Source organism: Turicibacter faecis (genome assembly GCF_037076425.1).
GTDB classification, from domain to species: domain Bacteria; phylum Bacillota_I; class Bacilli_A; order MOL361; family Turicibacteraceae; genus Turicibacter; species Turicibacter faecis.
This window is the reverse complement of record NZ_AP028127.1, coordinates 952,745-1,010,415: the sequence shown is the minus strand read 5'-3', so window position 1 is coordinate 1,010,415 and position 57,671 is coordinate 952,745. Positions and strand designations below refer to the sequence as shown.

Here is a 57,671-nt window from a genome sequence, read left to right as displayed (position 1 = left end):
TGAAGGTTTTAAACGGTTCCGTAATTTTAAGCCCCATAATTTCCCAATGACCAGTCATCGTATCTTTTCCTACAGACAATTCTTCACATTTTGTATAATATCCCTTTTCTGGTTGATGCGGGTCAACCCCTTGTATTTCAGTTAAATTTCCTAATCCTAACGACTGCATATGAGGCATATTTAATCCTTTAGCAGCTTGTGCGATATGTTTTAACGTATTTGCTCCTTGATCATTATAATCTTTAGCATCCGGTAATTCTCCGGCACCTACTGAATCCATGATAATTAAAAATATACGATTATATTTCATATCTAACGTCCTTTCTTAACGACAACTAAATCTTTATTAGTATTTAACAATCTATCCATATTTATTATATGTTATTTTTTTTAACTTGTGGAGTCTCTTTCTTTCAGCGCCTGAGCTCGCGGATGTGTATGCTCAAACAACTCCTTTAAATGCTCCTTACTCATATGCGTATAAATTTGAGTGGTCGAAATATCTGAGTGCCCCAACATCTCTTGCACCAACCTTAAATCCACCCCATTTTCAATTAAATGCGTGGCAAATGAATGTCTTAATTTATGGGGCGAAAGATTTTTAGTAATCCCCGCCATCTGGGCTTGCTTTTTTAATATTTTGAAAAATCCTTGCCGCGACATAGGATCACCAAAGCGATTTAAAAATAAGACATCCGTCGATTTCTTTAATAACTGTGGACGTGCTTTTTCTAAATAGCGCGTTAAAACGTCAGAGGCAACTTCCCCAATTGGGACAATCCGTTCCTTATCTCCCTTCCCACGACACTTAATAAATTGCATCGATAAATGAATATCGACAATGTTTAAGGCGAGCAACTCGCTCACTCGAAGACCTGAGGCATACAACAATTCGACCATGGCGTGATTGCGCAAGTCAGCTGCCGTTTCTTCAGTAAAACTTTCTAAAAGTCGTTCCACCTCAGCCACGCTTAAAACTTCCGGTAAATCTCGACTTAATTTCGGGCTTTCAATAAGATCACATGGATTTTGCGAGCATAGGCGCTCAATCATCAAATATTGATGAAAGGTACGTATGGCGGATAAGTGACGCGCAACGCTTTTAGTATTTAGACCCCGTCCATAAAGCTCAATCAAATACGTTTGAATGTGTTCACGCTTAACCTGATTAAAATGCTCAATGGATTGCTGCTCTAGATAAGTAAGGTAACCTCCCAAATCACGTGCATAATTTTCTTTTGTATTCAAACTTAGCCCGCGATCAATGGTTAGATAGGTTAAAAAATTTTCCAATTCTCTTTCTTTTATCACCTGTTCTGCCACTTAAACCTCGATCTCTTGATATCAATCGATGGAATGGTACATCCTCGTTTAAAAACCAACAAACGAAACAAACAGCTTTGAGCCCCTTTAAATCGATTGATCGCATCCGGTCTAGTGGCAATCCCTCCTCTCTTTCTAAACTAAATAGCCCATAACTCCCCTCTTTCCATCGCTAGGTTTGATGATGACTTCAACACCAACCCTTCAAATGATCCGCTCACGTTTTTTAATAGTGAAAAACCCCTACTTTTGTAGAGGTTTTTCACTATTCTCTAACGATTGACAGTCTGAACAAATGCCATATAGTGTTAGATCATGATCCTTAACTTGGAACCCGTACTTTTGTTCAATAAAGGTCTCATACGATTCAAGTTCATCTGCAATCTCTATAATTCGACGACAATTTGTACAAATTAAATGATGATGAAAATGATTTTCCTCGTCTAAATCAACAACATCATAATAGTTCACACCATCATTTTTTATTTTTACATTTCGAACAATTCCTAACTTCTCAAAAAGTTCTAATGTTCGATAAACCGTTGCAATTCCAATCGAGTCATCGATATGTTTCACTAAATCATAAAGTGCTTCGGCTGAAAAATGTTCATGCGGATGATCAATAATGACTTTTAATATCTGTTTGCGTTGTTTGGTTAGCTTTGATCCTGATTTCATTATCATCGTTTCATATGTTGAAAGTTGTGTCATAATTTCACCATCTTGCTAAATCTAAATTTTGTTATAATTTATTATAACACTTCTCTTTCAAAATTAATATTTATTTGCTTGTTTAAGTGTGAAGTTGCATCCGATGAAGTTGAAATAAAATCATCTGCTGATTGTTGAATGGTTTCAGACTTTCCAGCCTTCTCAAATTGTTGGTAAACAACAGGCTGAATGAGGTAAGTGACACCTGCAGTCAACAGCGTTAGCACCGTAATGATTACTAATTGATAGAAATAGTATAACAAATGCTTTTTCAATAATAATTTATTCTTCTTAAAGAATAAAATCTTTACCGCCATAATGACAAAACGGACACTGAAGTAACCGCTTAAGATGGTAACCCCTAAAATTAACAAATATTGAATTAACCAAAGAAGACTTGTTAAAATGGCCTGAAATGGTGATAATGCCTGAAAAATAAAGAAGACATTAAATCCTGCAATAACCCCTTTTAAAAAGACTAAAAACAAGTTTACGATAACTCCCACTCCAGTTAATCCTAATACCCACATACTTCCTTGATACATAAACTGTTTATAAAATAGTTGATTAAATGACCAACTTTCCTGATTAAAAACATTAACATTTTCATTTACATAGTTCGCCATTAAACTTTGGGATGATTGTTCCAGTTTAACGTAAAGTGAAGCCCCAATAATATCACCAATTATGACGAGTAGTAGTAAGACATATAAAACATATAAGACATACGAGAACGATTTTTTGCGACGTTTTTGTGCGACCATGAGCACTTCCCCCCTTCTTCTTCAACCTTATGAAAGAAGACTCAGGATTATGCCTAAATGAGTTTAATTTTTTTATTTATTTCATTCAGTCTAACATCACCACGTCACTTCTTCATCAAAAAACACCATTCCCTTTTCATGAATGGTGCCCTCTAGCGTTGCCTTCTTACCAACGTTGCGTCAACATTAAATATTGAATCGCATAGACCGTTTTAAAATCACAAATTCGCCCCTCTTCAACGGCAGCTAACGCCTCCTCTTTTGATAAGTGGTAGACATTTAAAAATTCATCCTCATCTCCCTGAACAGGATGCTCTAATTTTTTGGGATTCATAACTAAATAATTTTCAATATTATGTTTTGTAGTTGAAAATTTAATTTATCAACTACAAAACACTAATTTCTTTTCAAAAAGAAGATAAACTCTTTCTTTTGACAATAAAATTAAACGTGAAAATAAAAATAAATAGAAATTTCACACCAGTTTGTGTAACAAACAAAGGATATGTTGTAAGCTATATATGAGTTTAGTTTATAGAAACATAATAGAGGGATATAACTTTGTACTTTATTAACCTAAAAAGGGATTCTTTTTTATTAAATTGCCTTTAGTCTTTGCCTGCATTGTTGACACCTAACAAATTTATTCCTCTAATACTTCATCCACAAAAAACAAAAAGTAACAATTTATCAACGTTAAAAAATTATGCAGTAATAAATAAAGACCTAGCGCCTGTAAAATTGCTTCAGCTACCTTTAGGGGAAATAATCGAAGCTTAAGTAGGTGATGAATCATTAATTCGTGTTTCACAAGATAAGATTGATGGAGAAAATAAATAATGAATGGGGGCATAATCAGAGGATTAAACTTATCATTCCATTGTAATTCTATAAAGAACGATCGGTAATCATGAATTAAATAATGTTACAGTTATGTTTTCAAAAGAAGGTGAATGACTTACTGTTAACAAATGACATGTTATAAAAAACACTGAGGGAAATATGACGGTAAGGATGTATGCAAATAAAAAAACGTTGTTTCTATAGATACTCAAGAGACTTTTATGACAGTTTCAGAGGTTCGTAATCAGGCAATAACATCACGTCCAGTTCTTGGTTCTTGAACTGATTTTATAGAAATTACTACTGAATTAGCTGTTAAAATTGTAACAGGTTGTGGTGTGCTTTGTGCAGTAACTTTAGGAACTGACTGTCTACTATGTTTAGCAGCCATGGCAAGTGCTTTAGTTTGGGGGGCTTATTTGATGTCGTTTATAGTAATATTTAGTCTTGGAGTACCGTTTTTTATTTTTAGAAAATTTAATCATTTAGATAAGGATAGGAAAAAGATTTTATTATTTGTACTACTATCTTTGTTTCTACTCAAACTATCTATTTTAATAAATCATGAAGTTTTCTATTTCATTCCGAATATTTGGATGTGTATAGGATTAATTTATTTATCGAAAAAAACAAGCTAAAAACGGGTTCTACTATCTAATTTTTTGTAATTTTTCTTATCGGCGGGACTTCACGACCAAAGTGTGTCGTGAAGTTTTTTTGTGAACCGATCATGTAAAGATGTCAATCAGTGTTATTCAATTGGCATTGATACTGGCGTGTTTTGGTCCTCTAAATAAACTCTGCCTATTGATACGTTGTCTCAAAAATATTCCTTCCCTCTCCGCACGGTTTAGAGTGATCTTTTCGTAAGGCTTATTGGAAATCTTAAATAATTTTAACCCTAACTCATTCACCATAAAAATGTAAAAAGCGTTAAACCCTTAGTGGGATTAACGCTTTTTACATTTTATGACACATCCAGGACAATATCATTTCAATAAAAAATGAAACTTATTTTCCAAAGAAGATTTAACATCCGATGCAGGACCATTATTAATCTAAGAATTTATGCATCACATGAAGTTTTCAGAACTCTTAAAATAATCCATTTGTTTAAAGACTAATCAGTTGGTGTGAATCCCTACAAATCACAACCTTTATCTCAAAAAAATTACTAAACGATTACTACTTCTCATGGTACTGATGATACGGATGAATTACAATTTGACCCTTTATTAACCACTTTACTTGATAGTCCCCCGTCAACTTTATCCCGTTTTACTCATCAATTGACGAAGGCAACACGTTAGTTTAGTCTCAAACAATACAGTTGCCCCAGTTAAGCGGCCTGTCGCTAAATTTAACAAAGATAAAATTGAAAATAGCATAGGTCACAACGTTCATTAATGGACACCTTTCAACGTTGCGATCCGTGATTTAACTGACGTTCGTATAAAAAATTGCTAGCAAAGCCTCGCCTTCTTACCAACGTTGCGTCAACATTAAATATTGAATTGCATAGACCGTTTTAAAATCACAAATTCGCCCCTCTTCAACGGCAGCTAACGCCTCCTCTTTTGATAAGTGGTAGACATTTAAAAATTCATCCTCATCTCCCTGAACAGGATGCTCTAATTTTTTGGGATTCATAACTAAATAATTTTCAATATATTCATTACAAAAACCAGGCGACGTTGCAAAACGTCCAATCATTTTTAATGAATCACACGTATAACCCGTCTCCTCCTCTAGCTCTCGCTTAGCCGTCACAGACGTTAACTCACCTTTTTCAATCTTTCCTGCGGGAGTTTCAAGTGTTAGCCTTCCAACAGGATAACGGTATTGCTCGACAAGAATTAAACGACGTTCCTCGTCTAAAACAATTAAATTCACCCCACCCGGATGATTGACGACGACGCGCTTCGCTTCTAATTGATTAGGTAATTGCACCTCATCCTCTGTCACACTCAAAAATGAATTACGATAATATTCCTTCGTTGTTAGTTGTTTTTCAGTTAAATTTTTCATTCGTTTTTCTTTCCTTTCTGAATTCCCTTTTGAATCAAATCCGCCCCATATTTATTTTTTATCTCTTCCATAGTCTTCCTAATTTTCCCTTCCCCGACAAATGACTGATAATTAAATAAGTTTAAAGGCTCAGTTGTTTTATTAGTATGCACTAAATTGGAGGTATATACCCCGATTAACCGTAACGGTTGCCCCTCCCAGTGATCATCAAACAATCCCTCAACAAGCGGGTATAATTCATTCATATGCTGGATAGGCTTCGATACAGTTAAACTACGCGTCATCTGCTTAAAGTGTGTATCCTTGAGTTGTAGTGACACTGTTTTTGCATAGAGACCATACTTTTTTAAACGATTGGCGGTTTTCAAACACATTTTTTTCGCTTCTTCTTTAATTTCACGTTCAAAATAATAATCCTTAGAAAACGTCGTCGAATGACCAATGCTTGACGGAACTTCATATCGCTGTGGATCAACAATACTCAAGTCCTCCCCCCTCGCATGCTCTATCCATTTCAAGGCCTGACTTCCAAACAACCACTCTAATCGTTCAACTTCATGAAAATGAACCAGATCCCCAATCGTCTGTATTCCAAGTTGTTTTAATTTTGGAGCCGAAGCTTTCCCAACACCAAACATCTCTTCAATAGGCCGTGGCCATAACAGTTGTGGTAAATCCCGCTTTCTTAAGACCGTAATCCCATTTGGTTTTTTCATATCCGACGCCATTTTCGCTAAAAACTTATTCGGTCCAATTCCTACACTACACCCAATCTTTAACTCATTGAAAATACGTTGCTGCATTTGCAATGCTAACTGCACAGGATGCACCCCACCTTCTTGAAAAAGAGCCGTCACATCTAAATAAGCCTCATCAATCGAAGCTTTCTCAACTTGATCGGTATACGTGTGAAGAAGATCAAGAAATTGCCTTGAAACCTGTTTGTACAAGTTAAAATTTGCGGCAATAACCACTAAATTAGGACACTTCCTTTTGGCCTGAACAAGTGGCATCGCACTGCTCACCCCATACTTTCTCGCGACATAATTAGCAGTCGTTACAATCCCACGCTTTGATGACTTTTCTCCCGTAATCGCTACGGGGACATCCTTTAACTCTGGACGCCTCGCTATTTCACAAGAAGCAAAAAAAGCATTTAAATCAATATGGAAGATAATTCTAAATATAGGCTTTTCCAACGGTAAATCCTCTTCCTTTTTTTAGATATATATATTATAATAGATTCAGTTACACATAACATTATAGCAAAAGTTGTCTATGAGGTGAATTAAATATGGCTAAAAAGGCTCCGCATAATTTAAACAAAATGAAGGGAACAAAAATTTTATTATTAATTCTCGCTTTATCATTTGTTGTTGTTCCTGTTATTTCATTAATCATCAGCATCATCGGCTTACGCGATATGCCATTCTTTTAATAAAAGAAAAACATTTACTTTACGTAAATGTTTTTTTTATTTTTACGGAACATATACAACTGAAACAGGATCGGATTCAACTTGTGCCTGAGATAAAGCACTAACCGCATAAGTATAGGTTTGATTTGGATTCGCACTTGAATCCGTATAATGTTGAATGAGCGACTTTTTATTTTTTCCTACCACATCAAGAATAGACGCGGCATCATTAAAGTCGATTACATCCCGCTGACTCGATTTCGGAGCACGATAGATCACGTAATATTCACTATAATTCTCTGGCATATCCTCAAATTGAACCAATACACATCCTTCATCACAAGGAGTAACCTTTAACTGACTGACAGGGAATGTTTCTCCTTGTTGTAGCCATGGTCGAGAAGGGATGAGTGCATAATTCGTTAAAACCTCATTTTCTAAACTCACAATGGCCTGATTCAATACTTCTTGCCCCGGTAGATGATGGTGTGAAATTAATAAATTATGATATGTAAAAAAGGCATATCCATCGACATGGTCGAGATGCGAAAGATATCGAATTTGATTAACGATCTCTTCTTTATTCTGCCACGCAGGATTTTGTGCATCTTCATTGTAAAGATATAACCCTATCCCCATATAAAGTTGCGTTTTAGAATTTATCACAATCTTATTCCACCAATCGGAAACATCAGCAAATGTTGAAAGTGGATCAATAAATGACCAATAATTTTGAGGAACGATATAATCTATCCACTGTTCGTCAATCCATAGTTTTGAATTAACAAACTCGCTTAATGAGGAAAGTTGATTAGGTGATGTTTGTGAACCAATACCTCCCGTTTCCTCAGCCGAAGCCCATATACCGAAAGGACTAATTCCAAAGGCCACACTTTTTTTAGCTAACCGGTTGTATTCACTAATGGCCTCTGATAGCGTTCGAATAACTTCATTGATGTTTGACTCACGCCATTGGAAAATCGTTTGATGGGGAAGATGATAAGTCTCGTAAGTTTGATAGTCTGGACTTTCATCGGCAAAACTGATAACTTTAATCACTCCGTTTTCTTCCACCTGATAAGAGTATGGATAAAAAAAGTCATCAAAATGAACGGCATCAATTTCATACTTTTCTGTCACTTCCATGACCGTCTGCACAATAAATTCTCGAACCGCAGGAATCCCTGGATTAAGATAAATTTGTCGATTAAAATAATAAACCCAATCCGGGTGACGTCTCGCATAATGCGTGTCGCTAAGTGTCCGTAACAGACTCTCTTTCGTCGAATCACTTGGACCTGTCGGTGTTAAGCGGAATGGATTAAACCAAGCATGGAATTCAATTCCTACGTGATGTGTCGCATTAATCATCCAAGCCAACGGATCAAATTCTCCCCAATTTGGTTTGACTCCTTGTTCGCCTGTTAAATAAACACTCCATGGATTAACACCCGACTCGTAAAAAGCATCTCCTTCCGGTCGAACTTGAAAGAAGATTGCATTTAATTTTAATTCTTTGCATCGTTTAAGAATAGCCAAAAATTCCTGTTTAAATTGTTCCACATTAAATCCGTTTTCATAGACCGATGTAGACGGAAAGTCATTATTCCTAACTGTGGTAATCCAAACGCCTCGAAACTGTTCTTTCTTAGAAACGATCGAGGTGGGGGTGTATACCGTTTTACCTCCACTTGCTATCGGCTCAAAAACCACCTTATTTGTTAACTCTTTTCTCGAAGGAGTAACCTCTTTTCTTATCTCCTCCGGCGTATTTAATTCCACCTTCCCTTCCGCTAACATGCGTTCATTTAAAAACCGTAACTGTCGGCAATATGGACAATTACAAGTTAACTTATATAGATGAATTTTATCATTTCCCATTTTAAATTTAGAAGATTAGAAAGCATCGTATTTCTAATCTCCCCTTCCTCCTCTCACAGCGCATTTAACTCCCTTTTAGGAAGTTCCATTCTGAATTAATATATGCACATTCATCATGAGAGGTTCATCCAACTTAAACGTAAAAAAGCACCGGAAACCCGATGCTTTTTTTAAATCTTGTTTTATGATGCAGCTTTATTTTTATGTTCTAAACGTAATTTATCGGCAATCATCGCAATAAACTCTGAGTTTGTTGGCTTTGATTTTGATACGCTTACTGTATAACCAAAGATGTTTGAAATAGCTTCAATATTTCCACGATTCCATGCCACTTCGATTGCATGGCGAATAGCACGCTCAACACGTGAAGCTGTTGTTTTATATTTTTTCGCAACATCTGGATATAAAACTTTTGTAATTGATCCAAGTAATTCGATATCATTGTAAACCATATTAATCGACTCGCGTAAGTATAAATATCCCTTGATGTGTGCCGGTACACCCATCTCGTGTAAAATATTTGTAATTTCTGATTCTAAATCAAACTCTTTAACCACAGGACGTTGGTTTGTATATAAATTATTAATTGGCTTTGAAACTTCAGTCGTATCAAAACGAACATTAATATCACGAATAATTTTTACGATTTTATTGATTTCAAATGGTTTCATAATAAAATATGAAGCTCCTAATTCCGCAGCACGCATCATAATTTTCTCTTGGTTGAATGCTGTAAACATAATAATATGGCGTGGACGTTTATATAAAGTTGGATTATCTTTTAATTCCTCTAACACACTTACTCCATCTAAGTCTGGCATCACCACATCTAATAATAAAATATCGATGTCGCGCTGTCTTAAAACAGATAAGACCTCATTCCCGTTTCCTGCTACCTCAACAACTTCCATATCTTCTTGTAATGAAATGTATTCTGATAATACAGTGATTAGTTCTTTATTATCATCTGCTAATAAAACTTTTAATTTACTCATTTTTTGGCCCCCTAATTTTTCCGGTTATATATCTATTAAATTACACTTCCTTACATTTTTCAATAATTACTTTATATTTTTTGTGAGATTATAAAATTTCTTAAACCTATTCGACAAATTTTTTTTATCATCTTTTGTCTTTTATTTCTTTTTAAACCCTTTTCACGCTCTTGTGTCAAATAATGTCGAAAAAAGACTAATACGTCATTAAGCTACTTTTGTGACCATTTTTTGAGCTGGATATTCAATTCCTACTTCTTGCAACATCCATTCAATAAAAATTCCATAGCCGAGCGTCGAATCATGAACAAGGACATGGGTAACTGCACCAATTATTTTCCCGTCTTGAATAATAGGACTCCCACTCATTCCTTGGACAATCCCCCCCGTTTCTTCTAATAAACGAGGATCTGTCACTGTGTATTTAATTCCCTTAATTGCCTTTTCACTTTGAACATTTACTTCTGTAATTTCAATGTCAAACGCTTCGATTTTATTTCCGTTTAAGACCGTTAAAATTTGTGCTGGACCCTTTTTCACCTCATTGATATAAGCCATTGGAATTAAGTCTTTTTGGCTCATCTCATTAGATTGCATCAATCCATAAACACCGTATTTATTATTTTTTTCTAATGTTCCTAATTTTTCATCAAATAAGATGTCCGCAACCTTTTCCCCGGGCTTTCCTGTCGTCGCCTTTCTCACAGATAGAACATTAGAGTTGATAATTTCACCATTTTTTATATTAACTAACTGGTTAGTGTCCTGATCAATAATTTCATGCCCTAATGCTCCATACTTATTCGTATTAGGATCGATAAAGGTTAATGTCCCTATACCGGCTAATTTGTCACGTAAATAAAGCCCTGTCGTACAAACACCTTCGGTCGAAATCACCGGATGAACGGTGATATTTTCTGTTTTACCTTGGCGGTTAATCGTTAATATCATTTGATTGTTTTCTTTCGCTAACATCAACTGTTCTTTATATTCCTCAATTGTAGAAATCTTTTGATTATTAACTGCTAAAATCATATCTCCTTTCATAACCCCCGCTTCCTTAGCCGGGTTAATAGTTCCACCTTCCGTATTCACAAGGTAGGTATCGACAACGACTAATCCATCTGTTTGAATCTTAATTCCTATGGCATCGCCTCCAGGAATTAACATATAACGATTTTGATTTTGCTTTTTAGAAGCCGTTCTTTCTGCCTGCTTCGTCGAGACTTCATATATTTTTCGCTTTTCATCAATATGTAAAAGTTGGTCATTATTAGATTGGGCCCATACATATGTTTGTGCTGGAGCGCTAATACTTAATAAAGAGAAGACAAATATTAATATCGTATGAATTAAAAACCTATTTTTATTTATTTTTTGATTCATATTGCGCCTCCTTTCAACTTTCTTCGACACGAACTACATTACTATTATGGCTATTTAAATAACAAATATCTAAAAAAAAGAATTCCAATTTTCTGTTTATGTAAACAAAAATAAGGAATTCTTTTTTTTATTTTTGTAAAAGCAATTGTTCAGCATTAAGGAGTGCTGATTCCGTAATATTATCACTACTTAACATTCGAGCAATCTCTTTCATTCGCTCCTCAAAGGATAATTCTTTCACCCGCGTAACAGTACGTCCATTTTTTTCATGTTTACTCACGTGAAGATGATGATCAGCAAGTGAAGCAACTTGAGGCAAATGAGAAATACATAATACTTGCTTCTCCTTAGAAATGTCTTTCATTTTTACTCCAATACTTGAAGCAACCTGACCGCTTACACCTGTATCAATTTCATCAAAAATAATAGTTGAAATACACTGACCACGATGCAAAATAGTTTTTAGGGCAAGCATGATTCGTGATAACTCTCCACCAGAGGCAATTTTATTGAGAGGCTTTAATGGCTCACCCTTATTTGCGCTTAATAAAAATTGAATATCATAAATTCCGTGTGTAAAAAAAATCGTCTCTAATCTATCTTCTATAGCTAAGCGTTTAAATTCTACATCGAACTGCGCGTTAAATAATTGTAAGTCTTTTAATTCTTTCACTAGCTGTTCCTTAATTCCATCGGCAACTTCCATTCGCCTTTCATTTAGTTCTTCACCCTTTGAAATAACGACATGATACGCTTGTTCTACCGCGGCATATAATGTTTCCTCATAATGTCCGGCATCCTCAAACAGTGATAAATCATTCACAAGTTGCTCATAATAATGAATAATCTCATTAATTTCAAGACGATATTTACGTTTTAATTGTTGAAGTTCATTTAAACGCATTTCAATTTCTTCAAGTTCTTCAGGATAATAATTAAGTTCATCTAATTTGGATGAAATAACATTTACAAAATCCTCTAATCCATAATAGATATCACCCATTTGCCCTACAGCCGGGGTCAAGGTTTCATCTATCGAAGAAAGGTTTTGTGTTGACGTATAGGCGTGATATAACCGTTCTAAGGCTCCACCATCACTCGTTAAAGATTGTAAAATTTGACTATATGTTTTATGGAGCTTATCCGAATTTAAAATAAGATTTCGTCTCTCCTCAAGCTCTTCAAATTCTCCAGATTTTAATTGGGCCTTCTCAATCTCGTTTTTTTGGAAAATCATTAAATCCATTCGGCGTTGGGTCTCTTCCGCATTACGCTTAAAAGAAAGATATTCTTGTTTAGCCTGATTATAAGTTGCAAGAGCTAATTGATAAGCTCTATTTTTTTCAGCCGCCTCACTCGTTAAATCCAAATGATCGATTAATTGATAATTATACTCATTTTGAAAAAGACGGTGTGTATCATGTTGAACATGAATATCCACGAGATATTGACCTATTTCCTTTAATTGAGTAGCAGACAACAGTTCTCCATTCACTCGAATTTGACCATTCCCTACTCGTTTCACGATTCGTTTAATCAGTAGTTGATCTTCAACCTCGATTCCCAACGCGGATAAATATTTTTTTACAGGTTTATTTTCTGTGACTTCGAAAATTCCCTCAATCACCGCTGCCTCTTCGTGATGACGGATAAGGTCCGTTGACGCACGATCCCCTAATAATAAAGAGATAGCATCAATAATAATCGACTTTCCTGCTCCTGTTTCACCAGTCAACACCGTCATATTTTTTTTAAAATCTAATTCTAAATGTTCAATAATTGCCATGTTTTTTATACTTAAATGCGATAACATATTCATCACCTACTCTAAGGGGTTATTCCTAAACATTTGTTCGATAATTTAATCTTATCATAGATAATACCGGGATTTCAAGTCACACTTTAAGAGATTCTTTTATTTTTCAAAAACATTAGAAAACGCGCGCTTTCATCTTATCAAAATAAAAAAAGCATTCATGATATGAATGCTTTTTTATCGTTCAACCATGCTTTATCATGACTGAAATTAAAGTTGTTGATGCGCATCTGCTACAATCCGTTCAATTTCTTTTTCATCAATTGACGTGCAAACCTCATCCTGATATTTAATATAGGCTAAGAATTCGATATTTCCTTCGCCCCCCTTAATCGGTGAATACGTTAATCCGAGTACACTTAACTCTAACGCCGTAATAAAATCCAAAATTTCTTTCACTACTTTTGCATGAACCTTCGGGTCACGAACAATTCCTTTTTTACCGACTTGGTCTTTTCCAGCCTCAAATTGAGGTTTTATCAGCGCAACAACCTCACCATTCTTTTCTAATAACTGCTTTAAAACCGGGAAAATAATTTTCAATGAGATAAACGAAACATCGATGCAAGCAAATTGTGGTGCACCGTATGCTAAATCCTCCGGCGTCATATATCTAAAATTTGTACGTTCCATACAAATAACGCGTTCATCTTGACGCATCTTCCAATCTAACTGATTATAACCCACATCAACTGCATATGACAATTTCGCCCCATTTTGTAACGCGCAATCCGTAAAACCACCCGTAGAAGCACCAATATCGATAATAATCTTATCTTTTAAATCAATAGGGAAAATTTGAAGTGCCTTTTCTAACTTTAATCCCCCACGGCTAACATACGGACACACATTTCCCTTAACCGTGATAACTGCCTCCACAGGAACCTTTTCCCCTGGCTTATCCACTCGTTCTTGATTGACTAGAACTAATCCCGCCATAATCGCCCGTTTAGCATTTTCGCGGGAACTAAAATATCCTAATTGGGTTAATAATACATCAATTCGTTCTTTTTTCATATTTTTTTGACACCGACCTATTTATTAATGACTTGCTTAATTTCCTGTTTCACGTCTTGTAAACTAAGATGTAACTCTTCTAAAATTTCTTTAACGCTTCCGTGTTGAACATAAAGGTCAGGAATTCCTAACCTTCTTACATCAACCTCTTGTTTTGTCTGATTATAATATTCCAAAATGGCCGTTCCTAAACCACCAATGACTGCTGATTCCTCATAAACAATAAGCGGAACCTTTTTAAGTGCCAATTCATCTAGCAATTTCGTATCTAGCGGCTTAATAAAACGGGCATTAATCACGCCGACTTTCATTCCAAGTTCGTCGTCTAATTGTTGAGCGAGTCCTACAAACTCATCTAAAATAGGTCCCATTGAAATAATATAGGCATCTCCCCCTGCTTTCAACGTAGACCATGATCCCACTCGAACACATTGAAGCGACTCATAATTAACATCGACTTTTAAAACCTCACCACGTGGATAACGAATAACAACTGGCCCCTCTATCTGATAAGCGGTATACATTAAATCCCCAGCTTCCTTCGCATCCTTAGGCATCATCATGACTAAATTTGGAACAGGCCTTAACATTGGAATATCATAAATTCCCTGATGGGTCTCCCCATCAGCACCTACAATCCCCGCACGATCCACACCAAAAACAACATTTAATTTTTGACGGGCAATATCGTGGTGAACTTGATCAAAGGCACGTTTAAAAAACGTAGAATAAATCGAGACAAAAGGCTTCATCCCTTGCGTGGCCATTCCACCTGCCATCGTCACCGCGTGCTCTTCCGCAATTCCGACATCAATTAATCGATCAGGATACAACTTTTGATAATCATTTAACGCTGAACCATTAATCATCGCTGGCGTTATCACAGCAACACGAGAATCATGTTTCGATAGCTCAATTAAAATATTGCAAATATGTTGACTCCAAGAGATGCGTTCTTGATCCCGAACCGCGCAAATCGATCCCGTCTCCTTATTAAACTTCCCAACTCCATGCCATATTCCTTGTTTATCTTGCTCTGCGTAAGTGTAACCTTTTCCTTTTTTAGTTTTCACGTGAATAATAACCGGCTTATCTACGGTTTTCGCTACATTTAAATTTTTAATGAGTTCCTCTAAATTATGTCCATCAATCGGCCCTAAATATTTAAACCCCATTGCATCAAATAAACTTTCACCGATTACAAAACGTTTGACCCGCACTTTAGCGCGCGACATGAGACGTTTTAACACCACGGAATTTTTCAATAAACGCTTCACGCGATGTTTCGTTTTTAAATAAGAGGCATTTGTGCGTAAATTTCCAAAAATATTATGCAGGGCTCCGACATTTTGAGAAATAGACATCTCATTATCATTGATAATAACAATAAGTCTTCGGTTAGTATGTCCAATATGATTCAGTGCCTCGTAAGCCATTCCACCTGTTAATGATCCATCTCCAATGACAGCCACTACATGATAATTTTCTTTCTTTAAATCCCGGGCGTAAGCCATTCCAACCGCCGCAGAAATCGAGGTTGAGGCATGTCCTGTCTCCCAACAATCATGAGGTGACTCCTCGCGCTTTGGAAACCCTGATAATCCTTTATACTGTCTTAACGTATTAAATCGTTGAGCTCTCCCTGTTAGTATTTTGTGAGTATATACTTGGTGTCCAACATCCCAAATGAATTTATCTTCTGGCGTATTAAAAACTTTATGCATCGCAACTGTCAACTCGACTACCCCAAGATTTGAGGACACATGTCCCCCAGTTTGTGATAAAGAATCAATCAAAAATGTTCTAACATCATCGCATAAAACTTGCATTTCCTGAATGGATAAATTCTTGATGAATGAAGGATCCGTAATCTTGTTGATGTCGTACATCCTAATCACTCCAACCTTGTTCCATCTATTAATCTTTATCTAATCCTTTATATCATATCATATTTCGACGTTTATTCCTATCTCGGGACCTCTTTTTCTATCGTAGCCCTCGTTTGGGCTTTGGACTTACTATTTCATCAAGAAACGAACACTCCTCTTTTTTTGATGGCGAGATAAACGATTGGGTGGAGTCTCCTCACGCCTTCAACAGAAACAGGCCTCAAGAAGCTATCACGGCATCCCCTATCCTATAGCCTCACAATAAAAGGCGATTATGAATAATCGCCCCCGCTATTAACTTTGACGTTCTTTAATGAATCGTGCAATGGCCATAAGTAGTGTCGTGTCATATGGGATTTTATCCAAAATGACAGACGATGCATTTATCTCCTCATCTAACAATGTTTTAGCCCCAGCTAATGTTGCTAAAGAGACATACGTATTTTTACCATTTTCCATGTCACTACCTACATCTTTTCCAATAAGTTCACGCTCTCCCTCAACGTCTAGGATATCGTCTTTGATTTGAAAAGCAAGACCGATATGTTTTGCAAATTGTCTTAAATCCTGTAGCAGCTCCTGTGAGATACCGGCGATAATTCCTGCAGCCGCAACTGAAAATTCAATGAGACATCCCGTTTTATGTAAATGGACCTCTTTTAATTGGTCAAGCGTCAATTGTTTTTGTTCAGCTTCCATATCAAGTACTTGGCCAGCAACCATCCCCGTCGGACCAGCTGCCTCAGATAGATGAGCAATTAACTGTAGTTTTTGCATGTCAGTCAGCCCGTTATCTTGACAAATTATACGAAAAGCGTGTGTTAATAGACCATCACCCGCCAAAATAGCAATCGCCTCCCCAAATACTCGGTGATTAGTCGGCTTGCCCCTTCTAAAATCATCATTATCCATTGCGGGTAAATCATCATGAATTAATGAATACGTATGAATCATTTCAAGGGCGGCCGCTGTTGGATATCCTTTTTTTGCATCCAACCCTAATGTTTCTAAAACGGCGAATAAAATAATCGGCCTTAATCGCTTTCCACCAACAGATAACGAATAGAGCATCGACTCCTTCAATTCATTCGGAATATTTTCTTTTTCAATTAATCCCATCATATACGCATTAAAGGATTCTCGATGAGAATTTATATATTGTTGTAACATCCCTATTCCCCCGATACCTCGAAATCAGTCATGGCTCCGGTTGGATCGACAAGCTTTGCAACCTCCGATTCAATTTGTTGCAGCTTTTGATGACACTCACCAGACAGTAACATCCCCTTTTTATAAAGATCGATTGACTGTTCTAATGGCAAGTTCCCTGCTTCTAATTGACGAACCACTTGTTCTAATTGGCGCAACGCCTCATCAAAGTTTAATTTTGTTTCACTCATCTTTGCATCACCTCTTTATTAACTTTCACTTGTTTCAATTTCCTTCACGGATGCTCTTACCCTTCCATCATCTAATGAAATTAAGAGGTCCTGTCCCACAGAAATATCTTGAACAGTCGTAACCATCTCATCTTTATCATTCGTCAAGACGGTGTACCCCTTTTTTAAAATGGATAAGGGGTTTAGTAACTCAAGTTTAGTTAGTAAAACCGTATAATCTTGTTTCGATTGAGAAAGGTGTTGAAGCATTAATTGCCGCAATGTTTGATCTTGAAGGAGTAAGGACTGCTTGGCTTGGTCAACGCTAGCTTTAGGATCTAATTGGAGAAGTCGATGATGCAACGTCCACCATTTTGTTTGATTTCTTGTCAGTTGATCCTGCAACACATAATTCAACTTTTCACTCAACTGATCCACATACATCAGCCTCTGTTCAAATAACGCCGCGGGATTTTTCATAATATAATGATTGCAAAGTTGAGTAAGATAATCCTTTTTCTGTTTAAACTGCAAATTAAAGTTGTGATTTAAGCGTGCGTTTAGCTGATTTAAATGTTTTAAAACGTCTGGTAAATTAGGAACTGCTAACTCCGCCGCGCCGGTTGGGGTTGGAGCGCGATGATCGGCAACAAAGTCTGCAATCGTAAAATCTGTCTCATGCCCGACCGCCGAAATAATAGGAATCTTTGACTCAAAAATGGCCCGTGCGACTCCTTCCTTATTAAAGGCCCATAAATCCTCAATGGACCCGCCTCCACGACCGACAATTAATGTATCCACTAGATTCATCGCATTGGCCTGTTTAATACAAGAAATAATTGAGGCCTCTGCTTGTTCTCCTTGAACGAGGGCAGGATAAACATAAATGGTGACCATTGGAAATCTTCGCTTGATGGTCGATATAATATCTCGGATTGCCGCCCCTGTTGGAGAAGTAATGACACCTACTGCCTGAGGATAATCAGGGATTTTTTGCTTAAAGCGAGCATCAAATAAGCCTTCTGTTGCTAGTCTTTCCTTTAGTTGGGTATAGGCGACATAGAGATTTCCGATTCCATCTTCGGTCATCTCTTTTACGTATAGCGAATAGGTTCCTCCCGCTTCATAAACGGTAATGTGCCCCTTCACGATGACCTGCATCCCTTCCGTTGGAACAAATTCTAAATGTGAGGCGGCACTCGCAAACATTACGGCATTGATTTGTGCCTCGTCATCTTTTAGCGTGAAGTAAAGATGCCCACGTGAATGCCGTTTAACGTTCGATAACTCCCCCTTAAGTAAGAGATGCTGCAGATTCTTATCATAATCAAACTTTAACTTAATGTACTTCGTTAACGCTTTAACGGTTAAGGGTTGCCTTTGCTCCATCCATCCCACATCCTACTTAAGCTAAATGCTTACTTATTTGATCTAATACTTTGTTATTGAAACTACGGGCTTTTCCATCTCCCGTATCTGAAAATTCCTTCGTTAATTCAACGGCCTCATCCATAATAATTTTATGAGGAGTCTCCTGACAAAATTTCATTTCATAAACAGCTAAGCGTAAAATCGCGCGGTCTACTTTATTTAAACGTGAAAAGCTCCATCCTTTTAAGTTAGCCTCAATTAATTCATCTAACTCTTGTTGATGAGCCAATACACCTTCAACCAATTCAAAATAAAAATCTTCTAACTTAAATTGACGTTCAATTTCAAGAATTTGATGTGGTGTAACCTCTTCTGCTACAAGCTCTAGCGCTTCTTCCTTTAATCCTTCAACTACTAGTTCAACATTTTCGATGGCTTCTTCTTTAGTCATCTTCCCAACTTCCATTTGGTATAATGTTTGTACTGCAAATTGACGTAATACATGACGAATCACACAAATCCCTCTTTCTATTCAAATCTTCTAAGTTGTTCAATTTATCAACTAACAAATAAATGGTTCATGAGTTAGAAAACCCACGTCGTTTTCTTATCACTCAAACCCTTTGGTCCAACTCTAACTGATAAATTCATCTGGACATATTTATATTGTATACTATTTTTTCAAGTTTCAATTATATATGTTATCATATTTATTAAAATTTTGCCGAAAAAAATAAAAATAAACCACTGAAAGTGGTTTATTTTTATTCAAAATCAATTGAAACGACATGAACATAGATTTCTGATGTTTTAACTGCTGTCATATGATAGATCATTTGGTGAATATTTTTTTGGATTTTTTCCGCAACTTCATTGATTGCGTATCCCACTTTAATACTCACATAAACATCTACAACTAATCCATTCTCATCAAACTCAACTTCAACACCATTTCGATGTTTTTTACTGTTAAATGTATCGGCAATTGATTGTGAAATACTTTCAAACATTTTTGAAACTCCATCAATTTCTGCTGTCGCATTGTGAGCAATCACTTCAAAAACCTGTGAATGAATTTCGATATTCCCAATTTCTTGATTTGCTTCGTCAATACGATAATACTTTGAAACAGCCATCACCATTCTCCTCCAATCATATGCAACTACTATAATAATACTATAGTTTGAACCGTTGTGCAAATACTATCCCTGCAGGAAAGAAAAAACTGTAAATGAGAAGAATGTCCATTTACTATCACCCATTTGATGAAGCTTCATATACTATACCGACTAGCCTTTCATCTGTTAGCCGCGGCTAAAATTTATCCCCCCCCCTATTTAATGACTCGTGAAAGAAATAGTTAATCCTTTTGGATCGATTTCCTTTTAGATAAACGTTAGCCCTATTAAATCAAGTAATGGAGTGATGACTATGCTGAAAAAATTAAGCGAAGTTGAATGCCAAACAACGGTTAAAGTCGCTAAACTTATCGCAACAGGTGTTTTACGTGAGCGATTACTGGCCCTTGGTGTCACAACTGGGGCTTTAATTGATGTGATAAAAAAAGGCCCTAAAAATAATTTAACGGTCTATAACATTAGAGGTGCAATGATTGCCTTGCGCGAGGAGGAGGGAAGCTTGATTATGGTTCAACCAATTCATGATTGATAAGGAGGAATTTGTATGGGATTAACCTATCGTTCAACCAAAAGGGAAGCCTTACAAGATTTATTCGCCATCGATAAAACCGAAGATCAGTTCGTCATTGCCCTTACAGGTAACCCAAATACCGGTAAAAGTACTGTCTTTAATGCTTTGACAGGGCTACACCAACACACAGGAAACTGGCCTGGAAAAACGGTGACAAATGCCCGGGGAGAATTTAAAACGAAGGAGCATGATTACGTGCTTGTTGATCTACCTGGAACCTACTCTTTATTCGCCACATCGGAAGAAGAGTTAGTGGCAAGAGATTTCATTTGTTTTGGACAACCCGATGCAGTTGTCGTTGTCACGGATGCCACTGCCCTTGAACGCAATTTACACCTTGCCTTTCAAATAATGGAACTCACGACCCGAGTCATTTTATGCATCAATCTGATTGATGAGGCAGAAAAAAAAGGAATCGTTGTCGATCGTCGTGCCATTGAACAAGAACTAGGAGTCCCTGTTGTTTTAACCTCAGCCCGCAGTAAATTAGGACTTGATGAACTGACCACAACCCTTGATCAAATCATTAACAATAACTACCCCTTCGATTACCAACCCCTTACATATAACGAAGAGACAGAGCGTCATATCCACCAACTCCTTCCCCTTCTCGCTAACAACTATAAAAATCTCAATCCCAGATGGCTCGCCCTTCGTCTGATCGATGGAAACGAAAGTATTTACCAATCTATGAACCGCTATTTAAGTCCAGAGGAAGCGGATGAATTAATTCAAATTGAAAAAACATTACCTCGATCATTAGCTAAAGATGAAATTCGAGATCACTTGACCGAGATCAGTTACGCTAAAGCCGAAGAAATCAAACGAAATTATGTTTATTTACTCGACAAACAACAGTTAGCACGTGAGCGGGATTTAAAAATTGATACCTGGATTACCTCTAAGCGCTTTGGCATTCCTTTAATGCTCTTGCTTTTACTAGGAATTCTTTGGCTAACGATTGCAGGAGCCAATATTCCATCCGAACTTCTATCTAACTTTTTTGCGTTCCTCGGCCGTTACATCAGCCATTTTTTAACGGCCATTCACACCCCCCAATGGTTATATGAATTGCTTTTAAACGGTGTTTATCAGACACTTGCCAATGTTATTTCTGTGATGCTCCCCCCTATGGCCATCTTCTTTCCGCTATTTACAGCCCTTGAAGATTTAGGTTATTTACCACGCGTCGCTTTTAACTTAGATCATTTATTTAAAAAAGCGTGTGCTCATGGAAAACAGTGCCTGACTATGTGTATGGGGTTTGGCTGTAACGCCGCCGGGATCATTGGTTGCCGGATTATCGAATCCCCTCGTGAAAAACTAATCGCCATTTTAACGAATAACTTTATGATTTGTAACGGACGTTTTCCGACCATTATCGCCATCGCGAGTGTCCTCCTTTTAAATGTGGACCTTGGTCCCATCAATGGAACACTTGCGAGTGCCCTCGTTGTAGGTCTGATTGTTATTTTAGGCGTCTTCATCACTTTAGGCGTCTCCTACCTTCTATCAAAAACCATTCTTAAAGGCGTCCCTTCCTCTTTTACCCTTGAATTACCTCCCTATCGTACACCCCAACTTGGTCGGATTCTTTACACGTCTATTATTGATCGAACACTTTTCGTCTTAGGACGTGCCGTGATGATCGCCATTCCAGCGGGGATCATGATTTGGTGCTTAAATCACCTTTATGTTAACGATTTGAGTCTTTTAACCCATATCGCAAACTTTCTCAATCCCTTTGCGACGTTAATTGGACTTGATGGATTTATTTTAATGGCGTTTATCTTAGGGATTCCTGCAAATGAAATTGTCATTCCTATTCTACTCATGTCTTACTTATCGAGTGGCGTGATGGTTGAATTTGATAGCATTCTTTCCCTTAGCCAAATTTTAACTGAGCATGGATGGACATTACTGACCGGGATCAATGTTTTACTCTTTACGCTTTGCCATTGGCCATGTTCGACAACCCTCATGACAATCAAAAAAGAAACGGGTGGATATAAATGGGCGATTCTTGCTTTCCTCATTCCAACGCTTATTGGATTTTTACTCTGTTTCATCAATACGCTCATTTTTCAACTCTTTGGTTGGGTGTAAGAGGAGGACCCTCACTCATGCCCTAGAAGTCGCGCTTTTAAAAAATTCCCCCTTTAAATCACACGCACGAAAAAAGAAAAAGACACAGATGTTTACCCGCAAAGGGACGTACATCGGTGTCTTTTTAAATATAGCGCCATTCGTTCTATAAAACCTCTAATGAATAAGGGGAGCCTTTCACCTGAGTCATCAAAAACTTTACGATTTTTGGCGATCTTCGTAACGTTCTTGTAAATACAGTGCAATCGCATCATCATCGTGGTGACGAATAACACCCGTTGCAACTTTTTTAATTTCGTCAACCGCATTTTCAGGTGCATACGCCTCGTCGGCTAACTCAAACATCGGGAGGTCATTTAGATTATCACCAAATCCAATGACTTTCTCAAAGTCAGCATATTTCATTAACGCCTTAATTCCATTTGCCTTTGAAGCATTGGTACTATAAAGCTCCATATACCCGTATCCTTCTTCACGCGTACGATAGTAGGTCGCTCTGATTCCGTCGATGGATTGGACACGGCGATAGGCTTCCTCAATGATTTCTAATCGATCAAAAACAAGCATATTTACGATTTTATTCGTTTGAATGACCTCTTCGAACGAATGAACTTGTTTAAATGTTTTTAATTTCGCATCTTTACGTTGATGATAAAATGTTTGTGCTGCAATGTTTGGAAGTTGACGATAAAAAACGGATAATTGATCCTCACAAATTCCGTAAATCATCGGTTCTAAGTGACATTGATCAAAGATCGTGATCGCTTCCTTAACTGCTTGTTTATCCATATCAACAATTTCAAGGTATTTTCTATTTTTTAAATCATAAATTCCTACGCCGTTCATAATCGCAATCGGCATATTAATTTCTAATCCTTCAAGTAAATCAATCACCGTCGCATGCGTACGTGCGGTTGCAACCGTAAACTTTACCCCTTTTTTCATTAAGTCATTAATGATTTCACGACTTTTTGATGAGACTTGACTCGATTTGTTTAATAATGTCCCATCTAAATCCGAAACAAATAACTCCATGTCCTCACCCTTCCTTCATGTTGTTAATTTTAATTATACTAAAAAAGCTATCAGACACCAAGAAAAATCCTCTTATTTTATGACAAGTTTCTGATACCTCGTGCGACAATAGGCCTTATCACCTTCTATGTTAACATCTAATCATTTCTCACCTAACGTGTATAGGCGTCCTAAAAACAAACCTTACCTCGTTCAAACGTTTATAAAAAGACCCCTGTTGGGGCCTTTTCGTCTTAATGAGATTTTTTAGTTTCCTGATTGACGGCTCCCATTTTATTGGTTGAAGCCCATTCGTTACTAAATTCGGTTTTCATTTGATGGTCATCTGTATTTCCAACGGCAGACGCTCCACACCATTGATTATTTGCTTCCGATTTTTTAGCTTTTTTTCCTTTTTCATGGCATTTTCCATTACATTTACAACTCATCAAATACCGCCTCACTTTCTTGTCGAATTCTGACTTTAGTAGTGTGCGATATTTCATCGAAACTATGCATGATACCTTTAGATAAATGAGTTAAGCATAATACCCATGAATTTTAATGTAGCTATGCACGCCATCTTTTTGAGAGAGTGGAAAGTCTTTCAAATCATACGAGTGTTGACAGATTAAGTAATCTGTTAACTCACCGTCCACATCGAAAACTTTTGAAGTCACAATCATCGTGTGGGTAAGGACACCATTAATGCGCTTTTGCACAAGGTCCCCAAGTTCTAACTCCTCATAACGACAAAACGTGGCATAAACACCATAGTTTTTCGTTCCCTGTTTATTATTGCCAATCAAATAAGTTTCAAATGGTTTAGCTGACGTCCAGGAAGGTGTCCGCTTTGCATCACTATACCAATACCATTTCTTAGTCGAATCACTTCCTGATTCATCAAACGGGATTTCTCCTGCCCGTAAGCACTGTGAAATAAAATTCGTACAATCCCCACCGTAATTTTCATAATCGTGATAAACACTATTACGATCAAGCGCCCACTTTCTAGCATAATCAATAGCCTTTTGTCGGTTGTAACGTTTTAGTTGCATGCCTTACTCCTCCCCTCTTTATACCTTATTCCACTCCTGTAGAATTAAAACAAAAAAACCGATGATTTTTCGCAACAATCCCGATACGTTAGTTAAAAATTCTAACCTATTGGGTTTACCACGTGTTTCAATCGGTTTTTTTATTATCCTATCTTCATTTGCATTCTATATCTTTTTTCTTCCGCATCATTTGCCCATACAAAGTGACCCGCTTTTATTTCCTTCCATTTCGGTAAATCCTCTGAATAATCATGTTCTTCCCCTGTATAGACCACTAATTTTTTATTTTTTTCAAGGCGTGGGTCTGGAATCGGAATCGCTGAAAGTAATGATTTCGTATACGGATGAAGCGGATTTAAAAATAATTCTTCTGCTTCTGCCAACTCCACAATTTTACCTTTATGAATCACAGCAATCCGATCGGAAATGAAACGCACAACCGATAAATCATGCGCAATAAATAAATAAGTTAACTCTTTTTCTTGTTGGAGCTTCTTTAACAGATTTAAAACTTGCGCGCGGATGGAAACATCAAGTGCGGAAATCGGTTCATCAGCTACAATAAACTCAGGTTCCATCACCATCGCACGGGCAATTCCAATCCGTTGGCGTTGTCCTCCCGAAAACTCGTGAGGATATCTCGTTAAATGTTCAGGCAAGAGACCAACAGACAATAGCGCCTCACGAACTTTTTGTTGACGCTCTGTTTCATTTTTATAAAGACGAAAATTTCGCAACCCTTCAGATACAATATAATCAATAGTCGCTCGTTCATTCAAAGAAGCAGCGGGATCTTGAAAAATCATTTGCATTTTTTTGATGAGTTCTTTATGAAGACGCGCCCCCACCTTTTGATTAATCTTTTTTCCTTTAAAGAAAATATCCCCTTTCGATGTCTCATGAATACGCATTAAAGCCCGACCAATGGTCGTTTTTCCTGAACCGGATTCCCCAACAAGCGAAAATGTCTCTCCTTTATAAATATCAAAATTCACATTTGATACAGCGACGTACTCATCAAATTTAATTTCAAGATCGCGGATTGAAACTAAAACTTCTTTCTTCTCTGTTCCCACTAACATTTCCTCCTTGATAAATCATTACCATCTTCTGATGAAGCCCTTCAATCGCTTTTGGGCGTTTAAAAAATGGAACTCGCGGATCACATAGCCACGTTTTTGCATAATGAGTCGGTGTAATTTCAAAAAAAGGCGGCTCTTCTTCAAAATCAATACGCATCGCATACTGATTACGTGGAGCAAATGCATCCCCGACAATGTCATGATATAAAGAAGGCGGTGTCCCATGAAGCGAAAATAAACGTTCTCCCTTTTGACCTAATTGTGGAAGCGAAGAAAGCAACGCCCACGTATACGGATGAGCCGATTCATAGAAAATCTCCTCTACCTCTCCGTACTCTACAATTTGTCCTGCATACATAACAGCTACCCGATCAGCCACATTGGCCACTACCCCTAAATCATGCGTAATATAAATGGTGGTAAACCCTTCCTCTTGTTGTAATTGTTTAATTAAATTTAAAATTTGGGCTTGCACGGTCACATCTAAAGCCGTTGTTGGTTCATCACAAATTAAAATTTGTGGACGGCAAGCTAACGCAATCGCGATCACAATCCGCTGGCGCATTCCGCCTGAATACTCATGAGGATACGCATCAAATCGCTCGGCAGCTTCTGAGATTCCGACACGTTCCATTAGCTCAATCGCCAACTGTTTCGCCCACTTTCGTGAACAACGTTGATGCTTCATCATCACCTCTACAATTTGCGATCCAATCGTACGAACCGGATTAAGTGAGGTCATCGGATCCTGAAAAACGGTCGCAATCTTAGCCCCGCGAATCGACTCCCATTCCCGCGGTTTTTTCTTTTGAGCAAGCTCCTCACCGAAAAAACGAATACTTCCACCGCTAACCGTCCCGTTAGATTCCAACATTCCTGTTAGCGACTTCATTAACACAGACTTTCCAGATCCAGATTCCCCAACAATTGCAAGTGTTTCCCCGCGATACAAATCAAATGAAATGCGGCGAATAGCTTTAAGTTGGCGGTCTCGCACTTTAAAGGTGACCTCTAAATCTCGAATGGATAAAATAGTGTCCCTACCTTTCATAACTCATCCCCCTTATCGATGTGTCCTTGGATCTGAAGCGTCTGCTAATGTTTGACCAATGACATATAAAGAAATCGTCACTAACGCCAATGTTAAAACAGGAGCCCAAAATAAGTGGGGATATCCATTAAAATAATTGGCATATTGGTTAATCATTCTTCCAAGAGACGGAACAGCCACGTTCAAACCAATTCCTAAAAATGATAACGTGACTTCTGTTGAAATAGCCGCTGGAATTTCTAGAGATACATTCGTCATAATAACGGATAGCAAGTATGGCAAAATATTACGACTAACTAAACGCAACATCGGTGTCCCAAGACAAGATGAAGCGAGATTATATTCGCGATCACGAATAATCATCACTTGTGTTCGAATAAAATAAGCCGTCGATAACCAGCCCGTCAAACACATGGCTAAAATTAATTGCCAAAATCCCCTTCCAAACGTATACAAAAGAACAGTGACAATTAAAATATAAGGAACACTTGAAATAATATTAAAGACCTCAATCATCACTTTATCAATGGCCTTTGAAAATCCCCAGACGGCCCCTACAACAACGCCAATCGATGTATTAATACAAGCAACAATAAATCCAACTAATAACGAGGTTCTAGTCCCCGCCCAAACAACATCCCAAACTGAGTTTCCAACCCCATCTGTTCCATAAGGATATTGTAATGAAATCCCTCGAAATCTCATTTCTGGACGATTAATATTAGGGGAATTCATCGGATCATAGCCTGATAATTCTGGTTGAATTAAGGCAACAAGTATAATAACGACCATCAGTAATAACAAAATAACCGTGCTCTTCTTTTTAAAAAATTGCTTTGAAACAGACTGCCAATATGAATAAGATGGGGCCTCAATCTCTTCAGCTACCCGTGCATCTACTGCGACAAATTCAAAACGTGAATCTTGCACCGTTAATTCCCTCCCTTATCTTCAAGACGTATCCGTGGATCAATTTTAGTCAATAACCAGTCCCCTAAAAATGTCGATAGAATACTTAAAGTTGTAAAAATAAACGTTAGCCCTACCACCATCGAATTATTATAAATCGAGATAGAATCGGGTAAAATTTTACCCATTCCTGGAATTCCATAAACCCCTTCGGTAATTAAGGCGCCAGAAATACAAAAAATGATGGCTGCAGGGATTCCATGAACCATAGGAATGATCGCATTTCTAAAAATGTGTTTTGAAAAAATTTCGCGCTCTGAAAGTCCCTTTGCACGTGCAAATTTGACATAATCCATCTGGCTTTGGTCAATCATATAGCGGCGCATCCACATCATGCGGCTAGCTGTAGCACCTAAAGTTAACGACAAAATAGGTAAAATGTAGGACCTTGGATCTTCTGCCCCTAACATCGGGAACATCGAAGGTAAGCCAAAATATTTTCCACCGATAAAGCGAATAAAAACAATATAAGCAAGACCAGGAATGGCATTCATGAAGATGATATACCACTGCCCCAAACGATCTCCCCACCGACCTTGATGGCGCGCCATATAAACCCCAAGCGGCAAGCCAATCACATAAGTCAACACAAGCGAGATAAATCCCATAATAAACGAAATCTTCATCATGGATGGATCCGTTCGAATGGCATCGCAATCTGCATAATGATCACTGAAGTTCTTCTTCTCTAGGGCATCCAACGTTTCCTTATATCGACACGTGTAATAATTAATCGAACTAGCTTCTTGGCCATTAATAGGTTCTTTAAGCTCCTGTTTCACCTTTTCTCCCTGAGAACTCGTAATGACCTCTAATACTTCCTGTCCACTATACGTTGGATAAGAAACTCCTAAATTTAGTTTGACTATATTTTGATGGATAAACGGAAACTTTTGATCAAAATATATTAAGTATTTATTTTCGCACCCCGAACACATCAATGCCAGACGATCATTAAAATCTTTTCCAACATAAATTTGGCGTTTTAGGATCGCCTCTTCACTTTTTACCCGATTAGGCGAATCAATTTGAATTAAGTTGGCCCACCAATTAAGTGCACGTTTTAACGGTGAAATCTCTTCAAATGAATAAGCCTGTCCGGATTCTTCAAAAAAGGATACTTCCCATCCTTCCTCTTGTTTAGAAGATACAAACTCTTTTGTTTCACTTGAGTCCGGTAATAAACAACGAACATACTCTCCATTCGCGTCGCCGTAAAGTCCTCTACAATAATCTTGAATCGTCTCATACTTCAAGTAACCCAACTTTTCCCATTGAATATATTTATAATTCAAGTAATCATCCGGTCTTTTTTGCAACTTTTCTATATTTACATCTGAAAAAAAGACTCGATCACGAGGGACTACCGAATAAACAAGCGTAAAAACAATCGTCATAACAATAAAAATCGACAACAATGATCTTAAAAATCTTTTAATTAAATATCGTCTCACTCAGCTTTCTCCCCCTTCACCTTTTATTTAAACTGAGTCATCCAGCTTGATGATCATCACCCTTTACCCAGTTATCATCCTGCCAAGCTCTCATTGACGGATGTTTGAAAGGCCCTAAAAAACCGACCCCTACCTGTAGCTATTCCCCCGTTCAACCCCTTTTCTACTTATAATTTTTTTATTATTTTATACCAAATACGATAGCATTTTTTCATATTTTTTGTTAAACCTTTCGTCAAAATTCATGTTTCCCCATTCCTAGCTCTTAACATCTATGGACAAATAAAAAAGGACAACCGTTACAATGAACGGAATTCTGTCCTTTATTTTTTCATTCAACAGACGTTACTTCGTTTTTTGTTGATTCATTAGCATCTTTTCTCCGACTTCTACTAATCGTTTCGTAATCATTCCGCCAGCTTTAGCTGATAAAAAGGCATGTTGTGCCTCTTGATCTAAACATGATTCTTTTGAGGCAAACTCAGACGCAAACTCAACATCAGAAAATTGATTTCCACCTTTTAACCCTTGATGACTACAATGTTTCATGAATAATCACCTCCAACAGTTATTAATATACCCAAAACAAAAAAACTCATGTTAAAAATCCATTTAACACGAGTTTATTTTCCCCTATCCATCTCTTTTAAAGTTTTTATTTCTTTTTCTAATTGTTCTAAACGTGACATTAGTAATTCAACCGTTTCCTGTAAGCGCACAAGATGTTCAATGTCTGGTGTTGAACCTGAGTCAGTCGACGCTCTTGAAGATTTAGGCAATACGTCATCTTCAGATGAAGCCCCTTGATTGGAGGAAGTCTGATTAGAACTTCCCTGTTTATTTTGACAATGAGGATTATCTACATTAAAACTATCTGGTGTAAAATATCGCCCGGGTCCTTGCTGATAATATTGCTGCTGCGCATTATACGTTTCAATCGCTTGTCCAACAAGTTGTAACCAGTTGCCCACGGCATTTTGTACATTAAATGGTAACTCATTTGAAAGAACGTTACCCAGCAACTCACCGACCACGATGAACAACTCGGGATTCACGTTTTGAAAATCCATAGTATCACCACATTTTTCAAGTAATCTGATCTCTCACCTTAATCTATGATTAAACGTTCCTTCATATGACTAAATGTACTCTTTTTATTTACTTCCATCTAATTGAGCGAGAATACGTGTAAATTTCACTAAATCCTTTTCTGATTGAACCTCTTTCCCTGACTGATAAAATTTCACCTTTGGATCACTTGATTCTATTGCTTTTTCTTCTCGCATTAATTGTTCTAAACGTGAAACTGTCCCCGAACTTCCGTCAACGATATGAACCGTCGATTCAAACAATTTTTCAAACTGAGCACGAAAAAGTGGAAAGTGAGTACATCCCAAAACAACGGCTCCATACTGGTTCACCGCCAACGGACTTAAACATTTTTCTAAATACGGAAGCACTGTTCGATCTGAAAAATCTAGCGCCTCGGCAAAACGAACCAAATCGGGTAATGGAAGTAAGTCCGTTTGATGTTTCCCATCAATTCGCTGAATCAGTTCATGCATCTTTTCTTCTTTCAATGTCAACGGTGTTGCAGTGACTAAGACCCGCTTCGAACCGTCACTCACACACTCTATGGCTGGTTTTACCGCCGGTTCCATCCCAATGATAGGAATATCATACTTCTCACGAAGCGTTGTAATAGCGATACTTGTCGCTGTATTACAAGCAATAACGATCATTTGTGCTCCTTGTTGAACTAAAAAGTCAACGGCCTCTAACACATACATTAACACTTCTTCTTTAGGTCTTTTCCCATAAGGTGCATGTTCAGTATCTGCATAATATAGATATTCATGATGAGGAAGGCGTTTTAAAGCTTCGCTTAAAACAGTTAACCCTCCAATACCTGAATCAAAAAATCCAATTTTCATGTTAACCTCTCCTACACTTTAGGCATCTAAAATTTTATTTAGCTTCTATGTTGTTTTATGTGCATTATATCACGAAAAAACCTTCCTTGACTACCTCCCCACGACGACTCATCCTTAAAACTTTATTCTTAATTAACACTTTTTATCCCCCCCATATTAATATATAGAATAAAGAGCTTTTAATGCCGCGCCATCAAATTCATACGCCTTCAACATTTTAAAAAATTCTATTCTAGCTTTCTATAACAAAAGGAAGGGGACGATTCCCCTTCCTTTTGTTATAGAAGTAACCGGTTACCTCAAGAATAAAAAATCGGTAACCGGTTACTCAGTGGCATTAAAAAATAATTAACATCTCTCAGTTAATTCTTTTATCAAAATTTGTTGGCTTCCTTGTTTAACGTTATTTTCTAAAATCGTCCATCCTTGCTCCCGGTAATAATCACCCGAATTCGCTAATAAATATACATTAGAATATCCCTGCAATTGGGCGTAATGAAGGACGTGATTAATTAATAACTGCCCATAGTTATTTTCGCGATCATTTATTTTCATGTACACTGAACTCACCCAAGGACCTTCAATTGTATCCGTTAACGGAGCATTTTCAATAAAATCACAATAACCAATGATTTGATCATCCTGAATTAAAACAAAAAAACTTTCTAATCGATCTTCAGAGTATTTAACACCGTTTTCCTTCAGATAAACATCCGAGGAATTACTATTTTGTTTCCAAGTCTCCTCAATAAATGGAATAGCCGATTCCTTCACAGCAGAATCTTTTTTAACCTTTACAACTTTTAACATACGTTCTCCCCCTATAAAACTATAGCCATTACTTATTATTTTTTCTTAATGTTCGCCAATCTAAATCACCCTGATCAAGTGCTCTAATAAAGATCTCTGCCGATGCTAAATTTGTTGCAATAGGAACAGCATGGACATCGCATAAACGAATTAATGCTAAAATATCCGTCTCATGAGGTTGTGGCGTTAAAGGATCTCTCAAAAAGATGACTAAATCAATCTCCTCTGTGACAATCATCGCCCCAATTTGCTGGTCACCTCCAAGCGGACCTGAAGCTAATTTATTTACTTTTAGTGACGTTCCCTCTTCAATACGCTTTCCCGTCGTTCCTGTTGTATACAATCCATATTTTTCTAAAATAGATTCATATGCAAAACAAAAATTCACCATTTGATCCTTCATTCGGTCATGTGCGATTAATGCAACATTTAAATTCAAACCATTCACCCTCATTTCATGATTCTAGTTAGGCATAATCCTATCCTATCACCTTTATTTTTAAAATTCCATTTATTTCAATCTAAAAAAATCAACACAGTTAGATATTTTATGAGCTTTCATTACAATAAAAAAGAGAAGTAGATAAAGTTTGTTTTTACTTTATCTACCATTTTATAGGGGGGGAACTCTTTTTTAAGACGATCTACATCTTCTATACGGCTAAATCCCATTTATTAATGGTTAATTTAACTTCTTTATCACTTGCAAATTCCACTTGTGTTGATGTTAAATCCGCATATACAGTTGATGTCATCGTATGCGCCCCTTGTTGCGCAAACAACTCAACTGAATAAGTATCCATTAAGATACGGAGTGATAATTTTCCATCTTTTAATGGAACAGGCATTTCACGATAATTAAGTCCCTCAATGCCACTTCCGCTTTGACGACGATCAAAACTTAGCACCTCACGATCAACATCGTAAGCGATTGTTGTCTCTTGATTTTCGCCCTTCATCACTTTTATTTCAAAACGTTGAGCATCGTTTAACTCTACTGTCAAGTCCATATCGATATGACGCCCCTCTACGCCTGCTAACTGTTGAACACCTGTCACTAACAAGTCCTCAAAACGAACTAAATTAGTACGATAGTTTTCGATTTCACGAACAGGCCACTGATATAAAATATCATCTTTTACCGTTAATTCACGCGGAAGCGTCATCGATGACACCCAACCTTGCTTATCAGTTGGCATATTGCGATGCCAAGATTGCATCCAAGCAATCATTAAACGGCGCCCATCCAAACTTTCTGTTGTTTGAGGTGCATAAAAATCTAATCCATAATCAAGTTCTTCCATCTTACGGAAATCATAATGTGCGGAATCATAGTCTAAATGTCCTAAACAATAAACCGTTGTATTCGTATTTTTATGTCTAAACTCATCTTCAGGTACCCCTTGTGGCGACATAATTAAGACGTCTTCTCCATCTAAGTGGAAGAAGTCTGGACACTCCCACATGTAACCAAACTCATGATTACTTTCTCCGACTAAACCAACATATGTCCAGTGAATTAAATCCTCTGACTTATATAGTAAAACACGAGCACTATTTTCATCACTCTTGCTTCCTAAGATACAATAGTATGTCTCTCCCTTTTTCCAAACTTTTGGATCACGGAAGTCTGTTAAACTAGAATGCGGAGGCATTTCCTCTGTTTTAATGATTGGGTTTTGAATATATTTTTGATAATTTACCCCATCCCCAACTGCTAAACATTGAACCTGTCTAACATACGATTCATCTTCTGGATTAGGATTAGTGTGTCCGGTATACATTAATACATGTTTTCCATCCACCTCGAACGCACTTCCTGAGAAACATCCTCCTGTTTCATAAGATTGATCTGGCGCTAAAGCAACCGGAAGGTATTCCCACTTGATTAAATCTTTACTCTTCACATGCCCCCAATGCATCGGCCCCCACTTAACATCGTAAGGAAAGTATTGATAAAACAGGTGATACTCCCCATCATAAACTGAAAATCCGTTAGGATCATTCATCCACCCAACTTCCGGCATATGATGAAATCTATTTCTATCCTTTAAAGAAATAATCTCGTCTTTTTTCTTTTCCACATATTCACGTGCCTGCTGTAACGGTTCACTTGTTCCCTGAATAAACAATTCTTTTTCCATTAACACGAAGCCTTCACTCCTTCTATTTCCCATTTCTTTAAGAACACTCTTTTTTAAAAGCGTTTTACTTATGATTCTATTTTATAATAACTTTATTTTTTTATCAACCTTTTTTATTAAAATTTTACTATATTTTAAACAAAAAAAGGAACCTTCCTTTTAAGATTCCCTCTCATAAATCATTACAATAAATTCATAAGTCGAAACAATAAATCTACCTATCTCTACAAAACCTACCTTTAAATACATTTTAATTGCCCGTTGATTAAACGAGGCTACAGTTAACCGAAATTTACTAAAACCAAATTGATGTTTTGCGTAGTCCATTCCTATTAAAAAAAAGCGAGCCCCGTAACCTTTACCACACAGCAGGGGATTCATCCCCAACCCAATATCTAAATAATCCTGATCCCGATAAAACCCTTGCTCTACTCCTAAAGAAACTTGTGCAGCCGTTCCGTAACAAAAAAAACCTATTAACTCACCTTCTTCACCAATTACACAATAATACTGATCTTTTAACAACACGTGAAAATCTGAGTTTGTTTGTTCAAAATCATACCAACTATAAGGAGGAGCGTAATGCCATACCAATATTTTTAACGCATCTATCTCGCTCATCCGCCTCACTTTTACTTTCATTTTATCCCCCCATTATACAAAAAATCCAACGACGATCGGAAACCTCGTTGGATTATATGCCACAAAGGGCTAAAGCATTAATTCAATATTATAGATGATATAAATTTAGATATTTTTCACGCAAATAATCTAAGAAATACTTAGGATTAAGCGGCTCTTTGGTCACATGTTCAACCAATTGTCCAGGGGTATACACCTTTCCATACGAATGAACATTTTGCTTCAACCATTCAAAAACAATTGATAAATTCCCTGATTCTATCTCATCCTTAAGTTGTGGAAGTTCCTTTTTCATCTGATGATAAAACTGAGCGCCGTATAGGTTTCCTAGCGCATAGCTTGGAAAGTAACCGATCATCCCTTCAGCCCAATGGACATCTTGCATTAATCCCTCTGCATCGTTTTTCGGCTCCACGCCTAAGTACTCTTTATACTTTTGATTCCAAATCATTGGAAGTTCGTCAATGCCAACCTCTCCACTCACCATTAATTTTTCAATTTCATAGCGAATAATAATGTGTAACGAGTAGGTTATCTCATCTGCCTCCGTCCGAATAAGCGAAGGAGATACCTCATTTATCATTTGGTAGAACTCCTCTAAAGAAACCGACTGATAAGACGGCATAAACTCTTGTAATTTTGGAAAATAAGCTCTCCAAAATGGTAAACTTCTCCCAATTATATTTTCGTAAAAACGCGATTGAGATTCGTGAAGTCCCATCGATGGCGCTTCATTCACCCCATATTCTGCCCAATCATGAGGCATATTTTGATCATAAATAGCATGCCCGCCTTCATGAATCGTGCTAAACAACGCACCTTCAATTGAATTTTCATAATAATGTGTGGTAATCCTTATATCTTTGGGCCCTAAAAAAGCTGTAAAAGGATGCTCTGTTTCATCAAGTCGCCCTGCTTCATGGATGCGATATCCCATTTGGTTGAGTATATATAACGCCAACTGAGATTGCGATTCTTTTGAAAATGGCCCTTTAGGCCGACGGAATGACAGTTGCTTTGCCTCCTTTAACTCCGCTAAAAGTTTAACAAGCCCCTCTTTAAGGTCAGCAAAAATCTCGTCCAACTCCTCTACTGTCATCCCTTTTTCAAAGTTATCTAAAAAGGCGTTATAGATATGCCCCTCGTACCCCACGCATACTGCTTGCTGTTTTAACAAATCAATAACACGCGCAAGATGGGGTTTAAAAAGTTCATAATCACCTTTTTCTTTCGCCCTTTTCCAAGATTTATTACTTATCGCTGTCGCCATCGATAATTCCTTTTGCAGGGATTCCGGTATTTTTTTATTTTTATAATAAATATTATAAAACTCTTCAATCAAGCGTTGCTCATACAGATTAAATTTATCCTCTTCACTCAATAAGACACCCAGAGCTTGCTCAATTCTATAATCCGTTGTTAACTGATGATAGTTAGACGATAAGTACCCAATCACTTCACTTCGATAATCGATTGCTTCCTCAGGAGCCATTACCTCAGTATCCCACGACACAACACTTAACGTCGAATTCATATAATTCATGAGTTTTCTTTGTTCCTTTAAAAACCTCAATGCTTTTTCTCTATCCAAGATCATTCCCCCTCTTTTCTTCTATTTAAATATTTTACCATATTTTTCTATTTTTGGTTGGGGTTTTTTCAAATATAAAAAAGGAGGCCCTTCGGGCCTCTTAAAACAGGGGATGATTTATAAATATTGGGATGAAAAGAGAGAATATTACGAAGTTTTTTTGGGGAGAACTCCGTAACTTTTTATTAGGGTAGTGTCTTGTTCTTCAAGACATTTATTATTATAGCATATTTGTACTTCAAAATGTGTCTTTCATGTGTTCTTTGTCGCTTTTTATCAAAAAAGATTAATTCGTTATAAGAAACGATCACTCTATCCCCACATACCTATCATTAAACTTCCCATGGTAAACACAGGTCTTAGTCCCATACCAATCATTTCACATTTCAACCTAAATATTATTTTTAAAATTGGAAATTTTTCTTACCTACATAAAAAAGGAGGCTCTTACGAGCCTCTTAAAACAGGGGATGATTTATAAATATTGGGATGAAAAGAGAGAATATTACGAAGTTTTTTTGGGGAGAACTTCGTAATTCTTTAATTAGGGTAGTGTCTTGTTCTTCAAGACATTTATTATTATAACACAATCCTTTTACACAATGTGTCCTTTTTGTGTTTTTTTTGTCGTTTTTTATCACCATTATAGCTAGATTCTACAATAATGAAACAACAATATCGTCTAATCATGATCGCCTCTCTTCTTAACTTACCCATCGGTTTCATTTTTTCACACAAAAAAGGAGGCCCTTCGGGCCTCTTAAAACAGGGGATGATTTATAATATTGGGATGAAAAGAGAGAATGTTACGAAGTTTTTTGGGAGAACTTCATAACTTTTTAATTAGGGTAGTGTCTTGTTCTTCAAGACATTTATTATTATAACACAACTCTTTGATACCATGTGTCCTTTTTGTGTTTTTTCGCCCTTTTTCAATCTTCTCTACAAAAAAAGGAGACTCCTATGAGCCTCTTAAAACAGGGGATGATTTATACTATCAGGATGAAAAGAGAAAATATTATGAAGTTGTTTAGGGAGAACTTCATAACTTCTTAAATTAGGATAGTATCTTATCTTTCAAGACATTCACTATTATGCCATACTCTCTATCTATTGTTGTGTCTTTTTCGTGTTTTATTCTACCAATTAAAAAGGAGGCCCTAAGGCCTCTTAAAACAGGGGATGATTTATAAATATTGGGATGAAAAGAGAGAATATTACGAAGTTTTTTTGGGGAGAACTTCGTAATTTTTAAATTAGGGTAGTGTCTTGTTCTTCAAGACATTTATTATTATAGCATATTTACATTTCAAAATGTGTCTTTTTTGTGTTTTTTCTCTTTTATTGTCGATAAACGTTGAGAGTAAATAAGCAGCCTTGTTATGATAAAGTTCCACACACGAACTCCTTCTTTACTATCTCAAGCATGATAAAAAAAGGAGGCTCTTACGAGCCTCTTAAAACAGGGGATGATTTATAAATATTGGGATGAAAAGAGAGAATATTACGAAGTTTTTTTGGGGAGAACTTCGTAATTTTTTAATTAGGGTAGTGTCTTGTTCTTCAAGACATTTATTATTATAGCATATTTGCACTTTGAAATGTGTTTTTTTGTGTTTTTTGTTTTATACTGTCGAATAGTTAGGGCTAAATAACCGCAGGCGTCTAGTTAATACAGGCTAACGGCTCTTCCTTTCCTCGAAAGATGTTTAATTCTTAAGATGATCCTTTATCTTCTACCGCATTATTGCCATATAAAAACTTGTGTCTCTTCCCCCCCTCAGTTTTAACAAATAAAAAAAGAAATCAAATAAGATTTCTTTTTGGGGATGCTTTATAAATATTGGGATGAAAAGAGAGAATATTATAAAGTTTTTTTTGGGGAGAACTTTATAATATTTTTGTTGGGGTAGTGTCCTGTTCTTCAAGACAATTTCTATTATGGCACACTTGTTTAAATAAGATGTGTTCTTTCCGTGTCAAAATTGGATATTAACTTTTTCTATCCATTACCTCTTTGCAAACAAATATCTGCTACTAATGGATAATGATCCGATGGAAATCTTCCATTTTGATTATCTTTGATAATCTGTGTTCGCTCAACTTCATACTCAGGGGAAACAAAGATGTAATCTAAATGCATTCCACGCTCACGATCTTTAAACCGTCCCATTGTTGCCTGATGATAAATTTTCGGATCTTTTTCCTGCACAGCAACCAATTGTTGCGTATTGTATTTTTCACCAAAGATTGTTTGAATGACACGGTGATGGGGATTTGCATTAAAGTCTCCCATAAGAATCACGGGTAGTTTTTCTAAAGCATGCTGCTTTTCAATATAGCGCATAATTTTTTTCAACCCATACTGTCTTGCAGGAGATAGATAACAATCTAAATGTGTATTATACACCCTCACTACTTCTCCCGTGCTTAATTTGATTTTTGCTGTTGTACAAATTCGCGGAAAAATAGAATACCATACGGAACTTCCAACTTTCTGAGGATTTCTAGATAACCAAAATGTCTCCTGGCTTAAAATCGTATGCTTGGTTGAGACAAGGATATTATTATGCTCAATAAAGAATCGTTTACTCCTTGGCCTTCCGATAATCTGATATCCTTTCAAATTTTTTTCTAGGTCTGCCCGCATCTTGACGGTTACTTCTTGAAGACCAATAATGTCACAACTATATTTTTCTAAAATATCACACACAATCTCCTTCCGATGACGCCAACGATTTTTACCATCTAAAACTGAATCAGAACGGAGATTAAATGTCATAATTTTCACCTATTACTCCTCCTTTCGATCCTTTACTCTTCATTCATGAGAATATTTATTTACTTTATAAAATTTATTCTACCGTTTTATTTCTTTACCACTCCTACTTTCCAACATCTCTTAAATAAAACTATCCTCATCTGAAGTATATTCCTTAACTATTCTTTTCATTTGTGTGGTTGCTATTCCAAAAAAAGTTACCTCGCGGTAACTTTTTAAATAAAAAATATGTATAGGAAATGAGCAACCATTCCAGCAACGATTCCTCCAATTGTATGGGCCATAATTGCCTTACTACTTAATTGTCTTACCCCAAGTGCATCCATCATTCCAACATGGGTACTTAAATATCCACTCCAACACATTCCCATCGCAGTAAATACTGCAATATCATTAGGCGTTACAATATTTTCAGTAATAAATTGTGGAATTAGCGACATCGCTGCTCCGACAGCCCCTAGGGAAGTGACAGGTACCGCAATAGCTTGCGCATTAGTAAATCCAAATAATGGGTTTAACAAAAACATGAGCTTTTCACCTATGGCTGGAAGAAGAGCTACCCCCTCATAAGCGACCCCTAAATAAACAGACTCTCCTGTCAGCGGATCCGTTGAGGGACCAAATGTTAACAACATAACAAGTGTACAAATAATCAAAACTCCAGGAATGATTGACATTCCCATTTCGACCCCGTTCTTTCCTCCTTCAAGCATGGCATCAAGAATACGTTGGAACAGGTTTCCTTCACGAATCTCACGATAGTCTTCAACAACAATCACCTCATCTTGTTGAAAATCTTCAATTCCTTGATTCGCATAATATTTTTTTGTGTAGGAAAGCATGAGGCGAACACTGACGATACTCCCAACAATGGCTCCAACATTCCCAAGTAACGCTGGCACAATGTAATCTGGGCCCAATGCCACCATAAAAGTTGTAACAATTAACCCCATCCCAAACGCTGTTCCTAAATTACAAAGAACTGGAATTTCATGTTTTTTAAAAAAACGTTGAAATTCTTTATCTTTTGCAAACGCAATAATAGCGGGATTATCCGATAAATAAGTAGCAATCGCTCCTATAATACTTGCTCCTGGTAATCCGTAAAGCGGGCGAATAACCTTAGATAATAATTTATTGATTAAAGCAATGACTCCAAACTCCGATAATAGCGCACTAAGCGCCCCAGCTAACACGGCCAATGCCATAATTAAAAACACAGTTTGTAGTAATAGGTCATGGGCCGTCTTCATAATAACACTAAACATGATTCCAACACCCATTTGACTGGCGATATATCCAAAGATGCCAAGGGTTACTCCCAAAAAGATAAAGGTTTCTAAACTAACAGAGCGTACCCGTTTCCGTGATTGGTTCATTTTTCCATCTCCTATCTTAGTTATTTACATCATTTTAGGCGTTTCCCTACTAATCTTTGCGTGGATCAATCCTTTATCCTAAATTTATTTTTCAAGTAGGAAATTTCATTTCAAAAAACGGAACCACTGTTTACATATACTCTAGTAACTAAACGACGAAATGATGGGATGTTTCCAATCAGATTATAGTCAGTCTAAATGCTTTTCTCCCATCAAATGATTAGAAATTAGATTTAGTCTAACTGATTGATATTACTCTTATTATATTAAAAACTCTTCTGACAATCAACGACAATACTCTATGTTTTTTACCATCGCCTATCATCTCTCGCCTAATTCTAAGTGAAATTTCATTTCTTCCCCCAAAAAGTTATCTCTCTTATTTACTATTATTTTGAATTTTATCGTAAAAATCCCCTGTAAACGGACATACTAATAAAAACTAGTTTTTTAGGAGGCTATTATGAACGTTAAACAAATGATACCTATTAGCTTAGTTGGGGGATTAGTAGTCGTCAGCGGAATCTTCCTAAGCTTTACCCAACACCAACCCGAACAGATTCAAACATCTGCTATTAAACTCGATTTAGCTCGAACAACAGCAACACCTGTTTCCAAATTACTAGAGGCAGATTCGCCTACCCTTGCTAATGCCACTTCTCAACTAACCATGCTTCATGAAGAACGTAGCATGTTAGAGTCCGAGATTCAAAGTCTACAAACAAATATTAAAGAATTACGAACCCAACGTAATATTCTTGCCGAAGAAACAGGACCTTATACTGAGACTCTTTCTAAACAAATTCTCACACCTTTAACTAACCTTAAAGAAAAGCTATCTAAACATATGTCTTCACAGGACACCTCTTCGCTTTATGAAACCTCTTTAAAAATAATGACGGAAGCCGTACACACGGTTGAGCAATACCTTCATAACCCAAATGAAACTGATTATACGAAAGTCATTCAAACAACCTTCAAAGCAATTGATAAACAACTCACTAAACACCCTGTTAACTCAGCCTTTAATGTTGCTACGGAGTTTTTAACATCAGGATACACCAAGACGATGATTCTTTTAGATTTACACGAAACGCAAGAACTGTTGCAAGCGTTTGAAGCAAATTATATTGCGGTTGAGAATGATGAAACATCTCAATTCAAACGCAGTAAACAACAACAACTTGCAACAGAGGAGGATTTAAAATTTAAAGAACTTCAATTAGATGAACTAGCCCTTCGCCTAAGTGGAATTCTCGATGAAATTGAACAGGTTTCACAATAAAAAAAATGAAGGAGAACCCCCTTAAAATAGAATTCTCCTTCATTTTTAATTTAAACACGTCTCATTTTCCTTGCCTAAATCCACTGTCTTTACCCTTTTCCCTAAAACCAAATGGTGTTTTAAACTATCCTTATATCGACGCGCTAAACTTAAATTCAAATCGAGATAGCTACTCCGCCTCATTAGTTCTACCATTTTCCCTGAAATTGTTTCTTCCGGGTAGCGTAACTGATTTACCTTTTGATCCATCATTGCTTCCTGATAAAGTCCAAATGTATCATTAATTTGTTTCATTTTATTCAATATTTCTAATGCCCATTCAGTCATTAAAACCTCTTCATCCCTTCGCTTAAGTCGAAGTGAAGAACAACGTCCTTCTCTTGCTATTTGCTCTGCATTGAAGTTAGCTTCCTGTTGCCAGTTTTCCACCTCGACCTCCTCACTCTCCAATAAAAATAAGATAAACAAATGAATAAATTGTAAATCCGTCTTAGAAATTCCTAGTGGTTCAAATGGATTAAGATCGATTGAGCGTATTTCAAGATAGGAAATCCCCTCCTGTTTTAATGAATCCATAAAACGTTGAGGATTCCGTGCCTTTAAACGAATCGGACTATAAAACTCCTTGTAACTGAACAGTGTCTGTTTATCAATATACGTCTGTAAAGAGCGAACGTAACTTTTTACATCCTTGTAATCAACATAAATTGGGACTTTATTTTGATACCCATCTGAGCTATTTCTAAAGGAAATTGCTCCCTCATACGAAAAACTATCTCTCGCGATTTGTTTTAGCGGAGCTTTACATTCACTTAAATAACTTGTATCGATGACCGGAGAAGCCCCTAAAAAATAAATAAGCAACCAGCGGTATCGCAAATATTGACGGACAATTTTAAGATATACTTGATCTTTAAATAATTGATAAGATTGGCTAGCTCCTCTTTCTAAAAATAATTTTTTCAGCAATGTTTCACTAAATGAGAAATTGTAATGGATCCCAGAAATCAATTGTTTTTTAGCCCCATACTTATCTAATAATAATTTTCGGTACGCCATGAGCGCCCTTCCTTCCTCATCACTAGTAAAGTGGGCAATTGCAACTACTTGTTTCTCCTCTAACAAACAGGGCATCGATTGCGGCCATAAATATTCCTTCCTTTGTAGCCCCTTTATTGTCTGATGGTAAAGAGAAGCTAAGGAGCGATGCACCTGATTAATCGTCTGACAAACAGGGGTAATCATTTCAATTTGACTCTCGGAAAAGTCGGTTGTAATAAACGGATTTTTCAACTTATCACCGAACACTTCTGGGTGCGGGGTATCTGCGAGTTTCCCCTCTTGTGTCACGCGCAGTCCCTCTCGTTCAATTCCAAAATTTCCGTGGTATAAATCTTCAACGGTTAGTTTTTCTTTCAATTCCAATAACATTCCCTTTTTACCTCCTCTCCCAAATCGTCCATTCCTTTTCAATACGACTTGTACGAGACGATCACTTTAAATCTCCTCACATCTCTATTTAATGATTCGTCATCCAATCCGAATGGATTAAACAACTCAGTCTGTTTAATAAAATATATGGTTCCTTCGGTTGGTGTACATACAAATTCTAAATTATCTTTTCATAGAAAACCTTTAAGTCTTGCTAAATATAGATGACGAAGCCCTACTAAGTGACAGGCTTAGATGCTTTCCCCACTTATATGAAAAGGGGTGTCCTTCTAAAAAGATTGAACCATTTATACCTTATGATTCCTCCTTGGTATTTATACCAAATCACACTTATCTCCACCCCCATCATAGCACATTTTAATAAAACTTTCTCGCCTAATACACCTGATCTTTTGAATAGGAGATGTGGATTCACCCAACTTGTTTTTACTTTTTTCTTTATGGTATAATAAATTTAAAAAATTAAATTTAGGAGTCTACCTCATGACAATATCCCAGATCTTATCTTATTTTAATGAGTATGGGCCTCTGCTTATTTTTGTGATTATGTTTTTAGAGGCCTTAAACCTTACCGGAATTCCCTCATATCTTATTTTAGCTACGATCGGTTACTTGACAAAGCAAAGTTCATTTCATCTTCTTACCATCTTTTTTACAACCTTTATTGGCAGTCTTTGCGGATGTCTTCTATATTATCTGATTGCTCTAAAATTTGGTCGCCCCATGTACAATTATTTCTATTATAAATTTCCACCCACTCAGAAGGGATTAGACAAAGCGAAGGAGTTGAGTGAGCGCTATGGGGCCATCACTTGTTTAATTGGTCGAACAATTCCAACCGTACGCACATTTATCTCACTCATGGCAGGTGTCTTTCAGGTCCCTTTTCAATCATACCTGTGGTTCTCGATGGGGGGCATTGCGATTTGGAATTCACTTCTCCTTCTCCTCGGATACATTTTCGCCTGCTCTTTATAAAAAAACCTCAAACGAATAGGAACCTTTAACGATATAATTTTTAATCTAACCCTTATGGTTCACTATTAAGCTGAGGTTTTTTTATTTTACAGACAGACACTTTACTTTAACAATCTCTTTTTTAGTCGTTTTTGTTTTCTTCTACGTCCAATAAACGTTAACATCTTGTAACAAATTCTTAACCTTCCCCTTACTACCTCCAATTTGTCCCCAATCTCTACCTTTAATCGATCAGGCACTGCTCTTAACTGTTCAACTTTTCCTTGAATCTCTCGCGTTTGACGCTCAATCTTCTTATTAGCACGATTCATTAGCCAAATCATCATTCCTGTGACCAAAAGTGCACATAAAATAGAAATAACCATTAACACATCATATAAAACCAACGACCATTACCTTCTTTCCTCTTACTTCTCTTTTTGTATTATAAACTGAATACTTGATGGGTTCAATCATTCCATTAAAAATAGAAGGTAAAGGTCAGAAATTTGTTCATCATTTTTTACTATCGCCCATTGACCTTTACCGCTGAAGAGAAACTATAGAGGTTTATCCTAATTTCACTGATTATTCATATTCTGCATATATCCATTGATTATAAAAATCAATAATCTGTTGCATTACGGCAACATCTAAATTTTTTTTCGCGTCATAAAAAACCCGTTGATACATCCTTTTTAGTGTGGGCGACATCTTCTCTTCCGCTAAATCCGCATCCACTTGTAGTTTTAACGTCTTTATAAGTCGTTGATCAAGAACGACATCATGGCCACGATTTTGATAGCGTCTGAACGTTAAATGATCATGGGCCGATAGCAACGGTTCATATTTAAAAAAGGATTGCTCATAACTTGTCACCTCATCGTCTTCGCTATGAAGAAGAAGAACATGACTATTCGTATGCATCAATACATTTAAATGGTCTTCCCGAGCATAGTTTCCATATTTTAAATACTCATAAAGTTTAATATAAGGCTTTAACCATTGAAAGTGATAAGGCATCGCATCCGTTGAAGCATAAAAGCCCGATTGTTCGACGACAGCGGTAATATCCTGATGATGATTTAAAACAGATACAACCGCATATCCACCACTTCCATGACCATATAGCATCACCGGTAAGTCACCATACCGCTTATCTTCCTTCACCTTACGAATCGCATAATCCAAATCAATAGCTGCCTGTAAGTAGCCTCCGGTACTTTCTCCTTCACTTTCATCATTCCCTGTTCCGTCGTAGGCAAAAACACGATACCCGCTATTTACCATATAATTGATTTCTGGCAAATACGCGTTATGCCCCGTTTCAATTCCTGAAGATACAATAATGGTCCCCAATGGGTTGTCATTCTCTGGACTTGTATATACATATCCTGCTAATAATTGACCGTCATTAGACTCAAAAGAAATAGGACTACGTTCTAAATTTGAAAATACTGAGAGGTCATACATTAAATATTCCGGAGTCTCATTTCTTTCCCCATATTGCCTCTCATACAAACATCCAATCACTAACAACGGAAGAAACAAACTAAGCGCTCCTCCTAAAACAATCCAACCGATCATCCTCTTCCTACTTTTCATCCTCTTCCTCCCTCAATCATGCATTATCCTATTTTTCCTTTGTTGCCTCCTCAAATGAACCCTTGTATTAAAGATAAGGAGGGGGGACTATCTTTCATGAGTTTTTGCTTTTAAAAGGGCTTCAAAATAACTTATCACCCTTATAACATGACCAACTGTTAAACACAAAAGAACAACTAAGACGCCTAAACTAAAAATCACGGTAATCCTCGTTAATGCTATCCCTTTCATCATCAATTGGAAGACACCTAATCCGACAAACAACAAACAAAGCCCCCCTAAAACCAATCCAGCAATCACTATTAATAAAATAATTTCTGCCATCTTAATTTCCCCCTGACTTTCGCCCGACGTTTACGTCATGATTAATGAAATTCACTGGCGTTACTTGGTAAAGAATTGATTCGATGTAAAAATTTAGCTACTTTTTCCCCTTGTTCAACATCATAGGTGTATCCGAGAACCCCTGCCACTTTTTTCGCATATTTTTCAACGAATAACTTCATCAAAAACAAACGCTCCCACATCCCCCCATAACTTTGATTAGGATACAGTGAAAGATACTCTTGATAGCTAGTATCTGATAAATAACGTTTTAACCACCTATTTTTTCGGCCTAAATCAACCTTCCAATCATATTTAATTTCAACCATCCAGCCTAATAGGGTTGTTAGCCCCTCCGTTAAAAGTTTCTCATAAAGTGACCCAACTAGCGTCACCTCTTCACGATACAATGCCTTAGCAACCTCAATTTGATTCCACCAAATGTCATTCAGTAACTCCTGAAACTCCTCTTCCGTCGGGCATGAAACACGGCTAGGAAACAGATGAGTCTGAGTATTTAGTGGCAACTGATGATCCTTGTCTAAAATCACTCGATACAATGTTTCTGAGATAACATATTCCTTTAGTCTATCGAGCGTTAGGAATTCAAAATCAAGGCGAATTCCATCTTGAAATTGCATTTGAAAAAGAAGATGAGACGGGGTTAACTTATTTTTTTTAACGACTAACAATTCCCCAAATGTCTCCATCCATGAACAATCCTCCGTATAACGGTGCAATTTTTCACTTTTTACCCCTAAACAAAAGCGGTAATCTCTCATAATATCAAGAGGAGCATCGCGATTTAATCGTAATCCTGTTTGTATTAAAATACGAATTTCCGCTTCACGTTTTACAAATTCAAGTACCTCTCGTTGGATTTGCGCACTTGAACGCATTTTTAAGAGAGGAACTTTTTCATTTATCGGATGAGTTAAACTATATTTTGAGAAAACAGCGCCCCCAATGCTTACCTTCTCATCTAACCTCATCCCAAGTTTTTTTACTACTTTAGTTAACTCAAAATCAATCGAGCGAACCATCATCATCAATCGAGGAACTTTTAACGTCAAAAAAGAAAAGTCCACTAACTTTCTCAAAATTTCTTCGATAACGTTTAATTGCCTTAAAACTTCTAAGTTATCATACCCTAACTCTACGCTCACTGTATCAGGGAGTGATTTAAGCTGTACCCCCCCAATCGTTTGCTGATTCTTTGTTAGCCTAACCTCCCATTCAAAATCAACGATTTTTTCATTTTTCTCCCTTTTTGAAGAAGACGATGCTTGCAAATGAGAGGGGTCTCCTCCCTTATGTTTCTCAATTAATTGGCAATGATCTGTACATAAGTTCATGTCGATCTCTCCCATCTTACAAAAAAGTCATAACCCTATCATGCTATTAATTTATGTTTTTTAGCTTCTTTTATGTGCCCTCCCCTATAAAAAGGATTTTGCATTTTTCAACATCTTTTTCAAACATCGTCCATTTTAGTAGACTTTTATCGCAAGGTACGATAAACTTTCTTTCATAAAAAGGAGGAATAAAATTGAAATTTATCTCATGGAATGTCAACGGATTACGCGCCTGTGTTAAAAAAGGATTTTTAGATTTTTTTCAAACCATCGATGCTGACTTTTTTTGTATTCAGGAAACAAAGTTACAAGAAGGACAAATCAACTTAGAACTCGAGGGGTACTACCAATACTGGAATTATGCCCAAAAGAAAGGTTATTCCGGAACAGCCATTTTTACTAAACACCGTCCGACGTCGGTTTTTTATGGAATCAACCTGGAGGAGCACGACCAAGAAGGACGAACCATTACGTTAGAATACGATGAATTTTATCTCGTAAATGTCTATACTCCAAATTCCCAAAACGGACTTGCCCGGTTACCGTATCGCTTAAGTTGGGAACGTGACTTTCGCCATTATTTAGTCGAACTTAACAAGAAAAAACCTGTTATTTTATGTGGGGATTTAAACGTCGCCCACCAACCTATTGATTTAAAAAACCCTAAAACTAATCAAAAAAATGCAGGATTTACAAAAGAAGAGCGTGAGGAAATGACCCATTTACTCTCAGAAGGATTTATTGATAGCTTTCGCTACTTTTTCCCGCACCAAGAAGGATGTTATTCCTGGTGGTCTTACCGTGCAAATGCACGTGCTAAAAACGTGGGTTGGCGCATTGATTATTTCCTTGTTTCTAATCGTCTAAAAGAAAGCTTACAAACAGCTACTATTTATCCAGAAATTTTAGGATCTGATCACTGCCCAGTTGGTCTCACACTCACAATAAAATAAGAAATGGACAAGTCTTGCACTTGTCCATTTCTTATTTATCAAAGGTTAGCTTTGTTTTTGCCCCATGTGAGCCGGATTAAATTGATTAACTTCTAATAAATAATTAATCTGATCTTGAAGATAGTAATAATTTTCCTTGATTTCACTTACTATTTTAAACGTATAAATGATAAAGGCAAGATTCCAAATTAAACTCACAATCAACATCTTCGAAGAAAAATAATACGTATAGACGGTTGGTAAAAATAGCGTCATTAACAAAAGAACGGTGAGTAAAGCAACTCCCCCCATGTTCATTCGCAACCGTAAGCTAATCCCTGCTAATAAATGTAGGGCGTCGAGTAACTTATTATTTTTCATCTCTAATAAACGTTTTGGAATTTGATTTTGCGAGCGCTTAAAGGAATGGCTCATATTTTTCATTAATGTTAATTGAATCAGCAAGTATTGCCTAACCACCCCAATGACAACACCACACGTTAAGATAAGAATTAAGATTAAACTATATGCTTGAATAGATTGACTACTTAATAAAATGCTCCCCAATAAAATTAATGATAGAATGGTTCCTAAGTTAAACCCTTCTAAAAACGTCGTAAACGATTTTGGATTTTTCATCCGCATCCCCCTCTCATCGTCATTAGTCTAACATGCGACTCGTAAGGAACTTGTCTATCTATGTCAAGGGGTATTTCCTGGATTTAAAAACTACGTTCTCTTTTTCTTAAACGGTGACTATCTATGACGCCTTATCATATGTTATAGTAGAAGCACTCGTAAAGCGTCAAAAAAAGCAATTTATCCTAAAGAGGGGACGAATCGCGCTGAACGATAGCAGTATGAGCCATCCTCAGGCTGAAGCAACTCGGTATGTGATGGAATGAACATAGCCTCCTCCAAAATGGTGACCTCTGGCATCCAAAGAAGGTACTTCATCATATAAAGGCTACCGCTTTGCTCATCAATTGGGGCTAAGCCCTCTGTCTGTAAAGAACGAGAAATTCCTTCCACTAATTCGCCCATTAATTCGTGATGTGGCGTACATCCCATCAATTCATTAGAAAAATAAAAATCATCTTTAGTTTCCACAAAAAATTCGACATCATCCAATAAAGGTTCAATATTTTTAAAACAGGCTGTATCTAATTCAACGTAAATTCCACCATATTGATAAAGAACTTCATAACGAACGATATTGGTCTTTTGCACGACATCTGTCGTTTGATCATAACTTCTTTGGTTTCTCAAGGGAATCAGATGGTCCACCGTCCATAGGTGATATTCCCAATCAGGATGATGTGACTTCCACGAATCAATAAACGATAAATATTTTATTGGAACATCACCGTCTCCTAACCATATTTGATGAATTATTTTAGGAATTATTTGACTCATGTCGATCGACTCCTTTCCTTTTTATTATTATATGTATTTTCTAATAAATCGTTCATCGTTTCTACCGATTATTAGAAATTTGTTATTTTTCCTTGCTCCCTCATCTCTTCGCATGTTATTTTAATCTTAAATTGTAAAAAGGAGGAGAAAAAATGGAGATTATTTCTCATTTACGCGTCTATGATTTAGAGGAGACCCTTATTGCGAGTGGGTATGCGATGATTGAGGATTATCAGGAAGAAATTGTTTTACAACAACTGAATTCTTTAAAAGGGAATGCAAAGGAGTCTCACCCTTACCGACGTGCTCTAAAGCTGTTACGCGCTCCGTTAAATAGTGGACATTGTTCGTTTGCGAAGGGGATTGTCGTGAATATGGATATCACCTTTACAAATAAAGCTTGGATTGAGTTTCAACGGTACCATTTTGCTGACATCATTACTGGGATGAGTACCATGCATCGAATTAGCCAGTTTGATTTAAAATCTGCGTTTAACGACTATACAGACCCTCTTATTATCGAGCGTCTAGAAGAGCTTCAAAAACATTATCAGCAAACGAAGTCTAAAGAAGATTATCTGAAACTCCTGTACTCGACCCCAGCGGGATTAAAAATGACAGGAAGAATTACAACTAACTATTTGCAACTCATGAACATTTGGTCACAACGTCACCATCATCGATTGCCTGAATGGCGACAATTTTGTCAAGAACTTCAAGAGAAGCTTCCGTTGTTTGAAGAGTTCTTAGTCGCAAATGGACAGCTTCATGTAGATGAAATAAAATGAAACGTCTAACGGGAAGTTGGAACATACAAAAAGTTATCGCCAGGTTGGTTGTCTAATCAACCACTGTCACCCATTGTATGTTGACCTAGCCTCCCCAATCCTATACAAAAGACCCCAGGTCCGAAGATAGATCAGCTATCTCTGCCTGGGGTCTTTTTTCGAGTCCTCGGTATCCAACCAACACTCACTCATCATTATTTTTTCTTTAAAGCACCTAAAATACAAGCACCGACTATTGAACCTACGGCAATCGCAACAAGGTACATGAGGGCATTTCCTACAACCGGTAATACGAAGATTCCACCGTGTGGTGCTGGCAACGTACAATTAAAAATCATCGTTAGTGCACCAGCAATCGCCGAACCAACCACACAAGCAGGAATGACTTTTAATGGATCAGCCGCTGCAAATGGGATAGCCCCTTCCGTAATAAAAGAGAGTCCCATGACATAATTAACTTTTCCAGAATCACGTTGCTCTTTTGTAAAACGTTGGCTAAAGAACGTTGTGGCTAATGCGATGGCTAAAGGTGGAACCATCCCCCCGGCCATGACAGCCGCCATAACTGCTTCATTTCCAGATTCTAATGAAGCAATTCCAAAAACGTAAGCCGCTTTATTAAATGGTCCTCCCATATCAATCGCCATCATTCCAGCCACAACAATTCCTAAAATAACTGCTGAACTCGTTCCTAATCCATTTAAAAAATTAGTCAACCCTTGATTAACAAAGGCAACTGGCGGATTTACAATAAACGTCATGATGACTCCGACAAGCAATGTTCCAAATAAAGGATAAAGCAGAACAGGTTTAATCCCTTCAAGTGATGATGGTAAAAATGAGAAAACTTTCTTTAATCCAACAACAAGATAACCGGCAATAAATCCGGCAAGTAACGCCCCTAAAAATCCAGCGCCACCTACATTTGCTAACAATCCACCAACGAAACCAACAACCATAGCTGGGCGATCCGCGATACTAACCGCGATAAATCCTGCTAACACAGGCAATAAAAATCCGAAGGCTGCATCACCAATCGTTTTAAAGAAAGCAGCAAACGGCGTATTTGATCCAAAATTTGCTGGGTTTATTTCGCGATTATCAAATAAGAAGGCAAGGGCAATTAAAATTCCTCCAGCTACAACGAAAGGTAACATGTTTGAAACACCATTCATTAAGTGTTTATATAATTGACGCCCGAAACTTTCAGTTGACTCCTCCACTACATCCTGTGTCGCTGACGAATTATAGTAAATGGGTGCCTCTCCATTTACTGCCCGGTTAATTAATTCTTCTGCTTTGTGAATCCCGTCGGCAACCTTTGTTTGAATCACACGTTTACCATTGAATCGTGCCATTTCTACCTTTTTATCAGCCGCAACAATAATAGCTTCACAATGCTCAATCTCTTCTTTTGTTAACGCATTTTTAATTCCTGCTGATCCATTCGTCTCAACCTTAATCGAAATTCCTAACTCTGCCCCCTTTTTATTAAGTGATTCTGCCGCCATAAACGTATGCGCAATTCCAGTTGGACACGCTGTGACTGCCAATACTTGAGGATATTTTGATGCCTTTTCATTCCCCCCTTGTTCGATAACTTCTTCTGTTTCCTCTTTAAACGCCTCTGTTTCCTTTCGATCAATCAATGATAAAAATTCATCCACTGTTTTGGCATCCATCAGTTTCTTTCTAAAGGATTCATCCATCAAAATCGTTGATAATCGCGATAGGACTTCTAAGTGCGTGTTATTTGCCCCATCAGGTGCAGCAATCATAAAAAACAAATGAGCTAAACTTCCATCAAACGATTCATAGTCAACCCCCACGTGGCTAACAGCGGCCGCCAAGCATGCCTTTTTCACTGCAGCTACTTTAGCATGTGGAATGGCAATCCCTTCTCCAATCCCGGTTGTACTCTGCTCTTCACGCGCAATAATTCCTTCCTTGTACGCCTTTTTATCAGTTAAGTGACCACTAGCATCTACTAAATCAACTAATTCATTGATGGCCTCCATTTTATTTTTCGCCTGTAAACGAAGACTAATTGAGTCTTTACTTAACAAATCGATAATTCTCATATGAACCCCTCCATTTTATAGTTTTTGAACAACAATTTCCTTTACTAAGGCTAAAATCTCCTCTGCTGTCGCTACATCGCTTGAAAAAGCTGTGGCACTCCCACTCGCTGCTCCAAGACGAAGCGCCTGTTCATAACATTGAGTTTTTTCATAACCGGCAATAAACCCCGCTACCATCGAATCCCCGGCTCCCACTGAATTTTTTACGACCCCCTTTGGAACATTTGATCGGTATACCTCACCATTTTCAGCTAATAAAATTGCTCCGTCTCCTCCCATTGAAATTAAGACGTTACGCGCCCCCATGTCCTTCAAGCGATTCCCATACTGAAGCAAATCTTCCGTGGTTGAAATCGTTACCCCAAACATCTCTGCTATTTCATGATGATTAGGTTTAATTAAAAAAGGACGATAGGTTAAGACGTTTAATAATAAATTTTTAGTGGCATCAACGACTACTTTTACTCCTCGATCCTGTACATGCTCCATCATTTTTTCGTAAAAATCATCCGGTAGCGTCGCCGGAATGCTTCCCGCTAACACTAACGTATCATCCGCCGTTAATAAATCTAACTGCCGATACAGTTTATCAATCTCTGTTTTTGGAATATGCGGTCCCATTCCATTAATCTCTGTTTCATCTGTCGTTGTTTTAATTTTCATATTGATTCTAGAGTATCCCTCACTCAATCGAATAAAATCGGTATCAATGCCCTTTTCTTTTAAGCTTCCTTCAATAAAATTTCCCGTAAATCCACTAATAAAACCTAATGCACGATTGGAAATTCCGTGCTGATTCAGAATTTGAGACACATTGATTCCCTTTCCACCCGCATAAAAATGTTCGGTGCTCACCCGATTTACCATTCCCTCAACTAATTGCTCCATATTCACGACGTAATCAATCGATGGATTCAAAGTTACTGTATATATCATATTTTCACGTCCTTTACTATCGTTATTTTTTCATAGGCCTTAAGATCAAGACTTCCTGTTGTAATAATAGTCGCTTCTTCTAAGTCCGCAAACTTTGTAAAACTTACTTCACCAAACTTACTTTCATCAACTAAGACATATGTCGTTGCTGAGGATTTAATCGCGTGCTCTTTAATCAAGGCTTCCTCTGGATCTGGGGTGGTAAAACCGTGGATGGGATGAACCCCGTTACTTCCAATAAAACACTTGTCAAATTTATAACGATGTAACAAGGTTAGCGCCTCATATCCGATAATCGCCTTTGTCTTGTGTTTCACTCTTCCCCCGAGAATAAAGCATGGAATTTCATGATCAATGAGCGCTTCAATATGAGAGAGTCCGTTCGTCACTACCACAATATCCTTTTCTTTTAAATATTTAATCATCTCAAAGGTTGTTGTTCCTGAATCAAGATAAATACTCTCTCCATCCTGAACAAACGAGGCTGCATACTTTGCCATCCCATCTTTTTGATGAATAAATTGACTTTTTTTATCTTGATAGCTTTTTTCAACAAATTTATTAAGAACAGGGATTGCACCCCCATGAACACGCTTTAAACAATGACGTGCTTCAAGTTGAACAAGATCTCGACGGATGGTTGACTCTGAAAAATTAAACTTCTCCACAAGATCAGCGACCTTTACCGATCCTTTCTCCTTGAGTTCCGATAAGATTAATTGATGTCTTTTTTCCGTAATCAAAAGCCTCACCTCCAATATCCTATTTCGTTTAACTTCCCGTGATGAGGGACCTTCTAAACACGTTCATTTCATGGATGTCTTGAACACCTCTATAACTCTTTTTCGAAACCGTTTCCTACAATTCAATTTTAACGAAATCCTCACCTTTAGTCAATCGTTTTCATTCAAATTCATTCACTTTCGTTCATAAACATCCATATTCGTTCATTACATAACAAAAAAAGAGGGGCCCCTCATTTTGATCAGGTATCCCTCTCCCTCTTTATTCAATGAATACTAGTTATAATTCACGTGTAAAATAATACAAATGACCATTAACTCCACAAAGGCGCCATCCCTCTTGCCCAAGTTCATCTAATTTTTGTTTTAACGTTTCCGTTAACTCCTGATTTGCCACATTTAAAACTGTCTTTATATCAATCGCTAAGTTTTCTAATCGGTACTCAAATTTTTTCATCGTTATAGGCTCCTTTAATTAATTGATACTTCATTATAAGAAGATCCTCATAAAAATATGCCTAAAACTCATTGTTTTTTCTCTTATAATCCCGACTAAGTTCGACGTTTTATAAAGAGGAACACTCAAATAAAAAAGCTAGCGTCCATGCCTAGCCTTTTTATTTCCCTTATTAGGCCTCATTAGGCCTCAAATACTAAGTCAAAGCTAGACGCTTGACGATTCATCGCCGCTGTTGCTAATGCTTCTAAACTTGGTAATCCCATTTCTTCTAGATGGCCTTTTGATAAAATTTGTGCCTCTGAAAGCGAGCAAATAAATCGTGTATAAATATGATCAACAACCGGAAATTTTACCTCCGTATCTTTACAAGACAAAATAATATTTTGACGATTTCCTCTAATTTTAACCTCCATTGGGCATTCCTTAATATAGTTAATAAATTCTTTTTCCGTTCTCATTTGATTTCCTCCTTCATTTTTCCCCTTTATATCCACGCTTACGCTTGAAATGTCAAATCAAAACTTGATCCTTTTCGATTAATCGCTGCTGTTGCGAGCGCCTCGAAACTTTTTAAACTCAACTCTTCTAGTTTACCTTTTGATAAGATTTGAGCATGAGACAAAGAACACACAAATCGTGTATAAATATAATCAACAACTGGGAACTTCACTTCTGTTTCATCGAAAGATAAAATAATACTTTGACGATTCCCCCTGATTTTAACATCCATCGGACATTCCTTAATTCGGTTGATAAATTCTTTCTCTGTTCTCATCCTTGAAAACCCCTCTCACGTATTAATTAATCTTTGCTTGATGTCTGTAGTATAGCATGTTGTGAATTCTTTAACAATAATATTGTGAAAAAAAGTTCAATTGAAGCCTGTGAAAACGTACACAATCTCTATTTCATCCTCCCCTCTTTTCGAGTAAGCGCTAACCATAATCGAATTGTCGAATTCTGTTTGGAAGAAAAATAATAAAAAAACCTCGTCTTCGTTTTAAATCCGTAGACGGGGTTCTTCTAATCACCTATTGTAAAAAAATGTGCTCTTTTATGCAGTCAATTGAAATTTAACTTGAGAAAGTGATCCGTCTTTTTGATCTTCTTCATTTTTAACGGTTTCCTTCCCATTTTTTATAAAAGTTTGAGGTGGTTAAATTCTATTTATTACATGAAACACTAAAGGTCGTTTCCCCCTCTCTTTCGTTTATCTCATAATAAAAACGATGTTGGACGCTTTTAAAACAAACTCCTCCATCGTCAAGTTTATAGCTCATTTTCATGAAAAATTCACGATAATTAAAAGGCCCCTTTTTAAGAAAATAGTGATTCGTCCATCACTTTCTTGCTAACTCCTTAGTCACAATATAATGTAATTCTTCTTCACCTGATTCATTACATCTGACTTCTTTTTTTATTAACCCACACGCTAGGAGTTCAGACAAGCCGGCCTCTAAATCATTTCGCGCCTCTTCTAATTGCGATAAAACGCCTAAAATATCTTCCACCTTCTCCGTGATTAAATAAATAAAGTAAATATAAATATTTTTAGCAGCGGGTGACAATTGCTCACTCTCTAACACCGCTTGCGGAATATCCATCATATTTTCATCATAATAAAAATCAAAATTCGTTGTGTAATAAGTCTTCATCTTTTGATTTGCTCCTTTCGCTCAATCCTATTATACAAATTTTTTTTGTGTTTTTAAAGAAAAGGATTTTATCGATTAACTCGCTCATAATTTTACCAAAATATGTACATACTATTCTTACCCCCTCGTCCCTTTTAACTGGACCACCTAGTACTTGATGGATGGTCGTTGTTAAAACTCATGATGGGTGTGCACCATTCCCCATTAATTCCTGTTAGTCCTAAGCAAGTTTATTTTCCTTTTTGCATATGATGGAGTAATACGACAGATATGGAGGTTGCAACCATGGCCCATTTGATTAAAGAAACGTTCACTTATCTCAAATATAATGCCCTAACACTTGCTCTTTTTGAGCTTATACATAAATTGCTTCTTTTGGCAGTCATCGTGCCATCTTTTTTTTCAATTTTAACAACGATTATGCAAAAGTTGAATATGACTTATCTGAGCGCCAAGCAAGCAATTCATTTTTGCCTTTCGCCAAGTGTTTTAATCTTAGGCTTTTTTATGATTATTTGTCTTGGATATGTGTTATTTTTAGAAGTTTACGCTATTCTCCTCCTTTTACAAGCAGCTACTCATCATCAAAAACTTTCGCTTTTTCAAACCATTACGCGAAGTCTAAAAGGGGCGTTAAGTATTCTAGCCCCCCGAAACCTTTTACTCCTCCTTTTTCTAACGAGTATCATCCCTATCTCTTCCTTTTTATTTAAATACTATTTCCTAAAAGATTTTTCAATTACCGAATTTTTATTCGATTTATTGTACCAACGGGCGCCTTTTCATCCTGTTTATTTTCTATTCATCTCTGCTCTAGCCTTACTTAACATTCGTTTTTGCTTTACCCTCCAAGGGGTGGTTTATCAAAAGTTGCCCTTCATTCGGGCAGCGAAGGAAAGTGTTAAACGCTCATCGAAAACAGTAATTCTTCGTTTCTACACCCTGAACTATCTTCTGCTTATCGGAATAGCCTTTATGGGGCTTTATGGCGGACTAATTCTAATAAGTGCACTTGCCATTAAAATCATTCATCCAACAGAGGCATCGACAATCTTTATAAATATAGCCTTAACCATTAAAAGTATATTAACGATTATTGCACCGTCCTTCTTTTTAATTTTGATGTGCGCCTTTAT

General features: G+C 37.0%; 57 protein-coding genes (2 of these 57 running past the window's edge). 8 read left to right on the top strand and 49 right to left on the bottom strand.

What is annotated here, in order from left to right; all coding sequences use genetic code 11:
• The 7 genes from deoB to AACH31_RS04830 form a co-directional block, all read right to left on the bottom strand.
• Positions 1-310, bottom strand: the beginning of a protein-coding gene (gene deoB / locus AACH31_RS04860; protein WP_161831617.1) for a phosphopentomutase. 872 nt of this gene lie to the left of the window's left edge; only the first 310 of its 1,182 coding nucleotides appear in the window; it begins with the start codon at positions 308-310; its stop codon lies off the left edge, out of view.
• Positions 311-390: 80 nt separating this feature from the next.
• Entirely contained in the window at positions 391-1,311 is a 921-nt protein-coding gene (gene xerD, locus AACH31_RS04855; RefSeq protein ID WP_262950615.1) for a site-specific tyrosine recombinase XerD, read from the bottom strand.
• Positions 1,312-1,566: 255 nt separating this feature from the next.
• On the bottom strand, positions 1,567-2,034 hold the full coding sequence (locus tag AACH31_RS04850; protein WP_161831618.1) for a Fur family transcriptional regulator: 468 nt from the start codon (positions 2,032-2,034) through the stop codon (positions 1,567-1,569).
• 41 nt (positions 2,035-2,075) lie between these two features.
• Positions 2,076-2,798, bottom strand: a complete 723-nt coding sequence (locus AACH31_RS04845) for a stage II sporulation protein M (RefSeq protein WP_161831619.1) — start codon at positions 2,796-2,798, stop codon at positions 2,076-2,078.
• Between the two features lie 166 nt (positions 2,799-2,964).
• Positions 2,965-3,132 (bottom strand): hypothetical protein, encoded by a 168-nt coding sequence (locus AACH31_RS04840; protein ID WP_338617970.1) that lies wholly within the window; start codon positions 3,130-3,132, stop codon positions 2,965-2,967.
• A gap of 1,991 nt (positions 3,133-5,123) precedes the next feature.
• Positions 5,124-5,669: an NUDIX hydrolase gene (locus tag AACH31_RS04835; protein ID WP_262953604.1), complete on the bottom strand. Its 546-nt coding sequence runs from the start codon at positions 5,667-5,669 to the stop codon at positions 5,124-5,126.
• Complete coding sequence (locus AACH31_RS04830; RefSeq protein ID WP_262950617.1) at positions 5,666-6,868, bottom strand: DNA polymerase IV; 1,203 nt, start codon at positions 6,866-6,868, stop codon at positions 5,666-5,668. The genes AACH31_RS04835 and AACH31_RS04830 overlap by 4 nt, the downstream gene beginning before the upstream one ends.
• 95 nt (positions 6,869-6,963) lie before the next feature.
• Here AACH31_RS04830 and AACH31_RS04825 point away from each other — a divergent pair, with 95 nt between their 5' ends.
• On the top strand, positions 6,964-7,107 hold the full coding sequence (locus AACH31_RS04825) for a hypothetical protein (protein WP_202618723.1): 144 nt from the start codon (positions 6,964-6,966) through the stop codon (positions 7,105-7,107).
• A gap of 42 nt (positions 7,108-7,149) precedes the next feature.
• On the opposite strand, the gene AACH31_RS04820 is transcribed toward AACH31_RS04825, so the two are convergent.
• The 11 genes from AACH31_RS04820 to AACH31_RS04770 all read right to left on the bottom strand — a co-directional run bounded on the left by AACH31_RS04820 (position 7,150) and on the right by AACH31_RS04770 (position 19,956).
• Complete coding sequence (locus AACH31_RS04820) at positions 7,150-8,868, bottom strand: glycoside hydrolase family 10 protein (RefSeq protein WP_161831622.1); 1,719 nt, start codon at positions 8,866-8,868, stop codon at positions 7,150-7,152.
• A 281-nt stretch (positions 8,869-9,149) separates the two neighbouring features.
• On the bottom strand, positions 9,150-9,962 hold the full coding sequence (spo0A, locus tag AACH31_RS04815; RefSeq protein WP_161831623.1) for a sporulation transcription factor Spo0A: 813 nt from the start codon (positions 9,960-9,962) through the stop codon (positions 9,150-9,152).
• Between the two features lie 207 nt (positions 9,963-10,169).
• Positions 10,170-11,348 carry a SpoIVB peptidase gene (spoIVB, locus tag AACH31_RS04810; protein ID WP_161831624.1) on the bottom strand — a complete coding sequence of 393 codons (1,179 nt, stop codon included), beginning with the start codon at positions 11,346-11,348 and terminating at the stop codon, positions 10,170-10,172.
• Positions 11,349-11,475: 127 nt separating this feature from the next.
• A complete protein-coding gene (gene recN, locus AACH31_RS04805; RefSeq protein WP_161831625.1) occupies positions 11,476-13,161 on the bottom strand; it encodes a DNA repair protein RecN in 1,686 nt (561 codons plus the stop codon).
• A 213-nt stretch (positions 13,162-13,374) separates the two neighbouring features.
• On the bottom strand, positions 13,375-14,181 hold the full coding sequence (locus AACH31_RS04800; RefSeq protein WP_161831626.1) for a TlyA family RNA methyltransferase: 807 nt from the start codon (positions 14,179-14,181) through the stop codon (positions 13,375-13,377).
• A gap of 17 nt (positions 14,182-14,198) precedes the next feature.
• The gene (gene dxs, locus AACH31_RS04795) at positions 14,199-16,070 is read right to left on the bottom strand and encodes a 1-deoxy-D-xylulose-5-phosphate synthase (RefSeq protein ID WP_161831627.1); all 1,872 of its coding nucleotides are present in this window, start codon (positions 16,068-16,070) and stop codon (positions 14,199-14,201) included.
• A gap of 294 nt (positions 16,071-16,364) precedes the next feature.
• Complete coding sequence (locus tag AACH31_RS04790) at positions 16,365-17,240, bottom strand: polyprenyl synthetase family protein (protein WP_161831628.1); 876 nt, start codon at positions 17,238-17,240, stop codon at positions 16,365-16,367.
• Between the two features lie 2 nt (positions 17,241-17,242).
• Positions 17,243-17,470 (bottom strand): exodeoxyribonuclease VII small subunit, encoded by a 228-nt coding sequence (gene xseB, locus AACH31_RS04785; protein ID WP_161831629.1) that lies wholly within the window; start codon positions 17,468-17,470, stop codon positions 17,243-17,245.
• A gap of 18 nt (positions 17,471-17,488) precedes the next feature.
• Positions 17,489-18,838: an exodeoxyribonuclease VII large subunit gene (xseA, locus tag AACH31_RS04780; RefSeq protein WP_161831630.1), complete on the bottom strand. Its 1,350-nt coding sequence runs from the start codon at positions 18,836-18,838 to the stop codon at positions 17,489-17,491.
• A gap of 16 nt (positions 18,839-18,854) precedes the next feature.
• Positions 18,855-19,334, bottom strand: coding sequence for a transcription antitermination factor NusB (gene nusB, locus AACH31_RS04775; RefSeq protein ID WP_161831631.1), 480 nt, complete (start codon positions 19,332-19,334; stop codon positions 18,855-18,857).
• A 250-nt stretch (positions 19,335-19,584) separates the two neighbouring features.
• The gene (locus AACH31_RS04770; RefSeq protein ID WP_161831632.1) at positions 19,585-19,956 is read right to left on the bottom strand and encodes an Asp23/Gls24 family envelope stress response protein; all 372 of its coding nucleotides are present in this window, start codon (positions 19,954-19,956) and stop codon (positions 19,585-19,587) included.
• A 295-nt stretch (positions 19,957-20,251) separates the two neighbouring features.
• Here AACH31_RS04770 and AACH31_RS04765 point away from each other — a divergent pair, with 295 nt between their 5' ends.
• Both AACH31_RS04765 and feoB read left to right on the top strand, forming a co-directional pair.
• Positions 20,252-20,488 carry a FeoA family protein gene (locus AACH31_RS04765; RefSeq protein ID WP_161831633.1) on the top strand — a complete coding sequence of 79 codons (237 nt, stop codon included), beginning with the start codon at positions 20,252-20,254 and terminating at the stop codon, positions 20,486-20,488.
• A gap of 15 nt (positions 20,489-20,503) precedes the next feature.
• Positions 20,504-22,636: a ferrous iron transport protein B gene (feoB, locus tag AACH31_RS04760; RefSeq protein ID WP_161831634.1), complete on the top strand. Its 2,133-nt coding sequence runs from the start codon at positions 20,504-20,506 to the stop codon at positions 22,634-22,636.
• A 198-nt stretch (positions 22,637-22,834) separates the two neighbouring features.
• Here the strand turns inward: feoB and AACH31_RS04755 are convergent, their stop codons facing one another.
• The 17 genes from AACH31_RS04755 to AACH31_RS04675 form a co-directional block, all read right to left on the bottom strand.
• Positions 22,835-23,671, bottom strand: a complete 837-nt coding sequence (locus AACH31_RS04755) for an HAD family hydrolase (protein ID WP_161831635.1) — start codon at positions 23,669-23,671, stop codon at positions 22,835-22,837.
• Positions 23,672-23,904: 233 nt separating this feature from the next.
• Entirely contained in the window at positions 23,905-24,099 is a 195-nt protein-coding gene (locus AACH31_RS04750; protein WP_161831636.1) for a hypothetical protein, read from the bottom strand.
• 90 nt (positions 24,100-24,189) lie between these two features.
• Positions 24,190-24,708 (bottom strand): amidase domain-containing protein, encoded by a 519-nt coding sequence (locus tag AACH31_RS04745; protein ID WP_161831637.1) that lies wholly within the window; start codon positions 24,706-24,708, stop codon positions 24,190-24,192.
• 143 nt (positions 24,709-24,851) lie between these two features.
• Positions 24,852-25,784, bottom strand: a complete 933-nt coding sequence (locus AACH31_RS04740; protein WP_262950623.1) for an ATP-binding cassette domain-containing protein — start codon at positions 25,782-25,784, stop codon at positions 24,852-24,854.
• Positions 25,738-26,841 carry an ABC transporter ATP-binding protein gene (locus tag AACH31_RS04735; RefSeq protein ID WP_338617969.1) on the bottom strand — a complete coding sequence of 368 codons (1,104 nt, stop codon included), beginning with the start codon at positions 26,839-26,841 and terminating at the stop codon, positions 25,738-25,740. The genes AACH31_RS04740 and AACH31_RS04735 overlap by 47 nt, the downstream gene beginning before the upstream one ends.
• 12 nt (positions 26,842-26,853) lie before the next feature.
• Entirely contained in the window at positions 26,854-27,771 is a 918-nt protein-coding gene (locus AACH31_RS04730) for an ABC transporter permease (RefSeq protein ID WP_338617968.1), read from the bottom strand.
• A 2-nt stretch (positions 27,772-27,773) separates the two neighbouring features.
• Positions 27,774-29,264 carry an ABC transporter permease gene (locus tag AACH31_RS04725; RefSeq protein ID WP_338617966.1) on the bottom strand — a complete coding sequence of 497 codons (1,491 nt, stop codon included), beginning with the start codon at positions 29,262-29,264 and terminating at the stop codon, positions 27,774-27,776.
• A 345-nt stretch (positions 29,265-29,609) separates the two neighbouring features.
• Positions 29,610-29,813: a spore protein A gene (locus tag AACH31_RS04720; protein ID WP_161831642.1), complete on the bottom strand. Its 204-nt coding sequence runs from the start codon at positions 29,811-29,813 to the stop codon at positions 29,610-29,612.
• 74 nt (positions 29,814-29,887) lie between these two features.
• A complete protein-coding gene (locus AACH31_RS04715) occupies positions 29,888-30,334 on the bottom strand; it encodes a hypothetical protein (RefSeq protein WP_161831643.1) in 447 nt (148 codons plus the stop codon).
• Positions 30,335-30,418: 84 nt separating this feature from the next.
• On the bottom strand, positions 30,419-31,198 hold the full coding sequence (gene murI, locus AACH31_RS04710; protein WP_161831644.1) for a glutamate racemase: 780 nt from the start codon (positions 31,196-31,198) through the stop codon (positions 30,419-30,421).
• A 348-nt stretch (positions 31,199-31,546) separates the two neighbouring features.
• Positions 31,547-32,008: a GNAT family N-acetyltransferase gene (locus tag AACH31_RS04705; protein WP_161831645.1), complete on the bottom strand. Its 462-nt coding sequence runs from the start codon at positions 32,006-32,008 to the stop codon at positions 31,547-31,549.
• A gap of 28 nt (positions 32,009-32,036) precedes the next feature.
• Positions 32,037-32,447 carry a methylglyoxal synthase gene (locus AACH31_RS04700; RefSeq protein WP_349769631.1) on the bottom strand — a complete coding sequence of 137 codons (411 nt, stop codon included), beginning with the start codon at positions 32,445-32,447 and terminating at the stop codon, positions 32,037-32,039.
• 214 nt (positions 32,448-32,661) lie between these two features.
• Complete coding sequence (locus AACH31_RS04695) at positions 32,662-34,152, bottom strand: glycoside hydrolase family 32 protein (protein WP_237658904.1); 1,491 nt, start codon at positions 34,150-34,152, stop codon at positions 32,662-32,664.
• Positions 34,153-34,311: 159 nt separating this feature from the next.
• Positions 34,312-34,794: a GNAT family N-acetyltransferase gene (locus AACH31_RS04690; RefSeq protein ID WP_161831648.1), complete on the bottom strand. Its 483-nt coding sequence runs from the start codon at positions 34,792-34,794 to the stop codon at positions 34,312-34,314.
• Positions 34,795-34,882: 88 nt separating this feature from the next.
• Positions 34,883-36,391 (bottom strand): carboxypeptidase M32, encoded by a 1,509-nt coding sequence (locus AACH31_RS04685; protein ID WP_338617964.1) that lies wholly within the window; start codon positions 36,389-36,391, stop codon positions 34,883-34,885.
• Between the two features lie 1,996 nt (positions 36,392-38,387).
• Complete coding sequence (locus tag AACH31_RS04680) at positions 38,388-39,167, bottom strand: endonuclease/exonuclease/phosphatase family protein (protein WP_202618729.1); 780 nt, start codon at positions 39,165-39,167, stop codon at positions 38,388-38,390.
• A 215-nt stretch (positions 39,168-39,382) separates the two neighbouring features.
• Complete coding sequence (locus AACH31_RS04675; protein ID WP_262953610.1) at positions 39,383-40,546, bottom strand: CD0519/CD1768 family membrane protein; 1,164 nt, start codon at positions 40,544-40,546, stop codon at positions 39,383-39,385.
• Positions 40,547-41,009: 463 nt separating this feature from the next.
• On the opposite strand from AACH31_RS04675, the gene AACH31_RS04670 reads away from it, so the two are divergent.
• Complete coding sequence (locus AACH31_RS04670; RefSeq protein WP_262953611.1) at positions 41,010-41,831, top strand: hypothetical protein; 822 nt, start codon at positions 41,010-41,012, stop codon at positions 41,829-41,831.
• A 45-nt stretch (positions 41,832-41,876) separates the two neighbouring features.
• Here AACH31_RS04670 and gshAB read toward each other — a convergent pair whose 3' ends face one another.
• The gene (gene gshAB, locus AACH31_RS04665) at positions 41,877-43,262 is read right to left on the bottom strand and encodes a bifunctional glutamate--cysteine ligase GshA/glutathione synthetase GshB (RefSeq protein ID WP_262950629.1); all 1,386 of its coding nucleotides are present in this window, start codon (positions 43,260-43,262) and stop codon (positions 41,877-41,879) included.
• Positions 43,263-43,766: 504 nt separating this feature from the next.
• Between gshAB and AACH31_RS04660 the strand changes: the two genes are divergently transcribed.
• On the top strand, positions 43,767-44,261 hold the full coding sequence (locus tag AACH31_RS04660; RefSeq protein ID WP_161831654.1) for a DedA family protein: 495 nt from the start codon (positions 43,767-43,769) through the stop codon (positions 44,259-44,261).
• A gap of 101 nt (positions 44,262-44,362) precedes the next feature.
• Here the strand turns inward: AACH31_RS04660 and AACH31_RS04655 are convergent, their stop codons facing one another.
• The 4 genes from AACH31_RS04655 to AACH31_RS04640 form a co-directional block, all read right to left on the bottom strand.
• Positions 44,363-44,647: a hypothetical protein gene (locus tag AACH31_RS04655; RefSeq protein ID WP_161831655.1), complete on the bottom strand. Its 285-nt coding sequence runs from the start codon at positions 44,645-44,647 to the stop codon at positions 44,363-44,365.
• A 181-nt stretch (positions 44,648-44,828) separates the two neighbouring features.
• Positions 44,829-45,845 carry an alpha/beta hydrolase family protein gene (locus AACH31_RS04650; protein WP_161831656.1) on the bottom strand — a complete coding sequence of 339 codons (1,017 nt, stop codon included), beginning with the start codon at positions 45,843-45,845 and terminating at the stop codon, positions 44,829-44,831.
• 87 nt (positions 45,846-45,932) lie between these two features.
• Complete coding sequence (locus AACH31_RS04645) at positions 45,933-46,169, bottom strand: hypothetical protein (RefSeq protein ID WP_161831657.1); 237 nt, start codon at positions 46,167-46,169, stop codon at positions 45,933-45,935.
• Between the two features lie 41 nt (positions 46,170-46,210).
• Positions 46,211-47,524 carry a GNAT family N-acetyltransferase gene (locus AACH31_RS04640; protein WP_161831658.1) on the bottom strand — a complete coding sequence of 438 codons (1,314 nt, stop codon included), beginning with the start codon at positions 47,522-47,524 and terminating at the stop codon, positions 46,211-46,213.
• A gap of 194 nt (positions 47,525-47,718) precedes the next feature.
• Here AACH31_RS04640 and AACH31_RS04635 point away from each other — a divergent pair, with 194 nt between their 5' ends.
• Positions 47,719-48,477, top strand: coding sequence for an exodeoxyribonuclease III (locus AACH31_RS04635; protein WP_161831659.1), 759 nt, complete (start codon positions 47,719-47,721; stop codon positions 48,475-48,477).
• Between the two features lie 45 nt (positions 48,478-48,522).
• On the opposite strand, the gene AACH31_RS04630 is transcribed toward AACH31_RS04635, so the two are convergent.
• Positions 48,523-49,095, bottom strand: coding sequence for a hypothetical protein (locus AACH31_RS04630; protein WP_161831660.1), 573 nt, complete (start codon positions 49,093-49,095; stop codon positions 48,523-48,525).
• 180 nt (positions 49,096-49,275) lie between these two features.
• Positions 49,276-49,872, bottom strand: coding sequence for a glycosyltransferase family 32 protein (locus AACH31_RS04625; RefSeq protein ID WP_161831661.1), 597 nt, complete (start codon positions 49,870-49,872; stop codon positions 49,276-49,278).
• Positions 49,873-50,024: 152 nt separating this feature from the next.
• Here AACH31_RS04625 and AACH31_RS04620 point away from each other — a divergent pair, with 152 nt between their 5' ends.
• On the top strand, positions 50,025-50,660 hold the full coding sequence (locus AACH31_RS04620) for a hypothetical protein (protein WP_161831662.1): 636 nt from the start codon (positions 50,025-50,027) through the stop codon (positions 50,658-50,660).
• A 194-nt stretch (positions 50,661-50,854) separates the two neighbouring features.
• Here AACH31_RS04620 and AACH31_RS04615 read toward each other — a convergent pair whose 3' ends face one another.
• The 7 genes from AACH31_RS04615 to AACH31_RS04585 all read right to left on the bottom strand — a co-directional run bounded on the left by AACH31_RS04615 (position 50,855) and on the right by AACH31_RS04585 (position 56,535).
• Positions 50,855-52,741, bottom strand: a complete 1,887-nt coding sequence (locus AACH31_RS04615) for a PTS fructose transporter subunit IIABC (RefSeq protein ID WP_161831663.1) — start codon at positions 52,739-52,741, stop codon at positions 50,855-50,857.
• Between the two features lie 15 nt (positions 52,742-52,756).
• Positions 52,757-53,677: a 1-phosphofructokinase gene (gene pfkB / locus AACH31_RS04610; RefSeq protein WP_161831664.1), complete on the bottom strand. Its 921-nt coding sequence runs from the start codon at positions 53,675-53,677 to the stop codon at positions 52,757-52,759.
• Positions 53,674-54,420, bottom strand: a complete 747-nt coding sequence (locus AACH31_RS04605; protein ID WP_161831665.1) for a DeoR/GlpR family DNA-binding transcription regulator — start codon at positions 54,418-54,420, stop codon at positions 53,674-53,676. The genes pfkB and AACH31_RS04605 overlap by 4 nt, the downstream gene beginning before the upstream one ends.
• Before the next feature lie 280 nt (positions 54,421-54,700).
• The gene (locus AACH31_RS04600) at positions 54,701-54,877 is read right to left on the bottom strand and encodes a hypothetical protein (protein WP_202618724.1); all 177 of its coding nucleotides are present in this window, start codon (positions 54,875-54,877) and stop codon (positions 54,701-54,703) included.
• A gap of 182 nt (positions 54,878-55,059) precedes the next feature.
• The gene (locus tag AACH31_RS04595; protein ID WP_161831666.1) at positions 55,060-55,338 is read right to left on the bottom strand and encodes a hypothetical protein; all 279 of its coding nucleotides are present in this window, start codon (positions 55,336-55,338) and stop codon (positions 55,060-55,062) included.
• Between the two features lie 38 nt (positions 55,339-55,376).
• On the bottom strand, positions 55,377-55,655 hold the full coding sequence (locus AACH31_RS04590; protein WP_161831667.1) for a hypothetical protein: 279 nt from the start codon (positions 55,653-55,655) through the stop codon (positions 55,377-55,379).
• 565 nt (positions 55,656-56,220) lie between these two features.
• Entirely contained in the window at positions 56,221-56,535 is a 315-nt protein-coding gene (locus AACH31_RS04585) for a hypothetical protein (RefSeq protein ID WP_161831668.1), read from the bottom strand.
• Positions 56,536-56,820: 285 nt separating this feature from the next.
• Here AACH31_RS04585 and AACH31_RS04580 point away from each other — a divergent pair, with 285 nt between their 5' ends.
• Positions 56,821-57,671, top strand: the 5' end (the start) of a protein-coding gene (locus AACH31_RS04580; protein ID WP_161831669.1) for a glycerophosphodiester phosphodiesterase. 934 nt of this gene lie beyond the right edge of the window; only the first 851 of its 1,785 coding nucleotides appear in the window; it begins with the start codon at positions 56,821-56,823; the stop codon falls past the right edge of the window.

Excerpts from the sequence above, each read along its gene's own strand:
- AACH31_RS04850 (WP_161831618.1), bottom strand. The coding sequence starts at position 2,034 with ATGACACAACTTTCAACATATGAAACGATGATAATGAAATCAGGATCA.
- AACH31_RS04845 (WP_161831619.1), bottom strand. The coding sequence starts at position 2,798 with ATGGTCGCACAAAAACGTCGCAAAAAATCGTTCTCGTATGTCTTATAT.
- AACH31_RS04840 (WP_338617970.1), bottom strand. The coding sequence starts at position 3,132 with ATGAATCCCAAAAAATTAGAGCATCCTGTTCAGGGAGATGAGGATGAA.
- AACH31_RS04835 (WP_262953604.1), bottom strand. The coding sequence starts at position 5,669 with ATGAAAAATTTAACTGAAAAACAACTAACAACGAAGGAATATTATCGT.
- AACH31_RS04825 (WP_202618723.1), top strand. The coding sequence starts at position 6,964 with ATGGCTAAAAAGGCTCCGCATAATTTAAACAAAATGAAGGGAACAAAA.
- spo0A (WP_161831623.1), bottom strand. The coding sequence starts at position 9,962 with ATGAGTAAATTAAAAGTTTTATTAGCAGATGATAATAAAGAACTAATC.
- spoIVB (WP_161831624.1), bottom strand. The coding sequence starts at position 11,348 with ATGAATCAAAAAATAAATAAAAATAGGTTTTTAATTCATACGATATTA.
- recN (WP_161831625.1), bottom strand. The coding sequence starts at position 13,161 with ATGTTATCGCATTTAAGTATAAAAAACATGGCAATTATTGAACATTTA.
- AACH31_RS04800 (WP_161831626.1), bottom strand. The coding sequence starts at position 14,181 with ATGAAAAAAGAACGAATTGATGTATTATTAACCCAATTAGGATATTTT.
- dxs (WP_161831627.1), bottom strand. The coding sequence starts at position 16,070 with ATGTACGACATCAACAAGATTACGGATCCTTCATTCATCAAGAATTTA.
- AACH31_RS04790 (WP_161831628.1), bottom strand. The coding sequence starts at position 17,240 with ATGTTACAACAATATATAAATTCTCATCGAGAATCCTTTAATGCGTAT.
- xseB (WP_161831629.1), bottom strand. The coding sequence starts at position 17,470 with ATGAGTGAAACAAAATTAAACTTTGATGAGGCGTTGCGCCAATTAGAA.
- xseA (WP_161831630.1), bottom strand. The coding sequence starts at position 18,838 with ATGGAGCAAAGGCAACCCTTAACCGTTAAAGCGTTAACGAAGTACATT.
- AACH31_RS04770 (WP_161831632.1), bottom strand. The coding sequence starts at position 19,956 with ATGGCTGTTTCAAAGTATTATCGTATTGACGAAGCAAATCAAGAAATT.
- AACH31_RS04765 (WP_161831633.1), top strand. The coding sequence starts at position 20,252 with ATGCTGAAAAAATTAAGCGAAGTTGAATGCCAAACAACGGTTAAAGTC.
- feoB (WP_161831634.1), top strand. The coding sequence starts at position 20,504 with ATGGGATTAACCTATCGTTCAACCAAAAGGGAAGCCTTACAAGATTTA.
- AACH31_RS04755 (WP_161831635.1), bottom strand. The coding sequence starts at position 23,671 with ATGGAGTTATTTGTTTCGGATTTAGATGGGACATTATTAAACAAATCG.
- AACH31_RS04750 (WP_161831636.1), bottom strand. The coding sequence starts at position 24,099 with ATGAGTTGTAAATGTAATGGAAAATGCCATGAAAAAGGAAAAAAAGCT.
- AACH31_RS04745 (WP_161831637.1), bottom strand. The coding sequence starts at position 24,708 with ATGCAACTAAAACGTTACAACCGACAAAAGGCTATTGATTATGCTAGA.
- AACH31_RS04735 (WP_338617969.1), bottom strand. The coding sequence starts at position 26,841 with ATGAAAGGTAGGGACACTATTTTATCCATTCGAGATTTAGAGGTCACC.
- AACH31_RS04720 (WP_161831642.1), bottom strand. The coding sequence starts at position 29,813 with ATGAAACATTGTAGTCATCAAGGGTTAAAAGGTGGAAATCAATTTTCT.
- AACH31_RS04715 (WP_161831643.1), bottom strand. The coding sequence starts at position 30,334 with ATGGATTTTCAAAACGTGAATCCCGAGTTGTTCATCGTGGTCGGTGAG.
- murI (WP_161831644.1), bottom strand. The coding sequence starts at position 31,198 with ATGAAAATTGGATTTTTTGATTCAGGTATTGGAGGGTTAACTGTTTTA.
- AACH31_RS04705 (WP_161831645.1), bottom strand. The coding sequence starts at position 32,008 with ATGTTAAAAGTTGTAAAGGTTAAAAAAGATTCTGCTGTGAAGGAATCG.
- AACH31_RS04695 (WP_237658904.1), bottom strand. The coding sequence starts at position 34,152 with ATGGAAAAAGAATTGTTTATTCAGGGAACAAGTGAACCGTTACAGCAG.
- AACH31_RS04690 (WP_161831648.1), bottom strand. The coding sequence starts at position 34,794 with ATGAAAGTAAAAGTGAGGCGGATGAGCGAGATAGATGCGTTAAAAATA.
- AACH31_RS04685 (WP_338617964.1), bottom strand. The coding sequence starts at position 36,391 with ATGATCTTGGATAGAGAAAAAGCATTGAGGTTTTTAAAGGAACAAAGA.
- AACH31_RS04680 (WP_202618729.1), bottom strand. The coding sequence starts at position 39,167 with ATGACATTTAATCTCCGTTCTGATTCAGTTTTAGATGGTAAAAATCGT.
- AACH31_RS04675 (WP_262953610.1), bottom strand. The coding sequence starts at position 40,546 with ATGAACCAATCACGGAAACGGGTACGCTCTGTTAGTTTAGAAACCTTT.
- AACH31_RS04670 (WP_262953611.1), top strand. The coding sequence starts at position 41,010 with ATGAACGTTAAACAAATGATACCTATTAGCTTAGTTGGGGGATTAGTA.
- gshAB (WP_262950629.1), bottom strand. The coding sequence starts at position 43,262 with ATGTTATTGGAATTGAAAGAAAAACTAACCGTTGAAGATTTATACCAC.
- AACH31_RS04660 (WP_161831654.1), top strand. The coding sequence starts at position 43,767 with ATGACAATATCCCAGATCTTATCTTATTTTAATGAGTATGGGCCTCTG.
- AACH31_RS04650 (WP_161831656.1), bottom strand. The coding sequence starts at position 45,845 with ATGAAAAGTAGGAAGAGGATGATCGGTTGGATTGTTTTAGGAGGAGCG.
- AACH31_RS04645 (WP_161831657.1), bottom strand. The coding sequence starts at position 46,169 with ATGGCAGAAATTATTTTATTAATAGTGATTGCTGGATTGGTTTTAGGG.
- AACH31_RS04640 (WP_161831658.1), bottom strand. The coding sequence starts at position 47,524 with ATGAACTTATGTACAGATCATTGCCAATTAATTGAGAAACATAAGGGA.
- AACH31_RS04630 (WP_161831660.1), bottom strand. The coding sequence starts at position 49,095 with ATGAAAAATCCAAAATCGTTTACGACGTTTTTAGAAGGGTTTAACTTA.
- AACH31_RS04625 (WP_161831661.1), bottom strand. The coding sequence starts at position 49,872 with ATGAGTCAAATAATTCCTAAAATAATTCATCAAATATGGTTAGGAGAC.
- AACH31_RS04620 (WP_161831662.1), top strand. The coding sequence starts at position 50,025 with ATGGAGATTATTTCTCATTTACGCGTCTATGATTTAGAGGAGACCCTT.
- AACH31_RS04615 (WP_161831663.1), bottom strand. The coding sequence starts at position 52,741 with ATGAGAATTATCGATTTGTTAAGTAAAGACTCAATTAGTCTTCGTTTA.
- pfkB (WP_161831664.1), bottom strand. The coding sequence starts at position 53,677 with ATGATATATACAGTAACTTTGAATCCATCGATTGATTACGTCGTGAAT.
- AACH31_RS04600 (WP_202618724.1), bottom strand. The coding sequence starts at position 54,877 with ATGAAAAAATTTGAGTACCGATTAGAAAACTTAGCGATTGATATAAAG.
- AACH31_RS04595 (WP_161831666.1), bottom strand. The coding sequence starts at position 55,338 with ATGAGAACGGAAAAAGAATTTATTAACTATATTAAGGAATGCCCAATG.
- AACH31_RS04590 (WP_161831667.1), bottom strand. The coding sequence starts at position 55,655 with ATGAGAACAGAGAAAGAATTTATCAACCGAATTAAGGAATGTCCGATG.
- AACH31_RS04585 (WP_161831668.1), bottom strand. The coding sequence starts at position 56,535 with ATGAAGACTTATTACACAACGAATTTTGATTTTTATTATGATGAAAAT.